The organism is Mycobacterium sp. ABE4_509 (assembly GCF_056160785.1).
In genome coordinates this window covers 1-57,671 of sequence record NZ_JBSWXU010000019.1, presented here as the reverse complement: position 1 = coordinate 57,671, position 57,671 = coordinate 1, and the positions used below count along the sequence as shown (strand labels likewise).

General features: G+C 69.3%; 48 protein-coding genes and 1 pseudogene (1 of these 49 running past the window's edge). 28 read left to right on the top strand and 21 right to left on the bottom strand.

The window, feature by feature from the left end; genetic code table 11:
• The 4 genes from ACXAID_RS06825 to ACXAID_RS06810 all read left to right on the top strand — a co-directional run.
• Positions 1 to 878 carry the 3' portion of an ABC transporter permease gene (locus ACXAID_RS06825; protein WP_475021427.1) on the top strand. Its footprint begins 100 nt before the window's first position, so the window shows 878 of its 978 coding nt (coding positions 101-978); its start codon lies beyond the left edge, outside the window; it ends in the stop codon at positions 876 to 878.
• On the top strand, positions 875 to 1,795 hold the full coding sequence (locus ACXAID_RS06820) for an ABC transporter permease (protein ID WP_475021426.1): 921 nt from the start codon (positions 875 to 877) through the stop codon (positions 1,793 to 1,795). The genes ACXAID_RS06825 and ACXAID_RS06820 overlap by 4 nt, the downstream gene beginning before the upstream one ends.
• Positions 1,792 to 3,630 (top strand): dipeptide ABC transporter ATP-binding protein, encoded by a 1,839-nt coding sequence (locus ACXAID_RS06815; RefSeq protein WP_475021425.1) that lies wholly within the window; start codon positions 1,792 to 1,794, stop codon positions 3,628 to 3,630. Before ACXAID_RS06820 ends, ACXAID_RS06815 begins: the two co-directional genes overlap by 4 nt.
• A gap of 71 nt (positions 3,631 to 3,701) precedes the next feature.
• Positions 3,702 to 5,360: an ABC transporter family substrate-binding protein gene (locus tag ACXAID_RS06810; RefSeq protein WP_475021437.1), complete on the top strand. Its 1,659-nt coding sequence runs from the start codon at positions 3,702 to 3,704 to the stop codon at positions 5,358 to 5,360.
• Here the strand turns inward: ACXAID_RS06810 and ACXAID_RS06805 are convergent.
• The 3 genes from ACXAID_RS06805 to ACXAID_RS06795 form a co-directional block, all read right to left on the bottom strand.
• Complete coding sequence (locus ACXAID_RS06805; protein ID WP_475021424.1) at positions 5,347 to 6,612, bottom strand: alpha/beta fold hydrolase; 1,266 nt, start codon at positions 6,610 to 6,612, stop codon at positions 5,347 to 5,349. The two genes, ACXAID_RS06810 and ACXAID_RS06805, sit on opposite strands and share 14 nt — an antisense overlap.
• Before the next feature lie 62 nt (positions 6,613 to 6,674).
• A complete protein-coding gene (locus ACXAID_RS06800; RefSeq protein ID WP_475021423.1) occupies positions 6,675 to 9,326 on the bottom strand; it encodes an AAA family ATPase in 2,652 nt (883 codons plus the stop codon).
• Complete coding sequence (locus ACXAID_RS06795; RefSeq protein WP_475021422.1) at positions 9,323 to 10,471, bottom strand: metallophosphoesterase family protein; 1,149 nt, start codon at positions 10,469 to 10,471, stop codon at positions 9,323 to 9,325. The genes ACXAID_RS06800 and ACXAID_RS06795 overlap by 4 nt, the downstream gene beginning before the upstream one ends.
• Positions 10,472 to 10,585: 114 nt before the next feature.
• Here ACXAID_RS06795 and ACXAID_RS06790 point away from each other — a divergent pair, with 114 nt between their 5' ends.
• Positions 10,586 to 11,110, top strand: a complete 525-nt coding sequence (locus ACXAID_RS06790; RefSeq protein ID WP_475021421.1) for a SixA phosphatase family protein — start codon at positions 10,586 to 10,588, stop codon at positions 11,108 to 11,110.
• Positions 11,111 to 11,156: 46 nt separating this feature from the next.
• On the opposite strand, the gene ACXAID_RS06785 is transcribed toward ACXAID_RS06790, so the two are convergent.
• Positions 11,157 to 11,705, bottom strand: a complete 549-nt coding sequence (locus ACXAID_RS06785; protein ID WP_475021420.1) for a DUF3558 domain-containing protein — start codon at positions 11,703 to 11,705, stop codon at positions 11,157 to 11,159.
• The gene (locus tag ACXAID_RS06780; protein WP_475021436.1) at positions 11,702 to 12,277 is read right to left on the bottom strand and encodes a DUF3558 domain-containing protein; all 576 of its coding nucleotides are present in this window, start codon (positions 12,275 to 12,277) and stop codon (positions 11,702 to 11,704) included. Before ACXAID_RS06780 ends, ACXAID_RS06785 begins: the two co-directional genes overlap by 4 nt.
• A gap of 118 nt (positions 12,278 to 12,395) precedes the next feature.
• Here ACXAID_RS06780 and ACXAID_RS06775 point away from each other — a divergent pair, with 118 nt between their 5' ends.
• From ACXAID_RS06775 to ACXAID_RS06765, 3 genes are all read left to right on the top strand, one after another.
• Entirely contained in the window at positions 12,396 to 14,129 is a 1,734-nt protein-coding gene (locus ACXAID_RS06775) for an ABC transporter ATP-binding protein (protein WP_475021435.1), read from the top strand.
• Positions 14,130 to 14,137: 8 nt separating this feature from the next.
• On the top strand, positions 14,138 to 16,030 hold the full coding sequence (locus tag ACXAID_RS06770) for an ABC transporter ATP-binding protein (protein WP_475021434.1): 1,893 nt from the start codon (positions 14,138 to 14,140) through the stop codon (positions 16,028 to 16,030).
• Positions 16,031 to 16,101: 71 nt separating this feature from the next.
• Complete coding sequence (locus ACXAID_RS06765; RefSeq protein ID WP_475021419.1) at positions 16,102 to 18,336, top strand: molybdopterin-containing oxidoreductase family protein; 2,235 nt, start codon at positions 16,102 to 16,104, stop codon at positions 18,334 to 18,336.
• Between the two features lie 145 nt (positions 18,337 to 18,481).
• Here ACXAID_RS06765 and ACXAID_RS06760 read toward each other — a convergent pair whose 3' ends face one another.
• The 3 genes from ACXAID_RS06760 to ACXAID_RS06750 form a co-directional block, all read right to left on the bottom strand.
• Complete coding sequence (locus ACXAID_RS06760) at positions 18,482 to 19,495, bottom strand: zinc-binding metallopeptidase family protein (protein WP_475021418.1); 1,014 nt, start codon at positions 19,493 to 19,495, stop codon at positions 18,482 to 18,484.
• Positions 19,496 to 19,792: 297 nt separating this feature from the next.
• On the bottom strand, positions 19,793 to 20,371 hold the full coding sequence (locus tag ACXAID_RS06755) for a hypothetical protein (protein ID WP_475021433.1): 579 nt from the start codon (positions 20,369 to 20,371) through the stop codon (positions 19,793 to 19,795).
• A gap of 71 nt (positions 20,372 to 20,442) precedes the next feature.
• A complete protein-coding gene (locus tag ACXAID_RS06750; protein ID WP_475021417.1) occupies positions 20,443 to 20,646 on the bottom strand; it encodes a hypothetical protein in 204 nt (67 codons plus the stop codon).
• A 71-nt stretch (positions 20,647 to 20,717) separates the two neighbouring features.
• Here ACXAID_RS06750 and ACXAID_RS06745 point away from each other — a divergent pair, with 71 nt between their 5' ends.
• Positions 20,718 to 21,635, top strand: a complete 918-nt coding sequence (locus tag ACXAID_RS06745; RefSeq protein ID WP_475021416.1) for an AIM24 family protein — start codon at positions 20,718 to 20,720, stop codon at positions 21,633 to 21,635.
• Here the strand turns inward: ACXAID_RS06745 and dtd are convergent, their stop codons facing one another.
• A complete protein-coding gene (gene dtd / locus ACXAID_RS06740) occupies positions 21,636 to 22,067 on the bottom strand; it encodes a D-aminoacyl-tRNA deacylase (protein WP_475021415.1) in 432 nt (143 codons plus the stop codon).
• 121 nt (positions 22,068 to 22,188) lie between these two features.
• Between dtd and ACXAID_RS06735 the strand changes: the two genes are divergently transcribed.
• Positions 22,189 to 22,395 carry a heavy-metal-associated domain-containing protein gene (locus tag ACXAID_RS06735; protein WP_475021414.1) on the top strand — a complete coding sequence of 69 codons (207 nt, stop codon included), beginning with the start codon at positions 22,189 to 22,191 and terminating at the stop codon, positions 22,393 to 22,395.
• A gap of 7 nt (positions 22,396 to 22,402) precedes the next feature.
• The gene (locus ACXAID_RS06730) at positions 22,403 to 24,628 is read left to right on the top strand and encodes a heavy metal translocating P-type ATPase (protein WP_475021413.1); all 2,226 of its coding nucleotides are present in this window, start codon (positions 22,403 to 22,405) and stop codon (positions 24,626 to 24,628) included.
• Between the two features lie 16 nt (positions 24,629 to 24,644).
• On the opposite strand, the gene ACXAID_RS06725 is transcribed toward ACXAID_RS06730, so the two are convergent.
• Entirely contained in the window at positions 24,645 to 25,781 is a 1,137-nt protein-coding gene (locus tag ACXAID_RS06725) for an adenylate cyclase regulatory domain-containing protein (protein ID WP_475021412.1), read from the bottom strand.
• A 42-nt stretch (positions 25,782 to 25,823) separates the two neighbouring features.
• Here ACXAID_RS06725 and ACXAID_RS06720 point away from each other — a divergent pair, with 42 nt between their 5' ends.
• A complete protein-coding gene (locus tag ACXAID_RS06720; protein WP_475021411.1) occupies positions 25,824 to 26,333 on the top strand; it encodes a DNA-deoxyinosine glycosylase in 510 nt (169 codons plus the stop codon).
• Here ACXAID_RS06720 and ACXAID_RS06715 read toward each other — a convergent pair.
• Positions 26,315 to 26,872 (bottom strand): annotated as a pseudogene (locus ACXAID_RS06715) (AraC family transcriptional regulator); the annotation flags it as partial. The gene ACXAID_RS06720 and the pseudogene ACXAID_RS06715 overlap by 19 nt on opposite strands.
• Before the next feature lie 2 nt (positions 26,873 to 26,874).
• Here ACXAID_RS06715 and ACXAID_RS06710 point away from each other — a divergent pair.
• Genes ACXAID_RS06710 through ACXAID_RS06700 form a run of 3 tightly spaced genes read left to right on the top strand, consistent with a single transcriptional unit; the run spans position 26,875 to position 28,175 of the window.
• A complete protein-coding gene (locus ACXAID_RS06710; protein ID WP_475021432.1) occupies positions 26,875 to 27,258 on the top strand; it encodes a VOC family protein in 384 nt (127 codons plus the stop codon).
• Positions 27,259 to 27,275: 17 nt separating this feature from the next.
• Positions 27,276 to 27,713 (top strand): HIT family protein, encoded by a 438-nt coding sequence (locus ACXAID_RS06705; protein ID WP_475021410.1) that lies wholly within the window; start codon positions 27,276 to 27,278, stop codon positions 27,711 to 27,713.
• A gap of 3 nt (positions 27,714 to 27,716) precedes the next feature.
• Positions 27,717 to 28,175, top strand: a complete 459-nt coding sequence (locus ACXAID_RS06700) for a nitroreductase family deazaflavin-dependent oxidoreductase (protein ID WP_475021409.1) — start codon at positions 27,717 to 27,719, stop codon at positions 28,173 to 28,175.
• On the opposite strand, the gene ACXAID_RS06695 is transcribed toward ACXAID_RS06700, so the two are convergent.
• Positions 28,172 to 29,221 carry an LLM class flavin-dependent oxidoreductase gene (locus ACXAID_RS06695; RefSeq protein WP_475021408.1) on the bottom strand — a complete coding sequence of 350 codons (1,050 nt, stop codon included), beginning with the start codon at positions 29,219 to 29,221 and terminating at the stop codon, positions 28,172 to 28,174. The genes ACXAID_RS06700 and ACXAID_RS06695 overlap by 4 nt on opposite strands.
• A 75-nt stretch (positions 29,222 to 29,296) precedes the next feature.
• Positions 29,297 to 30,133 (bottom strand): uracil-DNA glycosylase, encoded by an 837-nt coding sequence (locus ACXAID_RS06690; protein WP_475021407.1) that lies wholly within the window; start codon positions 30,131 to 30,133, stop codon positions 29,297 to 29,299.
• Between the two features lie 141 nt (positions 30,134 to 30,274).
• Here ACXAID_RS06690 and ACXAID_RS06685 point away from each other — a divergent pair, with 141 nt between their 5' ends.
• Both ACXAID_RS06685 and tap read left to right on the top strand, forming a co-directional pair.
• The gene (locus ACXAID_RS06685; RefSeq protein ID WP_475021406.1) at positions 30,275 to 30,955 is read left to right on the top strand and encodes a sensor domain-containing protein; all 681 of its coding nucleotides are present in this window, start codon (positions 30,275 to 30,277) and stop codon (positions 30,953 to 30,955) included.
• Positions 30,956 to 31,047: 92 nt separating this feature from the next.
• On the top strand, positions 31,048 to 32,334 hold the full coding sequence (tap, locus tag ACXAID_RS06680) for a multidrug efflux MFS transporter Tap (protein ID WP_475021405.1): 1,287 nt from the start codon (positions 31,048 to 31,050) through the stop codon (positions 32,332 to 32,334).
• Here the strand turns inward: tap and ACXAID_RS06675 are convergent.
• The gene (locus ACXAID_RS06675) at positions 32,309 to 32,653 is read right to left on the bottom strand and encodes a hypothetical protein (protein ID WP_475021404.1); all 345 of its coding nucleotides are present in this window, start codon (positions 32,651 to 32,653) and stop codon (positions 32,309 to 32,311) included. The two genes, tap and ACXAID_RS06675, sit on opposite strands and share 26 nt — an antisense overlap.
• An 82-nt stretch (positions 32,654 to 32,735) precedes the next feature.
• Between ACXAID_RS06675 and ACXAID_RS06670 the strand changes: the two genes are divergently transcribed.
• From ACXAID_RS06670 to ACXAID_RS06655, 4 genes are all read left to right on the top strand, one after another.
• On the top strand, positions 32,736 to 33,179 hold the full coding sequence (locus ACXAID_RS06670; protein WP_475021403.1) for a hypothetical protein: 444 nt from the start codon (positions 32,736 to 32,738) through the stop codon (positions 33,177 to 33,179).
• A gap of 15 nt (positions 33,180 to 33,194) precedes the next feature.
• Positions 33,195 to 34,556: an FAD-binding oxidoreductase gene (locus ACXAID_RS06665; protein ID WP_475021402.1), complete on the top strand. Its 1,362-nt coding sequence runs from the start codon at positions 33,195 to 33,197 to the stop codon at positions 34,554 to 34,556.
• Between the two features lie 92 nt (positions 34,557 to 34,648).
• Positions 34,649 to 35,890: a cytochrome P450 gene (locus ACXAID_RS06660; protein WP_475021401.1), complete on the top strand. Its 1,242-nt coding sequence runs from the start codon at positions 34,649 to 34,651 to the stop codon at positions 35,888 to 35,890.
• Positions 35,890 to 36,471, top strand: a complete 582-nt coding sequence (locus ACXAID_RS06655; protein ID WP_475021400.1) for a TetR/AcrR family transcriptional regulator — start codon at positions 35,890 to 35,892, stop codon at positions 36,469 to 36,471. Before ACXAID_RS06660 ends, ACXAID_RS06655 begins: the two co-directional genes overlap by 1 nt.
• Here the strand turns inward: ACXAID_RS06655 and ACXAID_RS06650 are convergent.
• The 3 genes from ACXAID_RS06650 to ACXAID_RS06640 all read right to left on the bottom strand — a co-directional run bounded on the left by ACXAID_RS06650 (position 36,456) and on the right by ACXAID_RS06640 (position 40,096).
• A complete protein-coding gene (locus ACXAID_RS06650; RefSeq protein WP_475021399.1) occupies positions 36,456 to 37,172 on the bottom strand; it encodes a siderophore-interacting protein in 717 nt (238 codons plus the stop codon). The two genes, ACXAID_RS06655 and ACXAID_RS06650, sit on opposite strands and share 16 nt — an antisense overlap.
• A gap of 72 nt (positions 37,173 to 37,244) precedes the next feature.
• Entirely contained in the window at positions 37,245 to 38,399 is a 1,155-nt protein-coding gene (locus ACXAID_RS06645; protein ID WP_475021398.1) for an acyltransferase family protein, read from the bottom strand.
• A gap of 2 nt (positions 38,400 to 38,401) precedes the next feature.
• Positions 38,402 to 40,096 carry a DEAD/DEAH box helicase gene (locus ACXAID_RS06640; protein ID WP_475021397.1) on the bottom strand — a complete coding sequence of 565 codons (1,695 nt, stop codon included), beginning with the start codon at positions 40,094 to 40,096 and terminating at the stop codon, positions 38,402 to 38,404.
• Positions 40,097 to 40,182: 86 nt separating this feature from the next.
• Between ACXAID_RS06640 and ACXAID_RS06635 the strand changes: the two genes are divergently transcribed.
• From ACXAID_RS06635 to ACXAID_RS06620, 4 genes are read left to right on the top strand one after another with little or no spacing between them, the layout of a single operon-like run.
• A complete protein-coding gene (locus tag ACXAID_RS06635; protein WP_475021396.1) occupies positions 40,183 to 40,761 on the top strand; it encodes an LppP/LprE family lipoprotein in 579 nt (192 codons plus the stop codon).
• Positions 40,762 to 40,791: 30 nt separating this feature from the next.
• On the top strand, positions 40,792 to 44,232 hold the full coding sequence (locus tag ACXAID_RS06630; RefSeq protein WP_475021395.1) for a TM0106 family RecB-like putative nuclease: 3,441 nt from the start codon (positions 40,792 to 40,794) through the stop codon (positions 44,230 to 44,232).
• An 8-nt stretch (positions 44,233 to 44,240) separates the two neighbouring features.
• Positions 44,241 to 45,587 carry an FAD-binding oxidoreductase gene (locus tag ACXAID_RS06625; protein ID WP_475021431.1) on the top strand — a complete coding sequence of 449 codons (1,347 nt, stop codon included), beginning with the start codon at positions 44,241 to 44,243 and terminating at the stop codon, positions 45,585 to 45,587.
• A 22-nt stretch (positions 45,588 to 45,609) separates the two neighbouring features.
• A complete protein-coding gene (locus tag ACXAID_RS06620; protein ID WP_475021394.1) occupies positions 45,610 to 47,013 on the top strand; it encodes an NAD(P)/FAD-dependent oxidoreductase in 1,404 nt (467 codons plus the stop codon).
• Here the strand turns inward: ACXAID_RS06620 and ACXAID_RS06615 are convergent.
• Positions 47,007 to 48,965 carry an MFS transporter gene (locus tag ACXAID_RS06615; protein ID WP_475021393.1) on the bottom strand — a complete coding sequence of 653 codons (1,959 nt, stop codon included), beginning with the start codon at positions 48,963 to 48,965 and terminating at the stop codon, positions 47,007 to 47,009. The genes ACXAID_RS06620 and ACXAID_RS06615 overlap by 7 nt on opposite strands.
• 119 nt (positions 48,966 to 49,084) lie before the next feature.
• Complete coding sequence (locus tag ACXAID_RS06610) at positions 49,085 to 50,371, bottom strand: multidrug effflux MFS transporter (protein ID WP_475021392.1); 1,287 nt, start codon at positions 50,369 to 50,371, stop codon at positions 49,085 to 49,087.
• A 187-nt stretch (positions 50,372 to 50,558) separates the two neighbouring features.
• On the opposite strand from ACXAID_RS06610, the gene ACXAID_RS06605 reads away from it, so the two are divergent.
• Both ACXAID_RS06605 and ACXAID_RS06600 read left to right on the top strand, forming a co-directional pair.
• Entirely contained in the window at positions 50,559 to 51,302 is a 744-nt protein-coding gene (locus ACXAID_RS06605; protein ID WP_475021391.1) for a hypothetical protein, read from the top strand.
• A 278-nt stretch (positions 51,303 to 51,580) separates the two neighbouring features.
• Complete coding sequence (locus ACXAID_RS06600; RefSeq protein ID WP_475021430.1) at positions 51,581 to 55,363, top strand: multifunctional oxoglutarate decarboxylase/oxoglutarate dehydrogenase thiamine pyrophosphate-binding subunit/dihydrolipoyllysine-residue succinyltransferase subunit; 3,783 nt, start codon at positions 51,581 to 51,583, stop codon at positions 55,361 to 55,363.
• 86 nt (positions 55,364 to 55,449) lie between these two features.
• Here the strand turns inward: ACXAID_RS06600 and ACXAID_RS06595 are convergent, their stop codons facing one another.
• A complete protein-coding gene (locus tag ACXAID_RS06595; RefSeq protein ID WP_475021390.1) occupies positions 55,450 to 55,815 on the bottom strand; it encodes a DUF732 domain-containing protein in 366 nt (121 codons plus the stop codon).
• A gap of 134 nt (positions 55,816 to 55,949) precedes the next feature.
• Here ACXAID_RS06595 and ACXAID_RS06590 point away from each other — a divergent pair, with 134 nt between their 5' ends.
• The gene (locus ACXAID_RS06590) at positions 55,950 to 56,780 is read left to right on the top strand and encodes an SDR family NAD(P)-dependent oxidoreductase (protein ID WP_475021389.1); all 831 of its coding nucleotides are present in this window, start codon (positions 55,950 to 55,952) and stop codon (positions 56,778 to 56,780) included.
• A 7-nt stretch (positions 56,781 to 56,787) separates the two neighbouring features.
• Here the strand turns inward: ACXAID_RS06590 and ACXAID_RS06585 are convergent, their stop codons facing one another.
• A complete protein-coding gene (locus tag ACXAID_RS06585) occupies positions 56,788 to 57,639 on the bottom strand; it encodes a glycine betaine ABC transporter substrate-binding protein (protein WP_475021429.1) in 852 nt (283 codons plus the stop codon).
• Between the last annotated feature and the right edge of the window lie 32 nt (positions 57,640 to 57,671).

The window sequence follows — 57,671 nt, the reverse complement described above, 5'->3', positions numbered from 1 at the left end:
TCGACAGCCTGCTGGAACGCAACCCGCGGCCGCCCCAGTCGGTGATCGACGCCAAGGCCGCCGAACTCGACCTCGACAGGCCGATTCCGGTCCGCTACGCCAACTGGGTCTCCGGGGCGGTCCGCGGAGACTTCGGCACCACCGTCGCCGGCCAACCGGTCAGCCAGGAGTTGTGGCGGCGCATCGGAGTGAGCCTGCGGCTGGTGCTGATCGGCTCGGTGATCGGCACCGTCATCGGCGTGGTGGTGGGCGCCTGGGGGGCGATCCGCCAGTACCGGCTCTCCGACCGGGTGATCACGGTGATCTCGCTGCTGATCCTGTCCGCTCCGACGTTCGTGGTGGCCAACCTGCTCATCCTGGGCGCGCTGAAGGTCAACACGATCCTCGGTGTGCAGGTGTTCCAGTACACCGGCGAAACCTCCCCGGATGTCGTCGGCGGGGCCTGGAACCGGTTCGTCGACAGGCTGCAGCACCTGGTGCTGCCCACCTTCACCCTCGCCCTGGCCTCGATCGCGGGGTTCAGCCGGTATCAGCGCAACGCGATGCTCGACGTGCTCGGGCAGGACTTCATCCGCACCGCCCGGGCCAAGGGCCTGACCCGGCGCAGGGCGCTGTTCAAGCACGGGCTGCGCACCGCGCTGATCCCGATGGCGACCCTGTTCGCCTACAGCGTCGGCGGGCTGGTCACCGGGTCGGTGTTCGTCGAGAAGATCTTCGGCTGGCACGGCGTCGGTGAATGGGTGGTCCAGGGCGTGGCCTCCCAGGACACCAACATCACCGTCGCGATCACGATGTTCTTCGGGGTGGTGATCCTGCTCGCAGGTCTGCTCTCCGACGTCATCTACGCGGTGCTCGATCCCCGGGTGCGGGTGTCATGACCGAACAGGCACCCCCCACCACCGAGCGCACCTTCGTGTCGCGCCGCCGCCTGGTGTGGCGACGGTTCCTGCGCAACCGCCCCGCAGTGGTGTCCCTGGTGCTGCTGGGAGTGATGTTCGTGGCCTGCTATGCGCTGCCGCCGCTGCTGCCGTACTCACACACCGACCTCGACTACTACGCGCTGCAGCAACCGCCGAACCCGCAGCACTGGCTCGGGACGAACGCGCTGGGGCAGGACCTGCTGGCGCTGACGCTGCGCGGCATGCAGAAGTCGATGCTGATCGGGGTTGCCGTGGCGTTCATCTCGACGCTGATCGCGGCCACCGTCGGCGCGGTGGCCGGCTACTTCGGCGGCTGGCGCGACCGGGCGCTGATGTGGATCGTCGACCTGCTGCTGGTGATCCCCGCCTTCATCCTGATCGCCATCGTCACCCCCCGCACCCGCGAATCGGGCACCCTGCTGTGGCTGATCCTGCTGTTGGCGGTGTTCAGCTGGATGATCAGCTCCCGGATCGTGCGCGGTCTGACGATGAGCCTGCGTGAACGCGAGTTCGTGGTGGCCGCGCGCTACATGGGCGTGCCCAGTTGGCGCATCATCGCCCGCCACATCGTGCCGAACGTGGCCTCCATCCTGATCATCGACACCACCTTGAACGTCGGCCTGGCGATCCTGGCCGAGACCGGGCTGAGCTTCCTGGGGTTCGGGGTCCAGCCACCGGATGTGTCGCTGGGCACCCTGATCGCCGACGGCACCGGTTCGGTCACCACGTTCCCGTGGGTGTTCCTGGTTCCCGCCGGCGCCCTGGTACTGATCGTGTTCAGCGCCAACCTCGTCGGCGACGGCCTGCGCGACGCGCTGGACCCGGGGATACGCCCGGCCCGGCGACGCCGCCGGCGCGGGAAGGAAACCCGGTGAGCCTGCTCGAGGTCCGCGGCCTGTCGGTGACGTTCTCCACCGACGAGGAACGCGTCAACGCGGTGCGCGGTCTGGACTATCACGTCGACTCCGGCGAGGTGGTCGCGCTGGTCGGGGAATCCGGGGCAGGCAAGTCGGCCGGCGCCATGGCCGTCATCGGGCTGCTGCCCGAATACGCCGAGGTGTCGGGTTCGGTCCGGTTGCACGGCGACGAGCTGCTCGGCCTGGGTGACAACCAGATGTCGCGCATCCGGGGCAACGCCATCGGCACCGTCTTCCAGGATCCGATGTCGGCGCTGACACCGGTGTACCCGGTGGGTGATCAGATCGCCGAGGCGATCCAGATCCATCAGCGCGACATCGGCAAACGCGCGGCGCGCAACCGGGCGGTGGAGCTGCTGGAGCTGGTCGGCATCGCCCAGCCCGAACAGCGCGCCCGTGCGTTCCCCCACGAACTGTCCGGCGGGGAGCGGCAGCGGGTGGTCATCGCCATCGCGATCGCCAACGACCCCGACCTGCTGATCTGCGATGAGCCGACGACCGCGCTGGACGTCACCGTGCAGGCCCAGATCCTCGACGTGCTGCGCACCGCGCGCGACGTCACCGGCGCCGGCGTGCTGATCATCACCCATGACCTGGGCGTGGTCGCGCAGTTCGCCGACCGCGCCCTGGTGATGTACGCCGGGCGGGCGGTCGAGACCGCGCCGGTCGCCGAGCTCTACCGCGGCCGGGCCATGCCCTACACCGCCGGGCTGCTCGGCTCGGCGCCCAGCCTCGACGCGCAGCAGGGCACCCGCCTGGTGCCGATCCCCGGTGCGCCGCCGTCGATGGTGTCACTGCCCGCGGGCTGCCCGTTCACGCCGCGCTGTCCACTGGCCGTCGAGGCCTGCAGCGCGCAGGAACCGGCGCTGGCTCCGCGGGCCCCCGATCACACGGTCGCATGCATCAGAAGCGACCAGGTCGTGGGCCGCAGCGCCGCCGACATCTACGGCATCCCCGGCAAACCCGCCGAAGCCACCGCCGCCGCGCGCGGATCGGAGGTCGTCGTGCGCGTCCGCGACCTCGTCAAGACCTACCCGCTGACCAAAGGGGTGCTGCTGCGGCGGCGCATCGGTGAGGTGCGCGCGGTCGACGGGATCAGTTTCGAGCTGCGCCAGGGGCGCACGCTGGGCATCGTCGGCGAGTCCGGGTCGGGCAAGTCGACCACGCTGCACCAGATCCTCGACCTCGACGTCCCGCAGTCGGGCACCATCGAGGTGCTCGGCGCGGACGTGGCCACGTTGGACCGGCGGGCCCGGCGGGCGTTGCGCAGCGACCTGCAGGTGGTGTTCCAGGACCCGGTCGCCTCGCTGGACCCGCGCCTCCCGGTTTTCGATGTGCTGGCAGAACCCCTGCAGGCCAACGGCTTCGACAAGGCCGCCACCAGAGACCGGGTCGCCGAGTTGCTGACCACGGTGGGGCTGCGCCACGAGGACGCCAGCCGCTATCCCGCCGAGTTCTCCGGCGGCCAGAAACAGCGCATCGGCATCGCCCGGGCGCTGGCGCTGCAACCCGAGATCCTGGCCCTCGACGAACCGGTGTCGGCGCTGGACGTGTCGATCCAGGCCGGGATCATCAATCTGCTGCTCGACCTGCAGGACCGCTTCGGACTGGCGTATCTGTTCGTCTCCCACGACCTGTCGGTGGTGCGCCACCTGGCTCATGACGTGGCGGTGATGCACCGCGGTGCGATCGTCGAGCAGGGTGACGCGACGCAGGTCTTCGAACATCCGAGGCATGAATACACACGCCGGTTGCTGGCCGCGGTGCCTCGACAGCTGCCCGGTCACGATTAGAGTCGGTCGTCATGGGCTATTTGAGACCGCGAACAGTCACCGACTCGCACGGATCGACCCTCAAAAGTGCGATGGTGCGTCTGCTCGCGGTGGGAGCGGTGCTGGGTCTGGTGGTGACCGGCTGCTCGAGCCCGGACCCCGAGGTCCCGTCGGCCGGTGGCGACGCCGAGCTCGGTGCGAGCGCCGACATCAATCCGCAGGACCCCGCCACCCTGCAGCAGGGCGGCAACCTGCGCCTGGCGTTGAACGGGTTCCCGCCCAACTTCAACTACCTGCACATCGACGGAAACGTCGGCGACTTCGGCGCACTGCTGCGCTGGACGATGCCACGCGCGTTCGTCATCGAGCCCGACGGCGAGATGACGGTCAACACCGACTACTTCACCGACGTCGAGCTGACCAGCACCGACCCGCAAGTGGTCACCTACACGATCAACCCGCAGGCGGTGTGGACCGATGGCACCCCGATCACCTGGGAGGACATCGCCGCACAGATCAACGCGACCAGCGGCGAGGACGACCGGTACCTGTTCGCCTCCCCCAACGGCAGCGAGCGGGTCGGCTCGGTGACCAGAGGTGTCGACGACCGGCAGGCGGTGATCACGTTCGACCAGCATTTCGCGGACTGGCGCGGCATGTTCGCCGGCAACGCGATGCTGGCCCCCAAGGTGATGACCGAGGATCCCGAGGCGTTCAACCGGGGCTTTCTCGACGGTCCCGCACCGTCGGCCGGACCGTTCATGATCAGCACGGTGGACCGCGGCGCGCAGCGAATCGTGTTGACCCGCAACCCGGACTGGTGGGGTGAGACCCCGGTGCTGGATTCGGTGACCTACACAGTGCTCGACGACGCGGCCAAGATGCCGGCCCTGCAGAACAACGCGATCGACGCGGTGGGCCTGGCCACGCTGGACGATCTGACCATCGCCCGGCGCACCGAAGGCGTCTCGATCCGGCGCGCTCCGGCGCCGAGCTGGTACCACCTGACGTTCAACGGCGCGGAGGGGTCCATCCTGGCCGATCCGGCGCTGCGCGCCGCGATCAGCAAGGGCATCGACCGCCAGGCGATCGCGTCGATCACCCAGCGTGGGCTGGTCGACAACCCGGTGCCGCTGAACAACCACATCTATCTGGCCGGCCAGGAGGGCTACCAGGACAACAGCATCCCCTACGACCCGGAGGCCGCCAAAGCGGATCTGGACGCGCTGGGCTGGCAGCTGAACGGGCAGTTCCGGGAGAAGGACGGGCGCAGGCTGACGGTGCGCGATGTGTTCTACGACGCCCAGAGCACCCGCTCGATCGCCCAGATCGCGCAGAACAACCTCGCCCAGATCGGGGTCGAGCTGCAGCTCAACGCCGTCGGCGGCGGGCAGTTGTTCACCGACTACGTCACACCCGGAAACTTCGACATCGCCCAGTTCGCCTGGGGTGGAGATGCGTTCGCGCTGGCCAGCCTGACCCAGATCTACGCCTCGGACGGGGAGAGCAACTTCGGCAAGATCGGCAGCCCGGAGGTCGACGCCCAGATCGACGAGACGCTCTCCGAGCTGGACCCGGCCAAAGCGCGCGACCTGGCCAACGAACTGGACAAGATGATCTGGGACGAAGGGTTCAGCCTGCCGCTGTTCCAGTCCCCGGGCAACCTCGCGGTCCGAAGCACCCTGGCCAACTTCGGGCCCACCGGCATCGGCGACCTGAACTACACCGCCGTCGGGTTCATGAAGCCGTGAGCTGACGCACGGCACGCGGCAGCGCGTCGGGCACCACCGCCTCGGCCTTGGCCGCCAGGGTGACCGCGCGCACCAGCAGCCGGATGGACAGGTTGGCCGGCATCGCGTCGAGTTCGGCTGCCCGGCCTGGTAACTCACCGACCGTGCCGGCGGCGACCGCGCGGCAGATCTGCAGTGCGGCCCGTTCCCGGGTGTCGAGGATGCTGTGCCCGGCGGTGGGCAGCGAGACCAGCACCGAATCGGGGATCAGGCTCGCGACCCGGTGCGCTATCGCCGGCGGGGTGGTCAGGTCGCGCCCGCCCGACACCACCACGGTGGGCCAGCTGAATCCGGGCATGGCAGAACTCAGGTCATAAGGTTCGGCGACGAAGTCGGCGTCACCGGAGGCGATCTCGCGGAAAGCGACCGCGGGGTCGAGCGGCCCGCCGTCCGGCACCGCGCCGTAGTTCAGTTGGCGGTAGGCGATGCGCTCGACCAGATCGGGCTCGTGATGGTAGGGGGTCTGGCGTTCCAGTAGCATCCGGCTGCCCAGCCCGACCGCTGCCCAGACCCAGTCGTGGCCGGCCAGCAGCAGATCCAGTTGGCGCCGGAGCACGGCGGGTCCGGCGAGCTCGTAGATGCCCACCGCCTGCAGAACGGCCTGTGGTGTGAAGATTCCATTGGCCACCAACCGCGAGACCTTGGCCGCCAGTTCGCCGCTGTCCGGCGCGGTGCCGTCCCACAGCACCCGCCGGATCTGCGCACGCGCCTCGGCGATGTCGTGCGCGGACATTAGCGGCGAATCGAGCACCATCGCGTGCACCCGCCCCGGATGCCGCAGCCCCAGGCCGGCGGCGAGGTAGCTGCCGTAGGAGGCGCCGTAGACGTCGGCCTGGTCGACCTTGGCGTCATCGAGGACGGCGGCGATGTCGTCGACGGCGGCGTCGAGGTCGATTGCCTCCGGCGGCAGGTCGTTTCCCGCGTCGTCGTGCCGGGACAACCCGACCCCGCGATGTTCGACCATGATCACGTCGAGACCCTGGATCGCGGCGTGCCGCCGAAACGTCCGGTACAGCGCCACCGATGCCGCGCCCGGGCCGCCGGGGACAACCACCAGTGGATGCGCCGATTTGCGGCCCGTCCGCACGTAGTAGACATCGAAGTGCTCACCGGAATCCCCGGTACCGGGACGCACCGGCCGGCGGACCGCGCGCACCCCGGCCAACCCGGCGAGCCGGTCGTGCGCCCGCTGACGGCGGGGGTTCATCGTCATCGTGTTCATTGTGCCTGGCGGCCGGGTTCGCGGCCTCGGCGATGGATGCCCGCCGTGGCCGGCTATGCCGTCAGCTCGATGCGACTGGCGCTGCGCACCCCGTCGTAGCGCTGTGGACTGCAGGTCAGGATGATCACCTGCCCCTCGCCTGCCACCGCATCGAACACGTCGGCCATCTTGGCCAGCCGGTCGGCGTCGGTGAAGCCCAGCGCGTCGTCGATCACCACCGGGACACCGTCTTCCTTGGCCACCAGCGCGGCGCTGGCCAGCCTGGCGACGATGCCCAGCTGCTCCTTGGCTCCACCGGACAGCGATTCGTAGGGCACGGTGCGCCCCGACAGCGTTCGCCCACCGATGTGCAGCTCTGCGTCGACGTCCACTTCGAAGCTGTCGCCGAACACCATGCGGCCCAGCCGTTCCACCTCGCTGCGGTAGGGGTCGACGTAGCGCAGCCGGGTGGCGTCGCGGTGCCGGACCATGACTGTGCGCAGCAGCTGGGCGGCCTTGGCCCGGCGCTGCACCCGCTGGAATTCGGCTTCGGCGTGGGCCCGCTCGGTTTCGGCTTCGTCGAAGCTGCCCTTGCGGCCCTCGGTGCCGTACACCTTGAGTTGGGTGGCGACCTCGCGAAGCGCCTCGGTGGCGCGTTCGTGGTCGGCGTGGACCCGGTCGTGCTGCCGGCGCGCGTCCGCGAGGGCGGCCATCACGGCCTCGGGTGCGTGGCGGGCGAGTTCGTCGCGCACCCCGGCCACGGTCACCTCGGCGGCCCGGGCCGCCTCGGCGTCGGCGTCGGCCGTGACGGCGAGTTCCTCGTCACCGGTTTCACCGCGTTGCGCGGCCAACCGCTGACCGGCCAGGGCCAGCTCGGTCTGCGCGGCGTTGAGCTTCTCCTTGGCCCGTGCCGCACGCAGCCCACACTCGGCGAGCTTCTTGGCGGCTTGCTCGGCGACCTTGCGGTAGGTCTCGCAGTCGCGCACCAAGCGTTCATGGGCAGCTGTGGCGGCGTCGAGTTCGGCGCGCAATGCCGTGGGGTCCTGCGGGCCCTCGGCCGCGCCGTCCCACAGCCCGTCGTCGGCGGGCAATCCGGCCTCCAACACCGACATCCGGGACTGCAAGGCTTCGACGGTGTCGTCGGCGGCGAGAACGTCGACGATGCCCTGCAACCGGTCAGCCGAGGCGACCAACTCGCGGCGCCGCTGATCGAACGCACGGGCCGCTCCGATGTCGTCGGCCCCGGCCCGCTCGAGAAGCTGCGCCAGCGTCGCCGCGGCGCGCTCCAGCCCGGCCTGCGTGGCTGCAGCCGATGCGCCGGGCACCACCTGCAGCGACAACGTTCCGGGCACCACGACGCCGGCGGGCCCGGTGATTCCCGCCGACCAGCGCTCGCCGGCGCGCAGCGACACCCGTTCATCGCCGATCGCAACCTCGAGTTCGGTGTCGGCCGCCAATTCGACGTGCGCGGAGGCCTGTTCGGCGGCGGCGGTGGCGCGATCGGCGACTGCACCGGCCTCTTCGATGGCCGTCATCAGCGAGGGGTTGACCGCGATGGCGGCGAGTTCACGCTGCACCTCGTCGAGCTCGCGTTGATGCCGCTCCAACTTGGCGAGCCGGCCGGCGAGCCGATCGGCCTCCTCCCGGTCGGCCAGCCGCTGCACGGCGGTGCGTGCCGTTTCGACGCGGTGGCGCACCGTCTCGAGCGCCGAGCGGGCTTCGGCGGCGCCCGCCTCGGCCTCCTCCTGCACTTCGGTTGCGGCCGCCAATTCCTCAGCCGCCGAATCGGACTCGGCGAGCAGGCGGGCGACCGTCGCAGTGCGCTCATCGATGTCGGCGCGGGCGCGGCGCCGCTCGGTGAGCGCGGCCAACGACGCGGTGTGCTTCAAGGTCGCCGCCTCGGCCACCGCGCGTGCCCGCTCGAGCTCGGCGCGCAGCGATTCGACGGCGTCGGCAGCTTCCTGCGCAGCTGTGAGTTGTTCTGCAGCGCAGCCAGTCTGGCCCTGGAGTGCGGCGGCCTCGTCGGTCAGCTCGGCGTGCCGCCGGACCGCTTCGTCGACCTCGGCGATCGCCGCCGCGCACCGCGCCACCTGCTCGTCGGCGCTGCGCAGCCGCGTCGTGGCCGCCGCCCACTCCCCGGTCGGACGTCCGGTGGTGGTGAAGTAGCGGCGGTACTCGGCGTCGATGCGGTCGATCAACAGCGAGTCGACGGTGCCGCCACCGGCGATCGCCTCATCGACCTCGCCGGCGGCGACGTCGAGGGCGCGGGACAGCGCATCGGACCCGGACAGGTCCGCGGCGGAGGTGGACGCCGACTGCAGCACCCGCTGCGCCTGCCACAGTTGCACGTCCATGGTCTCGGCGAGCATGGCCCGTACCCGTTCATGCGCCTCGTCGCCGGTGAGCTGCTCGCGCCGGGGCGCCAGCACCGTCAGCTCCGTCTCCGGCCGCTTGTGGAACCGCTTCCGGTAAACGAAGCGATAAGGGCCGGTGGTGATTTCGGCCGTGACCTCGGCGCCGACATCGGCGTGGGTGGGCTTGACCTGCTTGACCTCTTTCTTGGTCGAGCGGTCCTTGGCCTCCAGCAGCAGGTCGAGGGCCTCGAGCATCGAGGACTTGCCGATCTCGTTGGCGCCGCTGATCACCACCACACCGTGGTCGGGGAACTCGATGTCACGGTGGGTGACTCCCCGGTAGTTGGTCAGTGTCAGCCGGTGCAGCTTCATGCCGCGCTCCCGTCGGCCAGCCGCAGCAGCAGTGCCAGCGCCGCCCGCGCGTCGTCGGCCTCGGTGCTGCCGGAGCGTGCGGTGGCGACCAGTTCGTCGACCGCGGCGGCGGCGAACCCGCCGATGCCGAGATCGTCGAACTCGCCGTCGGCGGGCACCACGGCGAGGTCGGTTTGCCGGTCCCACGGCACCAGGGCGCCGAACAGCCGCGCGTAGCGGTCCAGGCAGGCATCGAGTGCGGCACGGTCGGTGACGGTCAACGATCCGACCAGGCCCAGCCGGATCACCGTGCGCTCCTTGTCGGGCATCAGGTCCAGGTTGACGTCGAGGTCGGCGACGTCTCGGCCGTCGTCGACCGAGCGGCGCAGCGAGATGAAGCGCCACCGTCCGACGCGGGCGGAGTCGACGTGCACCGGGCGGCGCTCGTCGGACTCGTCGATGTCGACGACGAGCACATGCCCGGGATCGGGCTCGACGTCGTCGTAGTTGGTCACCTCCGGTGAACCCGAATACCAGATCCGGCCGGTGCCGCCGACGCTCATCCGGGAGTGCTTGTCACCCAACGCGACGTAGTGCACAGCGCCTCGGTCGAGGGCGGCCTCCAGCGCGCCGAGCCGGATGAGGGACGCGCGGTCCTTGTCTGGGACCAGGATGTCCACCGCACCGTGACCCACGAGGATGCGGGTCACGCCGTCGGCGGGCAGATCGTCGACGACCTCGCCGACCAGGTCAGCGGTCGGCGCCTTGGAGTACCAGGGCGCCGCGACGAGTTGCAGCCCGGGCCGCACCTCGTGCACGCCGGGCCGGTCCAGCACGATCACGTTGTCGGGCCGCTCGGCGGTGAACAACGCACTGGTGTACACCGATGAGGCGTCCAGCGGGTCGTGGTTGCCGGGCAGCAGATACACCGGCACCCCGATCCCGCGCATCGCCTCCAGCGATTTTCCGACCTCGTCCGGGGCGAGCTGATTGTGTTCGAACACGTCGCCGGCGACCACCACGAACTCGGCTCCCGTCTCGGCGGCCAGCGGGCCCAGACCGGCGACCGCCGCGCGACGGGCAGCCGAGTAGCGGGGCTGGGCGTCGGGGCTCAGGAAATGCCGGGTCATCCCGAGCTGCCAGTCGGCAGTGTGCAGAAAGCGCATGTCAGGCTGTCCTTCCCGGTTTGGAGGCCGGCCGGTCGATCCGGGCACCGCGAGTCTATGGCCGCGCTCTGACAACTCCCGGGATGCCGACCGGCATGCCCTACCGTTGTTCGGATGACCGCCGGATCGCGCACCCTGCTGCTGCTTCGACACGCCAAGTCGGGCTACCCCTCGGGGGTGGCCGACCACGACCGCCCGCTGGCCGATCGCGGCGTTCGCGAAGCGGCGCTGATGGGCGACTGGATCAGGGCGAACGTCGATCCGGTCGACGCGGTGCTGTGTTCGACCGCGACACGGACCCGCCAGACCCTGGAGCGCACCAAGATCAGCGCGCCGGTGCAGTACGTCGACCGCATCTACGAGTCCACGCCGGGAACCGTGATCGACGAGATCAATGGGGTGGTGTCGCGGTTCGGCCCCGCCGCGGAGCCGGCGACTCTGCTGGTGGTCGGGCACGAACCGGTGATGTCGGCGCTGGCGCTGGCGCTCGCCGACGAGCAGACCAGCCGGGGCGCCACCGCGGAGGCGATCCTGGAGAAGTTCCCGACGTCGGCGGTGGCGGTGCTGCGGACGGCCCGCCCGTGGGCCGAACTGGAGCGGGGCGGCGCGGAACTGGTGGACTTTCACATCGCGCGCTGAGCGCGCAATCCAACCGGGGCGCGCTGAGCGCGCAATCCAACCGGGGCTACGCGCGGGTGGCCAGCGTCAGTTCCATCAGCTTGATCGCCATCCCGCAGGCGTCGATCCCGGGCGTCTGCGGGTTGACCCACCAGCCCACCACCCCGGCCGCGTCGCTGGCCACGCCGCAGGCGCCGTTGGGGTCGTTGGGACGCATCACGATCGACTGGATACCGGCGATGGACCGGTTCTCGGTGTCGTAGTTGAGCTCCTGGGCGACCTGGCGCTCATGGTCCAGGCTGCCCAGCTCGAACCAGAAGCGGGTGATGTCGACCAGCCCGGCCGGGTTGGCGGCCTGCCAGCGACACACCGCGCCGACGAACGTGCTCTGGATGTCCAGCGGGTCGGCGCCCACCGTCTCGGCCAGGATGTCCTCGGTGAGGACGTCGCACTCCTTGAGCAGGTTCGGGTACTGGCGCTCGGAGTCGTTGTTGCGGGGCACGCTGCCCGAGCCGGCCGTGGCGGCGGTGCCCTCGACGGTCTGGGTGCACCCGGTCAGCAGCAGCAGCCCGGCCAGCGCGGCAACCGCAGCGGCGAGGGCGTGGCGGGCGCTCATTTGGAGTTCACAATCGACTGGCGGGTCAGTTCGGTGGCCACGTCGCAGGCGTCCGGGAAGGGTTCCTGGGCGTAGCTGATCGACCATTCGATGAAGTCGTCGCCGAACTGCACACCGATCTCACACAGGTTGACGCCCATGGTCGGGTCCTCGTTGATCCCCATGAAGCCCTCATGGCCTTCGATGGTGATGTCCTCGACGCTGGTGCGGGACAGCTCCATGGTCTTGCGTTCGCGGCCGATCGGGCTGCCGCGGAACCAGGTGAAGGAGAAGTGCGGGCCGAGGATGCTGCCGCCGGCCAGCCACTGACAGCCCACCGAGGTCTTGGCGGTGTTGACCAGGCCGACGACCTGCGTCTGCTCTGTCATCTCCGCGTCGCTGATGCCGCCGCACTCCGGGAAGAACGGACCGTGCGAGACGTTCTGCTCCGGAGCCTGGCTGACCGGGACTTCGGGTGCGGGCGATTCGGAATCCGAGCACGCGGCCAGCAGCGAAACGATGGCTGCAGCAACGACGGCTAGTCGCTGCGCGGGGCGGCGATGTCGGTGGGAGCTGCGGGTCACGCCATGCACTGTAGCGGCCACCCCCGGACCCAACCACCGACATGCCGACTGACCAGCCACTTTATCCAATTCTCAGCGGCCGGCGTCGAACACGGGTGACACACCGGGCGTGTGCGACAGTAACGGGATGCTCTGGGCGTTGCTGCGACGGCACGTGCGGCCGTATCGCGGACTGCTCGTGACGGTCGCCGCTTTCCAGGTCATCAGCACCCTGGCGACTCTGTACCTGCCGACCGTCAACGCCGCGATCATCGACGACGGGGTCTCGCAGGGCGACCTGCGCCGCATCGTCGAGCTCGGGATGGTGATGCTGGCGGTGACCGCGCTGCAGGTGGTGTGCGCCGTGGGAGCGGTGTACTTCGGCTCGCGCGCGGCCATGGGTGTGGGGCGCGATCTGCGCGCGGCGGTCTTCGTCCACGTGACCGGCTTCTCGGCCGAGGAGACGGCACGTTTCGGCGCCCCCTCGCTGCTGACCCGCACCACCAACGACGTCCAACAGATCCAGCTGCTGGTCCAGCTGACCTGCACCATGCTCATCACCGCCCCGATCATGGGGGTGGGCGGAATCGCGATGGCCGTGCACCAGAATGCCGGGCTGTCCTGGTTGCTGGTGGTCAGCGTGCCGGTGCTGGCGGTCACCAACTACTGGATCGTGTCGCACCTGTTGCCGATCTTCCGGCGGCTGCAGGGCCAGATCGACGGGATCAACCGCGTGCTGCGCGAACAACTCACCGGGTTGCGGGTGGTGCGGGCGTTCGCCCGGGAACCGTTCGAGCGTGGCCGCTTCGCCGAGGCCAACCAGGCGCTGGCCGGCACCGCGCTGGACGCCGGGCGCTGGCAGGCGTTGATGCTGCCCGTGACCACCCTGGTGATCAACGTGTCCAGCGTGGCACTGATCTGGTTCGGCGGGCTGCGCATCGACGCCGGCGAAATGCAGGTCGGCTCGTTGATCGCGTTCCTGGCCTACTTCATGCAGATCCTGATGGCGGTGCTGATGGCGACGTTCATCCTGGTGATCATCCCGCGCGCCTCGGTGTGTGCCGAACGGATCACCGAGGTGCTCGACACCCGCCCGGCGATCGGCAACCCGGCAGAGCCGGCACCGCTCTCGCAGATCAGCGGCGAGATCGTTTTCGACGACGCCACATTCAGCTACGAGGGGGCCGACCGCCCGGTGCTGCAGCGGGTCTCGTTGACGGCGCGGCCGGGCACCACCACCGCGGTCGTCGGGTCCACCGGGTCGGGCAAGTCCACCCTGATCGCCCTGATCTGCCGGCTCTACGACGTCACCGGCGGAGCGGTCCGCGTCGACGGCGTGGACGTCCGCGACATCGACACCGAACAGCTGTGGGCGGCCATCGGCCTGGTCCCCCAGCGCGGTTACCTGTTCGCCGGCACCGTGGCCGACAACCTGCGCTTCGGGAAGGCCGAGGCGACCGAGGACGAGATGTGGGCGGCGCTGCGCGTCGCCGCGGCCGACGACTTCGTCGCCGCGCATCCGGACGGTCTGGGGATGCGCATCGCGCAGGGCGGGATGAGTCTGTCCGGCGGCCAGCGGCAACGGTTGGCCATTGCCCGCGCGGTGATCCGCCGCCCCCCGGTCTACCTGTTCGACGACGCCTTCTCCGCACTCGACGTGCACACCGACTCCCGAGTGCGGGCGGCCCTGGCCGAGGTGTCCCGGGGCGCGACGTTCATCGTGGTTTCGCAACGGATTTCGACGGTGTCCACGGCCGACCAGATCGTCGTCGTCGACAACGGCTCGGTCGTCGGAGCGGGAACTCACGAGCAGCTGCTGCGCACCTGTTCGGCCTACCGGGAGCTGGCGGATTCGCAGTCGGTGCCGGCAGGTGAACCGTGACCGGCCCGATGGCGCGCCCGATGCGCACCAACGAACCGCCGCAGGTTCGGTCCCGGGACTTCACCGGCTCGGCGGTCCGGCTGCTCAAACGGCTCACCCCGCAGCGCGGTCTGACCATCACGGTGATGCTGCTGGGCATCGCCGGCATCGCGATCAGCGTGGCCGGACCGCGGATCCTCGGACATGCCACCGATCTGCTCTTCAACGGGGTGATCGGTCGCCAGCTGCCGGCAGGGCTGACCAAGGACCAGGCCGTCGAGGCGGCCCGGGAGCGCGGCGACGACACCTTCGCCGACCTGCTCTCCGGGATGGACGTGGTTCCCGGACAGGGCGTCGACTTCGCGGCCGTGGCACGCACGCTGGCACTGGCGCTGGCGCTGTACCTGGTTGCCGCGCTGATGGTCTGGCTGCAGGCCCGGCTGTTGAACGTGGTGGTTCAGAAGACGATGGTCAAGCTGCGCGCCGACGTCGAGGACAAGGTGCACCGGCTGCCGCTGCGCTACTTCGACTCCCGTCATCGCGGTGAGGTGCTCAGCCGGGTGACCAACGACGTCGACAACGTGCAGCAGTCGCTGTCGATGTCGATCACCCAGCTGCTGACCGCGGTGCTCACGGTGTTCGGGGTGCTGGCGATGATGCTGACCATCTCGCCGCTGTTGACCCTGTTGACCGTGGTGACGGTGCCGTTGTCGCTGTGGGTGACGCGGTCGATCGCGCGGCGGTCACGCAAGCTGTTCGTCGACCAGTGGACCAACACCGGCCGGCTCAACGCCCACATCGAGGAGACCTACAGCGGATTCACGGTGGTCAAGACCTATGGGCACCGGGCCGGCGCCATCGAGACGTTCGGCGAGCTCAACGACGACGTGTACCGCGCCAGCTTCGGGGCGCAGTTCCTGTCGGGTCTGGTGTCCCCCGCGACGGTGTTCATCGGCAACCTGAGTTATGTGGCGGTCGCCGTCGTCGGTGGGCTGCAGGTGGCCACCGGCCAGATCACACTGGGCGGCATCCAGGCGTTCATCCAGTACGTCCGCCAGTTCAACCAGCCGCTGACCCAGATCGCGGGCATGTACAACACGATGCAGTCCGGAGTGGCCAGCGCCGAGCGGGTCTTCGACCTGCTCGATGCCGAGGAGGAGCCGGGCGATCCGCCGGCTGCCCTGCCCGCGGTCGGCGCCACCCGGCGGGGACGGGTCGAGTTCGACCATGTCTCGTTCGGCTATCTGCCCGACACACCGGTGATCGAGAATCTGTCCTTGGTGGCCGAGCCGGGTTCGACCGTTGCGATCGTCGGCCCGACCGGGGCGGGCAAGACCACCTTGGTGAATCTGTTGATGCGGTTCTACGACGTCGATTCGGGCCGGATCCTGGTCGACGATGTCGACATCACCTCGGTGAGCCGCGCCTCGCTGCGCTCTCAGATCGGCATGGTGCTGCAGGACACCTGGCTGTTCGCCGGCACGGTGTACGACAACATCGCCTACGGCCGCCCGGATGCGACCCCCGAACAGGTGACCGACGCAGCCGCGGCGGCCTATGTGGACCGCTTCGTGCACACCCTTCCCGACGGCTATGACACCCGCATCAGCGACGGCGGAGCGAACATCAGCGCCGGGGAGCGCCAGCTGATCACCATCGCCCGGGCGGTGCTGGCCCAGCCGCAGCTGCTGATCCTCGATGAGGCCACCAGTTCGGTGGACACCCGCACCGAGGTGCTGATCCAGCACGCGATGGCCCAGCTGCGCCGGGACCGAACCAGTTTCATCATCGCCCACCGGCTGTCGACCATCCGCGATGCCGATGTCATCCTCGTGATGGAGGCGGGCCGGATCGTGGAGCGCGGCAGTCACGCCGAACTGCTGGCGCGGCGGGGTGAGTACTGGACGATGGTCCAGCGCTGAACCGCTGAATCAAGCGGTGTGCTCAATGGCATTCGCCGGACGCACTTGCCGGGGTCGGGCACCATGGCGGCATGCCCCGCACCGTGCACACGTTCTGCCGGTACTGCCTGGCGTCGTGCGGAGTCGACGTGACGGTGGACGACGGCCGGGTCGTCAAGATCTCGCCGGACAAGCAGAATCCGCACAGCTGGCGGGATTTCTGCGCCAAGGGCCGCACCGCCAATCAGGTGGTCGAGCATCCCCGCCGCATCACCGCTCCGATGAAGCGGGTCGGTGAGAGCCCCAACCACTACGTCGAGACCAGCTGGGACGAGGCCATCACCGACATCGCCGCCCGGCTCAACACCGTCATCGACCACGGCGGGCCCGACGCGGTGGCCGCCTACTACGGCAACCCGGCCGGCTACTCGTCGTCGAACCTGATGTTCATGAACGGCTGGCTGGACGCGGTCGGCACCCACAACCGCTACGCGGTCGGCTCGGTCGACCAGAACGCGCTGCACGTCGTCGCCGACAAGATGTACGGCTCGTCACTGATGGTGCCGGTCTCCGATGTCGACAACTGCGACTACTTCCTGATCGTGGGGGCCAACCCGGCGGTGAGCGCATGGAATTGGCTGGAGTCGGTGCCCGGTGGGTGGCGCCGGACCCTGGCGCGCCGGGAGCTGGGCGCGACGATCGTGGTCGTCGACCCGTTGCGTACCGAGACCGCCGAACACGCCGACGTGCATCTGGCGGTGCGCCCGGGCCAGGACTGGGCACTGCTGCTGGCGATGGTCAAGATCATCCTCGACGAGGACCTGCAGCATCGTGGGGACTGCGCCGACCTGGCCGTCGGCATGGACCGGTTGCGGGATCTGGTGGCTGATGCCGATATCGCCGACCTGGCCCGCCGCTGCGACGTTCCGGCGGACCAGATCGCCGATGTGGCAAGGGGTTTTGCCGCGGCGCCGCGGGCGATGGTTGTGACCCGCACCGGGGTGTCGTTGCATCTGGCCGGCACCGTGGCCGAGTGGCTGGGCCAGGTGCTCAACGTGATCACCGGACGGATGGACCGCCCGGGTGGGCGGCGCTTCGAACCCGGCTACGTCGACGCGCTGCGGCTGGCCGGCCTGGCCGCGACGTCTGCGCACCGCAGCCGGCTGCGCGGCCGGGACATGGTCGCCGGGGCGCATGCGCTCAGCGAGTTGCCCGACGAGATCACCACCGCCGGGCACGGCCAGATCCGGGCGATGGTGATCAACAGCGGTAACCCGGTGATCTCCGGTCCGGACGGCGCCAAGCTCGACCGTGCACTGGCGAGCCTCGATCTGTTGGTGGCCATCGACTTCGTGCAGCGGGAGAGCCACCGGCACGCCCACTGGCTGCTGCCGGCGGTGCACTGGCTCGAGCGTGACGACCTGCTGGCGTTCACCAGCAATCTGCACGACGAGCCCTACCTGCAGTACGGGGTGCGCGCTGTGGACCCGCCCCCGTCGGCGCGCGAGGAGTGGCGCATCTTCACCGATCTGGCGCTGGCGATGAAGCGGCCGCTGTTCGGGGCGCGCGGGGTCAACGGCTTCGTCACCGCGACCCGGCGGCTGGCGCGTCTGACCCGCCGGCCCGGGCTCGAGTTCGGGCCGTACTGGATTCACCGGCTGCTGGTGGCCACCGGCAGAAAGATCGAGGGCCGCAGGATCAGGTGGCGTGACGTGCTGGCCCATCCGCACGGCTGGGTGCTGGGACCTCGGGAGTTCGGCCATTTCCGCGGCGCGCTGCGCACCGCGGACAAGAAAGTTCACGTGGCGCCGCCGGAATTCGTTACGCGGGCACGCGAACTGCTGGCCGAGGCGGCGCCGTCACCGCCGCCGGGCTACCCGTTCCAGCTGGCCAACCGCCGCCAGCGGCATTCGATGAATTCGTGGCTCAACGAGCTGCCGGGGCTGCACCCCGGCGGCAAGGGCAGCGACGTGGTCATCCACCCCGACGACGCGAGACACCTGGGTATCGGCGACGGCGACCTGGTCGCGGTGGCCTCGCCGGTCGGCCGGGTCGAGTTGACCGCGACGGTGGACCCGCGTCCACGTCCCGGTGTGGTGATCATCGACCATGGCTGGGGGTCAAGGGTTTTCGATCCGAACGGGAGCGCCGGTCCGGTGTCGCACGGCGTGAACCGCAACCTGCTCGTCGACGGCGGGCCGGTGGATCCGTTGTCGCAGACCGCGGCGCTCAATTCGTCGTACGTCTGCGTCGAGCCGGTGGCCTCGGCGACAGATCCCGAAAGCCCGATCCCCGACAGCAGCCGGACGACTGTGCCACGGTCGTGATCCTCGATGTCACCGCGGCGCCTGGCGGCGCGGCGTGCACCCGACCGGAACACGTTTCCGGGAGCCGGGAACACGGCGTCGGGGCTGCGGGCGGCTCGGTCACCGGGGCCGCGGAAGGCGGGTGGTTGGCATGGCGTCGAACCGCTCACCGCGGTCCGGCTAACAGGGCTGCATCGTCGATGACGGTGTGGACGAAGCGCATCTTCTCCAGCACCGGGTGGGGCAGGACGAAGGGGTAGAGGTCCGCACGGCCCATCGAGCGGTTGATCATATTCAGCGACCACGCCAGGGGCAGCCACATGCCGATGAGCGTGTCGAATCGGTTGGGTCCCAGATGTAACAGATCGAAGGCTGCAGCGGCCGGGGCAAGGCCGAAGGACGCTGCGGTATCCAGCGTGTCACGGATGTGCAGGTAGTGGGCAAACGTCTCGGCCCAGTCCTCGGCCGGGTGCATCGAAGCGTAGGTGGACACGTACCGCGTCGACCAGTCTGCCGGGGGTCCGATCTGATAGTGGCGGTCGAGCGATGCCTGATAGTCGACGCCGGGGTCTCCGAAGAGATCGGCGAATTGCGAACTGCGCGCGACCCAGCCGCCGACCAGATGATGAAAATACGCGTGTCCGGTTTCATGACGAAAGTGGCCCAGCAATGTGCGATACGGCTCGTCCAGGGCGACGCGCAATTCCTCGCGGCGCACGTCGTCGCCCTCTGCGAGGTCCAGCGTGATCACGCCGTCCTCGTGTCCGGTGACGACCCTCTCGTCGGCGCTCGACAGCAGGTCGAACGCCAGCCCGAACTCTGGGTCCTGCGTGCGATCCACGATGGGCAGTCGCAGTTCGATCAGCTCGGCGATCAGGCGGCGTTTGGCGTTCTCAGCCAAGGCGAAACTGGCCATCCCGTCGAGGTCAGAGTCGTGCGGACGGGTTCGTGTCAGTCGGCAGGATGCGCAGAGCTCGCCCCCCGCTGCGGCCGACGTCGAATCGATCAGCCAGTTGCACTGCGCAATAACCGAATTCGCGCACAGCGGTTGTTCTTGGGCATCGACGAGCACCATCGTCGCCTGCTCGCTGGAGTATCCGAGCTTGCTTCCGCAAGACAGGCACAGTGTGTTCTCGAAGGTCAGGTGCTGCCCACATCTCGGGCAGGTGAAGTCGCGCATGCGGATGATCCGTTCAGGTTGGAAGCCTACGCAGGCGAGCAAGCCTCAGCGCCGACGGTAGGTAGCGCTGTGTCCGAACGTCAGCTCAGAGAACACTGCGGGTCGGGAACGAAGGAAAGCTCCCACCGGGTGGAAACTCAAGAGAAGCACACGGTCCGGGATCTGCTTGCTCGGACCCTGGTCACCACAGCTTATCAAACAGCAGGTCCGACGACCGGTGATGAGGGCGACTGCGGCGCCCGGCCCGACAGCTGTTCGATGTTCAAGCTCCGCCACCTAAGCGTTCGGCAGGCTCGGCTAGACCGAAGGGCCCTGTGCACGCAGATTGTCGACCTCACGCATGGCGTCGCGCAGTTTTCCCAGCCACTCGTCGGCGTGCTCACCGACCAGTCGGACCGACCAGGCCAGCGCGTCGGAGCGGGATCGCGCGACGCCGGCGTCGACGAGTGTGTCGAGCACCTGCCGTTCGGGCTGACGCAGCCGCGTCATCACCGGTACCGCCATGTGGGTGAACAGGATCCGCTCGGGTTCCACACCACTGTCGGAGCCGCCCACCTCGACGCCCCAGGAGACCTTGCGCCGGTAGCGCGCTTCGGCCTCGTCGGCGATCTGCATCCGCTCGGTACGGGTCTGTTCCCGGAACCGGGCGGCCCGCCCGGATGCGTGCGCGTCACTCTCCGGGGCGTCGGCGGCCTCGGGGAGGCGACCGACGACGGTGATCTCTTCGCGGTCGACGGCGACCTGCGGGTCACCGGCGAACCAGTGCTCGGGCAGCCGGCCGGCGAACCAGTCGGGCGCATCGGTCGCATCGGGCTGGTCGGCCTGCTGCCGGCCGCCGGAGCGGCCCGACCCGCGGTGGGAATGGTGTCTCATGATTACATCATTACACCGTTGCATCGCAGCTGAACCGGGATTCGCCGAGGGCGAAACCGGACGTGCCACCGTGCTCAGCGGCGCTTCAGAACCACCGCGGCACCGCCACCGACGACCGCGACGATGCCCAGCAGCAGCGCCCACCCCGCACCGAGCAACCACCACACCAGCCCCAGCGCGATCAGTACCGGCGAGAGCGCGAAGAGCACCATGCCCGGATGCTGTTTGATGACCGCGAGGGCGCCCTGGGCACGCTGACGGTCGATTTCTCTTGCCATGGCTCAAGGATGCCTTCGCCCGCCCGGTCCGGCATAGGGTGAATCGCGACCAGACTTTTGAGGAGGCGGCGGTGACAGGTCCCGGACAAGGCAGTTGGCAACCCGACCCGGAGGGGCGATTCGACTATCGGTGGTTCGACGGTCAGCGGTGGACCGATCAGGTGTCCCACCAGGGCCAGCTGCATCAGGCGCCGCTCGGCGCTCCGCCGGCCCAGCAGCAGGGACCGTCGCGGCACGCGCAGCCGGAGCAGCCCCGGCAGCCCGAACACTTCCAGCAGCCGCCGGCGCAGGCACAGGCCGTGCCCGGCGGGGTCGACGGGTTCGCCGGCATCACCGGAGACCTGGTCGACGGGCGTTTCAGCGAGAAGGAGGCCAAGGCGGTTGCCAACCAGAACGCCAAGCTCCTGCGGGTCCGCCTCGGCGAACCTTTCATGGCCCGGCAGGGGTCGATGGTCGCCTACCAGGGCAATGTCGACTTCGCCTTCGAGAGCGGCGGCGCCTCGAAGTTCATCAAGAAGGCGCTCACCGGGGAGGGACTGCCGCTGATGCGCTGCTCGGGCCAGGGGGACGTGTTCCTGGCCGAGTTCGGTTACGACGTCCACATGCTCAACCTGAGCAACTCGGGATTGTCGATCAGCGGGAAGAACGTGCTGGCGTTCTCGACGAGCCTGGACTGGAACATCGAACGCGTGAAGGGCGGCAGCATCGCGACCGGCGGCCTGTTCAACACCACGCTGCGCGGCACCGGGTGGGTGGCCATCACCACCGACGGCCCGCCGGTGGTGCTGAGCACCGCCGAGGCGCCGACCTACGCCGACACCGACGCGGTGGTGGCCTGGTCGGCGAACCTGCAGACGCAGCTGAAATCCAGCTTCAAGGCCGGCGCGATGATCGGCCGCGGATCGGGAGAGGCCCTGCAGGTCGCGTTCCACGGCAACGGCTTCGTGATCGTTCAACCCTCGGAGGGCTTCCCCGTCGCCACCGCGTAGTCACAACTCCAAAAGGACTGTCACCGGACCGTCGTTGACGAGCTCGACCTGCATGTTCGCGCCGAAGACACCGGTCGCGACGTCGGCACCCAGCGCTCCCAGCGCCGCGGCGAACGCTTCGACCAGCGGTTCGGCGACCGCGCCGGGCGCCGCGGCGTTCCAGGTCGGCCGCCGCCCCTTGGCGGTGTTGGCGTACAGCGTGAACTGACTGACCACCAGAATGGGGGCACCGACATCGCCGGCGGACTTCTCGTCGTCGAGAATCCTCAACTGCCAGAGCTTTTCAGCCAGCCGTTGAGCTTTCCCGGCATCGTCGGTGTGGGTCACGCCGACGAGCGCGAGCAACCCCTGACCGGCGGGGCTGATCTCACCGACCACCTCACCGGAGACCGTCACCCGGGCCGAGCTGACCCGCTGCACGAGGATTCGCATGCCGCGATGCTGCCATGCCGGCCGCCGGGCACCGGCGCCCGGACGAAATCGGATGTTTCGCTCAGTACCCTAGGGGGGTATGGTAACTAGTGCCGAGCCAACGAGCACCGGAAGGACCCACATGAGCACAACCACCGTCACCGTCGCCGGAATGAGCTGCGATGGCTGCGCGTCGGCCGTACGCGCCGAGCTCACCGGCATTCCCGGTGTCGTCGACGTCGACGTCGATCTGTCCGACGGTACGGTCACGATCGGCAGCGACGAACCCGTCGACGACGCCGCTATCCGCGCCGCGGTCGAAGAGGCCGGCTACGAGCTGGCGAACTGATCCCGCCATGACCACCGTTGAACTGGCCATCGACGGGATGACGTGCGCATCGTGTGCGTCGCGCATCGAGAAGAAGCTGAACAAGCTCGACGGTGTGCACGCCACGGTCAACTTCGCGACCGAAAAGGCCCATGTCGAGTACGACGGAGACGTCAGCCCGGGTGAGCTGGTCGCCACCGTGGCGGCCGCCGGCTACCGGGCCGCGCTGCCGGAACCCGCCCGCGATAAGACTGAGGCCGACACCGCCTCCGACGACGCGACCGACGCGCTGCGCCGGCGGCTGCTGATCTGCATCGCGCTGTCGGTCCCGGTCATCGCCATGGCGATGATCCCCGCGCTGCAGTTCACCAACTGGCAGTGGTTGTCGCTGACCCTGGCCGCTCCGGTGGTCGTCTGGGGAGCGTGGCCGTTCCACGCGGCCACCTGGACCAACCTGCGACACCGGGCCGTCACCATGGACACGCTGATCTCCATCGGCACCCTGGCCGCGTTCAGCTGGTCGATCTATGCGCTGTTCTGGGGCACCGCCGGCATGCCCGGCATGACCCACCCGTTCGAACTGACCATCGCCCGCACCGCCGACGGCGCCGGCAACATCTATCTCGAAGTGGCCGCAGGGGTGACGACGTTCATCCTGGCGGGCCGCTACTTCGAGGCCCGCGCCAAGCGCCGCGCCGGCGACGCCCTGCGTGCCCTGCTGGAGATGGGCGCCAAGACCGTGTCGGTACGCCGGCCCGACGGCGAACAACGCATTGCGATCGAACTGCTCAACGCCGGCGACGAATTCGTGGTGCGCCCCGGCGAGAAGGTGGCCGCCGACGGCGTGGTCGTCGAAGGCAGCTCCACAGTGGACACCTCCATGCTCACCGGCGAGTCGGTTCCGGTGGAGATCGCTGCCGGCGATCCGGTGGTGGGTGCGACCGTCAACGTCGACGGCATGCTGGTGGTGCGCGCCGAACGAGTCGGTCCGGATACCCAGCTGGCACAGATGGCCCGGCTGGTGGAGCAGGCGCAGAACGGCAAAGCGCCCGCTCAGCGGCTCGCCGACCGCATTTCGAGTGTCTTCGTCCCGGTGGTGATCGTGCTGGCGATCGCCACGCTGGGATTCTGGATCGCGTCGGGCGCCGCCGTCGCGACAGCGTTCACCGCAGCGGTGGCGGTGCTGATCATCGCGTGCCCGTGCGCGCTGGGGCTGGCCACCCCGACCGCGCTGATGGTGGGGACCGGCCGCGGCGCGCAGCTGGGCATCGTCATCAAGGGACCCGAGGTGCTGGAATCGACCCGCCGGGTCGACACCGTGGTCGTCGACAAGACCGGGACGGTGACGACCGGCACCATGACGCTGGTCGACGTGGTTGCCGGCGAAGGCGAACAGGCCGACGAGGTGCTCGGCGTCGGCGGTGCGCTGGAGAGCTCGTCGGAACATCCGATCGCCCGCGCGATCACCGCCGGCGCCCGCGACGCGCTCGCCGAACTGCCCGCGACGCAGTCGTTCGCGAACCTGAGGGGCATGGGTGTCGAGGGCGCCATCGACGGCCGTGCCGTGCTGGTCGGCCGGCTCCGACTGCTGGCCGAACGCGCCTACGACATTCCCGCCGACCTGACCGACGCGGCGCGGCGGGCCGAGCTCGACGGCAAGACCGTCGTCGCGGTCGGCTGGGACGGCCACGCCCGCGGGTTGCTGATGGTCGCCGACGCGGTCAAACCGACTTCCGCCGAAGCTGTTTCGCTGCTCAAGAAGCTCGGCCTGACACCGATCATGGTGACCGGGGACAACGAAGCGGTCGCCCGGACGGTGGCCGGACAGGTCGGCATCGACGAGATCGTGGCCGGGGTGCTGCCGCAGGACAAGGTCGACACCATCACCCGGCTGCAGGCCGAAGGCCGGGTGGTCGCGATGGTCGGCGACGGTGTCAACGACGCCGCCGCGCTGGCGCAGGCCGACCTCGGGCTGGCGATGGGCAGCGGCACCGACGTCGCCATCGAGGCCAGCGATCTGACCCTGGTCCGCGACGACCTGCGTGCAGTACCCGACGCGATCCGGCTGTCCCGCAAGACATTGAGCACCATCAAAGGTAACCTGTTCTGGGCATTCGCCTACAACGTCGCCGCCCTTCCGCTGGCCGCGGCGGGACTGCTGAATCCGATGATCGCCGGTGCGGCAATGGCATTCAGCTCGGTGTTCGTGGTCAGCAACAGCCTGCGGCTGCGTGCTTTCACCCCGTCGCGGTGAGCTCCGGCGCCGGCCGCTAGCCCGGCCCGTCGACGGCTCTGCGCACCCGGAACAGCCTCACCTCACCGTCGATTCCCTTGAGCCGCCGGGCACCGGCGAACGACCACACGAACCGCTCGTCCTCCCCGATCGCCTCCCTGGTCGACTGCGCCACCAGCAGCGAGCCGGGACGCGCGGCGCCGGTCACCCGTGAAGCGAAGTTCACCGAACCGCCGAACCAGTCCCCTTCCCGGCTGACCGCCATTCCGGTGGCGACGCCGGCGCGCAGGCTGGGGAAATCGTCATCGTCGTCGGTGGCGTCCACCAAATGCAGCACTGCATCGAGCAGCGGCGCCGGCTTGGGACTGACGATCATCACCGCATCCCCGATGGTCTTGATGAACCGAACCGGCGCGACAGCGACCTCGCGGGTCAGATCGGCCAGCCGCTGCGACAGCGCCTCGAGGGCCTCGGGAGCAACCTTCTCCCCGAGTCGGGTGAATCCGACCAGATCGGCGAACCCGATCGTCACCAGACGGGCCCCTGGCAGGTGCTGCCCTTCGGCCCGCTCCCTGGCGTTGACGACCTCTGTCTCGATGGAGTGGCGCAGCTGCAGCAGGAGCAACTCCTTGACCATCGGCCCGAGCAGCGGAGCGAGGTTCGACGCGAGCGCCGCGGAGGCCTGGGCGAGCTCCAGCTCGGTCACGCCCGGGCGCACCAGCGAGCCGAGCGCGGCGAACCGCATGGCCTCGGCAACACGAGCAAGACCGTCGCTGAGCAATCGGGTGATCCGGACCAGCTCGTCGGGGTCGATACCGGCGTCGAGGAAGTCGCGGGTGAACGTGGCCCCGTCGGCGTCGGCACGCAGGAACACTGCGGCGTCGGGGTCGTCGACCCGGGGCAGGCCCTTGGCACGCTGAACCCGCTCGAAGAGTTCGAGATCCACCCCGGCCCTGTCGGCAGCCTCACGCGCGGTGACGTATTCGCCGTCGTCGCCGAGCAGCCGCCGCGCCACCAGCAGCATCGGCGCCGTACTGGCCCGGATCTGCTCGACGCTGATGCCCTGATCTATCAGCCAGGCGATCAGTTCGGCGCGCTCGGCGCGTGCCCGACCATCCAACCCGCCCAGCAGTCCGGATTGCTCGAGATCCTCGAGATCGGAGTCCTCGCCCACCAACCCAACGTATACGCATCACGCCGATGCGATAGTCGGAGTGTGCCCGCGCCCATCCTGCAGAGCTTCGCGCCACTGGCCGCGCCCGGAGCGCGGATCCTGATCCTGGGCAACATGCCCGGCGCCGCGTCGCTGGCCGCACAGCGCTACTACGCCTACCCGCGCAACGCATTCTGGCCGATCACCGCCGAACTGTTCGGCTTCGACCCGCTCGCGCCCTACGACGAGCGGGTGGCGGCACTGACCGGCGCCGGTGTGGCCGTCTGGGACGTCCTGCGGTCGTGCCGCCGAACCGGCAGCCTGGACTCCGCCGTCGAACCGGACAGCATGGTGGCCAATGATTTCGCCGCACTGTATGCCGCCCATCCGACCATCGGCCACGTCTTCTTCAACGGTGCGGCCGCCGAGAAGAACTATCACCGGCTGGTCAGCGTCGGGCACACCCCGAACTTGGCGCGGCTGCCGTCGACCAGCCCTGCGCACACCATGCGCTTCGAGGACAAGCTGGCCGCCTGGCGGGCCATCCACGCGGTTCACCGGCCGGCGCCGTAGGCCTTCGCATACTCGCCGGGGGTGGTGCCGAGCATGGCGCGGAAATCGTTGATGAAATGGGCCTGGTCATACCAGCCGAGCCGGACGGCGAGATCGGCGAAGTCGTAGTCCGGATCCGACTCGATCGCGAGCGCAGCATTCTGGAGTCGATACCGGCACAGCACCCACTTGACCGGAACCCCGACATAGCGCCGCACGATCCGCTGGGTGGTTCGCACACTCCACGGCGAATGAGCCATGACCTGTTCCACCCGGTGCAGCCCGGTGTCGTCGCGGATCCGGTCCACCAGTGCGCACAACGCCGGGAACGTCGGATCCGGTTCGCCCGCCTGCCCGATCAGCCGGCCCAGCTGCCCGGACGCCTCGGTCACGCCGTCGGCCAACTCGACCGGCCCACCGAACACCTCGGCTGGGACCGGCAGCACCCGTCCCGTCAGCACCGCGGCGTCACCGCCGAACCGGGCGACGAAACCACCCGGACGGAACCGCGCCCCGACGACGGTCCCGCGCTGGCTGATCGTGGTCCGGAACACGTTTCCCGATTCCCCCCGGATACACCAGCCTCACCCCGTACCTCTGCGTCCGGGACGCCGCGAAGGCGATCGCGTTCTACACCGACGTGTTCGGCGCGGCCCTGGTCGACAAGATGGACGGACCCGCGAACCCGTCGGGAGCCGACACCGTGACCCACTCGGTCGTGCTCTACTGCACCGCCGTCGACGACGTGGTGGCCCGCGCGGAATCCCGGGGCGCGACCATCCGGGCCACCCCGCAGGACTTCGCCACCGGCGACCGGTTCGCCTCGATCCTCGACCCGTTCGGCATCCGCTGGACGGTCATGACCCGCGTCGAGGACCTCACCGCGGCCGAACGCGAGCGCCGGATGGCCGAGTGGGCCGAGGACAACGTCGGCCAGCCGGGGTGAACCGCTAACGTGACGGGATGTCCTGCGTGTTCTGCTCCATCGTCGCCGGCGACGCGCCCGCCATCCGGATCTACGAGGACGACGACGAACTCGCCATCCTCGACATCCGGCCGTTCGCCCGGGGGCACACGCTGGTGATCCCGAAGCAACACACCGTCGACCTGACCGACACCCCGCCACAGACCGTGGCGCGGATGAGCGCGATCGGGCAGCGCATCGCCAGGGCCGCCCGGACCTCCGGCCTGCACGCCGACGGCAACAACATCGCCATCAACGACGGCAAGGCCGCCTTTCAGAGCGTGTTCCACATTCACCTGCACGTGATTCCGCGACGCGCCGGGGACAAGCTGTCCTTCGCCAAGGGCATGCTGCTGCGCCGCGATCCGGACCGTGAGGAAAGTGGACGGCTGCTCCGGGAGGCACTGGCGCGCATCGACGCCGCCGAGCAGGATTGACCCATGGACATTGGACTTTGGCTCGAACAGAACATCGGTGTCCGGCTGCTGATGGTGCACGACAGCATCTACAAGCGCACGGAGGGCCGGATCGGCCACCGGGTTCCGCTGCCCGGGGTGGCGCCGTTCCTGCTGTTGCACACCGTCGGGGCGAAGACCGGCAAGCAGCGCACCAACACGCTGTCGTACTTCCCGGACCAGGGCGACTACCTGGTGGTGGCATCCAAGGGCGGCGACCCCAAAGCCCCGGGCTGGTACCACAACCTCAAGGCCAACCCCGACGTCGAGATCAACATCGGCACCAGGAGAATGGCCGCGACCGCGACCCCGGTGCTGCCCGACGACCCGGACTATGCGCGAATGTGGACCAAGGTCAACGAGCAGAACGGCGACCGCTACAACAGCTACCAGAAGCGCACGTCGCGCCCGATCCCGGTGGTGCGGCTGACGCCGAAACCCTAGAAAAGCTCCTTGGCCAGCAGCTCCAGCGTCAACACACGTGCCGGCGCGGTGTCCGGGGCGGTGCCGCGGTGCGCCGAGGCCACCGGGTGCACCATCACCTCGTCCACCTGAAACTTCTCGGCCAGCGCCAGCAGCTGGTCGGCCGCCTCGGCCGGTGAGCCCACCACGGCCTGACGCCGGCCCGCCTCCACGACCGCCAGTTCGCGCGGGCTCAGCTGGTTACTCTCGGCGTCCTCGACCAGCTCCTGCGGCCCCAGCGGCTGGCCGGTGCGCAGCCGGGCCATCATCTGCAGGTTCGGCAGCGCCAGGCGCTCGGCCTCGTCGCGGGTCTCGGCGACCACCGTGTTGACCGTCAGGAATGTCAGCGGCTCCTGGGTCAGCGCACTGGGCCGGAACTCGGCGCGGTAGGTCTGCAACGCCTCCTCGGTGCCCTGACCGGAGAAATGGTGGGCGAAGACGTAGGGCAGCCCCTTGGCCGCAGCCAGGTGCGCCGAATACATCGACGAACCCAGCAGCCACAGCTTCGGTTCGGTCACCGCGGCCGGGGTGGCCTTGAGAATGTAGTTGTCCCGCATCAGATCGCGGGGCAGCGGAACCCGCACCCCGCTGCTGCTCATCAGCGCCACCACGTCGTCGAGGTAGGACGGAAACGCCTCGATGTCGCGGTCGTCGCGCCCGGCGGCACCGCGCAGGGCCATCGAGGTCACCGGATCCGAGCCCGGCGCGCGGCCGATGCCGAGATCGATGCGGCCCGGATGGGCGGCCTCCAGCAGCGCGAACTGCTCGGCGACGGCCAGCGGAGCGTGGTTGGGCAGCATCACCCCGCCGGAGCCCAGCCGCAGCGCCGAGGTGTGCGCGGCCAGGTGCGCGATCAGCACCGGTGGACTGGTCGCCGCGACCGCGGGCATGTTGTGGTGCTCGGCGAGCCAGTACCGCGTGTAGCCGAGCCGGTCGGCGGTCTGCGCGAGCTGGGTCGTCGCGGCCAGGGCAGCTGAGGTGCTCTGGTCGCTGCGGACGGGGACGAGGTCGAGGACGGAAAGGCGCATCAACAGGTCAACGCTTCCCCGACCCGCCCCTGTTCCCGTGATTTCGGCGTGCTCGTCTGCGCTGAGCGACGACGATCACGCCGAAATCGCCCGGGCGGTGGCGAAGACGTCGTCCATCATCGCTGGGGTGAGCCGCCCGGTGAAGGTGTTCTGCTGGCTGGGGTGGAAGCAGCCCAGCAGCGTCACCGTCCGCCCCGACACCGTCAGCGCGGCCGCCGCGCCGTGCCCGAAGCGCGGCGCCGGCATGGGCACCGTCCCTCCGAGGGTGCGGATCAACCCCAGCGCCGACTGCCAGGCGAACCCGCCGAGCGCGACGATCACCCGCACCGAGGCGCCGGTCAGCCGCCATTCCGCGGCCAGCCACGGAGCGCAGGTCTCCCGCTCCGCGGGTTCGGGTGCGTTGCCCGGCGGCGCGCACCGCACCGCGGCCACCACCCGAACCCCGTTGAGCACCAGACCATCAGCGGCGTCGGTGCACACCGGCTGATTAGCCAGGCCGCTGCGGTGCAACGACCCGAACAGGAAGTCCCCGGACCGGTCGCCGGTGAACACCCGCCCGGTTCGGTTGGCACCGTGCGCGGCCGGGGCCAGGCCGAGCACCCACATCGCCGGACGAGCCGAACCGAACCCGGGCGCCGGGCGACCCCAGTAGGGCTGGTCGGCATACGCCTTGCGTTTGGTGACGGCGACCTCTTCGCGCCAGTCCACCAGCCGCGGGCACGCGCGGCACACCGACACCCTGGCGTCGAGCTGGGCGACGGTCCTGGTGCGCGCCGCCGCAGTGGTCACGTCGGCCGACCCGACCGCGACGGTGGTCCTCCTGCTGGCGGGGTCTCCGGGCCAACCCGAGCCGGCCGGCACCGGCGACCCGAACAGCTCACCGGTGCGTGGATGTGGCAGACGATCCATCATTTGTTACCAAGAAGCACCGTTCATCGTTATCACGAAACACCGTTTCCCTCGACCAGCCGCCGGCCGCGGTGCCGCACCATGGGGCTCCAGGCTTTTCGTTCCCGTGCGTGACGGGATCGGCCGGCTGATTGGGGAACTCACATGCGACTGTCGACTGCCGTGCTCGCCGGCATCTGCCTGCTCGCCACCGGATGTGGCAGCACGATCAGCAATGCCGAATCCGCGACACCGACCCGCACGCTGATACCGCGCCCGCTCGTCGAACGCGAGCTCACCGGGCTGCTGTTGGAGCCCGACGAGGTCGCCGCGGTGATGGGCTCTCCCGCGATGGCCGTCACCGAGACCCAGACGTCGATGTCGGACCACAGCGCCATCATGGCGCCGCCGGAATGCCTGGCGATCGACGGCGCGGCCGAGCTACAGGTCTATGCCGGAACCGATTTCCGGGCGGCCCGGGATCAGAGCCTCAACGACGGAAACGATTTCACCCACTACGCCAAGCAGGCGGTGGTGCTGTTCCCGTACCTGGAGAGAGCCGGGGAGTTCTTCGACGCGTCGGTTCAACAGTGGCCGGCGTGCCACGACTACACCCACACCCAGAGCGGAACGCAATGGTCGGTCACCGAGCTCACCACCACTGAGAACACCCTGACCGCGACGGCTGTCCAGCAGGACGCCGCCGCCCCCGGCTGGGGGTGCGGGCGCGCACTGGTGCACCAGAACAACGTCATCGTCGATGTCAACACCTGCAGCGCCGCCCCCGGCGACTCCGCGCTGCGGCTCGCCGAGCAGATCGCCGACAACGTCGCGCAGGCCTGGTAGCCGCGTCAGGACCCCATCACCGGCCCGCCCGGCGGGGAAGAAAATCCGTGGCCGAAAAGGCCCGTGCGCTGCTAGATTCCCCGCGATATCCCATGACGCCCCCGTTGAAGTCACCCCGCGCGCGGCTGAGCAGGCGCGGCCCGCTCCTGCTGATCCTGTTCGCCGCCCTGTCGGCGGGCACCGGCAACGGCATCTCCATCGTGGTGTTCCCGTGGCTGGTCCTGCAGCGCACCGGCTCCGCGCTCGACGCCTCGATCGTGGCGATGGCCGGCACCCTGCCACTGCTGGCGGCGACCCTGATCGCCGGTGCGGCGGTGGACTACCTGGGCCGCCGCCGGGTGTCGATGATCTCCGATGCGCTCTCGGCGCTGTCGGTGGCCACGGTGCCCGTGCTCGCGCTGGTGTTCGGCGCCGACGCCGTGAACGTCGCGACGCTGGCCGCGCTGGCCGCGCTGGGGGCGTTGTTCGATCCGGCGGGGATGACCGCCCGCGAAACCATGCTGCCCGAGGCCGCCGCCCGCGCCGGCTGGTCCCTGGACCACGCCAACAGCTACTTCGAGGCGGTGTTCAACCTGGCCTACATCGTGGGTCCGGGCATCGGCGGGCTGCTGATCGCCACCCTGGGCGGCATCAACACGATGTGGGTGACCGCCGCGACGTTCGTCGCCTCGATTCTGGCGATCTCGGTGCTGCGCCTGGAGGGCGCCGGTATCCCGGATCGTTCCGTGCTGACCGGCAATGTGTGGGCGGGCATTGTCGAGGGCCTGCGCTTCGTGTGGCACAACAAGGTGCTGCGCACGCTGGCGTTCGTCGACCTGGTGGCCACCGGGCTGTACATGCCGATGGAATCCGTCTTGTTCCCCAAATACTTCACCGATCGCGACGAGCCGGCCCAGTTGGGCTGGGTGCTGATGGCGCTCAGCATCGGCGGAATGCTCGGCGCGCTGGGATACGCGGTGATCTCCCGTTTCATGAAGCGGCGCACCGTGATGCTGATCGCGGTGCTGACCCTCGGTGCGGCGATGACCGTCATCGCGTTCCTGCCGCCGCTGCCGGTCATCCTGGTGCTGTGCGCCCTGGTGGGCTTCGTCTACGGCCCGATCGCGCCGATCTACAACTACGTCATGCAGACCCGCGCGCCTGCGCATCTGCGGGGGCGGGTGGTCGGCGTGATGGGATCGCTGGCCTACGCGGCCGGACCGCTCGGGCTCATCCTGGCCGGACCGCTGGCCGATTCGGCCGGGCTGCACATGACGTTTCTGGCGTTGTCGCTGCCGATGCTCGGGTTGGGGGTGCTCGCGGTGTTCCTGCCCGCGCTGCGCGAACTCGATGCGCAGCCGGCGGCTCCGGACACTACAGCGGGCTCAGGTATTCCCTGAGGAATCGGCCCGTGGCCTTCAGCCAGCGCCGGCTCGTGGGTTGGGCGAGACGCTCCACCAGGTCGAGATCGGCGATGACGTAGCCGCCGCAGGCCCGATACCACAGCCCGACCAGGCACAGTTCCAGGGCGGCAAGGGTGGTCACCGACCCCGGAGCGATCTCGTCGAGGCGTTCGTCGGTGATGAACGCCGGGAATTCCGTCCCGGTGCTGTCGGCCGCGGCGCGCACATGGATCTCCAGTGCGGTGGCCGACAGATGCGCCGCATGGCGCTTCCTCTTCAACGTCTTCACCTGCGCGAAGACCGCACTGTCCCGCATGCGACGAGGATAGCTGTAACGCGCCCGTAACATCCAATCGGCAACCTGAGCCTGGTGAACCACCGACCGAGGCCGACGCTGGATGCCTGACCGCCACACCGGTCGGCGGCCATGGCATCTCTGGGCGGTCGGCGCCGCGGCCCTGCTGCTCGCCGGCGCCGGCGCCTACGACCAGATCATGGCCCTGACGCTCAACGAGCACTACTTCGGCCAACAGGGCTACGGATCGGCCGAGCGTGACTATTTCACCGACTACCCCGCGATACCTGCCGTGCTCTGGATCATCGCGGTGTGGAGCACGCTGGCCGCGGCGGTATTGCTGCTGCTGCGCAGGCGCGCGGCGAGGGATGTGGCGGTGATCGGCCTGATCAGCCAGACGTGTCTGGCTGTCACCACGTTCGCGGTGATGGACCGATGGTCGGTGTTCGGAGCCTCGTTCGCGCTCGTCGACGTCGCCATCCTGGCGCTGACGGCCGGGTTCACCGCCTACTGCTGGTCGATGTCATCGCGGGGCGCACTGCACTGAGCCTACGATTGCCGCGTGGAGTACCTGGATGATCTGATCGCCGAACTCCCCGAAGGCACCGTCGTCACCGATCCCGACATCCTGGAGTCCTATCGACACGACCGGGCCGCCGACCCGGGGGCGGGCACCCCGATGGCGGTGGTCCGGCCGCGCCGCACCGAGGAGGTCCAGACCGTGCTGCGCTGGGCCGGCGCGCACCGCGTCGCGGTCGTGCCGCGCGGAATGGGCACCGGTCTTTCCGGCGGCGCCACCGCGCTCGACGGCGGGATCGTGCTGTCCACCGAGAAGATGCGCGACATCACCGTCGACCCGGTCACCCGCACCGCCGTCGCGCAGCCCGGGCTGCTCAACGCCGAGGTGAAGAAGACCGTCGCCTCCTACGGCCTGTGGTATCCGCCGGATCCGTCGTCGTTCGAGATCTGCAGCATCGGCGGCAACATCGCCACCAACGCCGGCGGCCTGTGCTGCGTGAAGTACGGCGTCACCACGGACTACGTGCTGGGCCTGCAGGTGGTGCTGGCGGACGGCACCGCGGTACGCCTGGGCGGCCCCCGGCTCAAGGACGTCGCGGGGTTGCCGCTGACCAAACTGTTCGTCGGCAGTGAGGGCACGCTCGGGGTGGTCACCGAGGTCACCTTGAAGCTGCTGCCGGCCCAACACGCGCCGTGCACCGTGGTCGCGACGTTCGATTCGGTGGAGGCCGCCGCCAACGCCGTCGTCACCATCACCGGCCGGATCCGGCCCTCGATGCTGGAGTTCATGGATTCGGTGGCGATCAACGCCGTCGAGGACAAGCTGCGGATGGGGCTGGACCGCAACGCCGCCGCGATGATGGTGGCCGCCAGCGACGACCGCGGGCCCGCCGGCGCCGAGGATGCCGCGTTCATGGCCGGTGTGTTCACCGAACACGGTGCGACAGAGGTGTTCTCGACATCCGACCCGGACGAGGGCGAGGCTTTCGTCGCGGCACGCCGCTTCGCGATCCCCGCGGTGGAGGCCAAGGGTTCGCTGCTGCTCGAGGATGTCGGCGTACCGCTGCCCGCATTGGCCGACCTGGTCAGCGGGGTGGACAAGATCGCCGCGAACCACGACCTTACGATCTCGGTGATCGCGCACGCTGGGGACGGCAACACCCACCCGCTGATCGTCTACGACCCCGCGGACGCCGCCATGGCGCAGCGGGCGCAGGTCGCCTTCGGCGAGATCATGGATCTCGCGGTCGGCCTCGGTGGCACGATCACCGGCGAACACGGCGTCGGGCGGCTCAAGCGGCCCTGGCTGGCGGGCCAGCTCGGACCTGAGGCGATGGAACTCAACCGGCGCATCAAGGCCGCCCTCGATCCTGGCGGCATCCTGAACCCCGGAGCGGCGATCTGACCGCCGATCGGCAACGGGGCCGGCATCACAGAACCCGGGCAATCTGGCCACATCTATTGACACACCCACAGGTTCTGTCGTACTCATAAGACATGACTGCGATCTTGTCTCAAGACTCGCCGGTGCGGTTCCAACTCGCCGACGCCACCACCTGGCCAAACCCGTGGCCGATGTACCGCGCACTGCGCGATCACGATCCGGTCCACCACGTCATCCCGGCCGGACACCCGCAGAACGACTACTACGTGCTGTCCCGGCACGCCGACATCTGGGCGGCCGCCCGTGACCATCAGACCTTCTCGTCGGCGCTGGGCCTGACCGTCAACTACGGCGAGCTCGACCTGATCGGGCTGGCCGACAATCCGCCGATGGTCATGCAGGACCCGCCGGTGCACACCGAGTTCCGCAAGCTGGTCTCGCGCGGCTTCACCCCGCGCCAGGTCGAGGCCGTCGAGCCCAAGGTCCGCGAATTCGTGATCGAGCGCATCGAACGCATCCGCGCCGACGGCGGCGGCGACATCGTCGCCGAACTGTTCAAACCGCTGCCGTCGATGGTGGTGGCGCACTATCTCGGGGTTCCGGAAGCCGACCGGGGCAAGTTCGACGGCTGGACCGACGCGATCGTCGCCGCCAGCACCGCCGAAGGTGGCGTGGGCGGGGCGCTCGGCACCGTCGGCGATGCGCTCGGCGAGATGATGGGCTATTTCACCGCACTGATCGAACGGCGGCGCACCGAGCCGGAGGATGACACCGTCTCACATCTGGTGGCCGCCGGCGTCGGCGCCGACGGCGACATCTCCGGCGTGCTGTCCATCCTGGCGTTCACCTTCACGATGGTCACCGGCGGCAACGACACCACCACCGGGATGCTGGGCGGCTCGGTGCAACTGCTGCATCAGCGCCCCGACCAGCGCCGGCTGCTCGTACAGGACCCCGAGCTGATCCCCGACGCGGTCGACGAGTTCCTGCGGCTGACCTCGCCGGTGCAGATGCTGGGCCGCACCGTCACCCGCGATGTCACGATCGGCGAGGTGACGATCCCCGAAGGCCGTCGGGCGATGTTCCTGTACGGCTCGGCCAACCGCGACGAACGCCAGTACGGTTCCGACGCCGCTGAACTCGACGTCACCCGGCGGCCGCGCAACATCCTGACCTTCAGCCACGGGGCGCACCACTGCCTGGGCGCCGCGGCGGCACGGATGCAGTCCCGGGTGGCGCTGACCGAGTTGCTGGCGCGCATCCCCGAATTCGAGGTCGACGAGTCCGGGATCGTCTGGGCTGACGGCAGTTACGTGCGCCGGCCGGTGTCGGTGCCGTTCACGGTGACCGGCTGATGGCCGGCGACTGGCTGGCCGCCCGGCGCACCGAGGTGGCCGCCGACCGGATCCTCGACGCGGCGGGCCAACTGTTCGCCGAGAAAGAGGCCGCCACCGTCGGGATGCACGAAATCGCCTCGGCGGCAGGCTGTTCGCGTGCGACGCTGTACCGCTACTTCGAGAACCGCGAAGCGCTGTACACGGCCTATGTGCACCGGGAGGCCTACCGGCTCTACCGGGAGATGACCGAGCAGATCACCGCGCTGACCGATCCGCGCGAGCGGCTGATCGAGGGCATGCTGGCCTCGCTGCGCAACGTGCGCGAAAGCCCGGCACTGGACTCGTGGTTCGCCACCACCCAGCGGCCTATCGGCGCCGAGATGGCCGAACAGTCCGAGGTGATCAAGGCGCTGACCGAGGCGTTCGTCATCTCACTGGGCCCCGACGAGCCCGAGGTGGTCGCCCACCGGGCCCGCTGGCTGGTCCGGGTGATGACCTCGCTCATGCTGTTCCCCGGCCACGACGAGGAAGACGAACGAGCGATGCTCGAGGAGTTCCTCGTGCCGATCATGGTGCCGACCCGTCAGGCCACCCAGTAGGCCTGGGCCTTGATCGACTTGCGCGGGATCTTGAAGTCCTCACGCAGGATCTTGGCGACCGCGCGGGTGGTGCGGTTGTCGCAGGCGACCCAGCCGAAGTGATCGGAGGCGTCGAACGCCGCCGCAGCGACGGTCTGTACCAGCGCCTCGCCGGCGTTCTTGCGGTCCACCCAGGTCACCTCGGCGTTGCGGCGCACCGGAAGTTGCTTGTCGTCCTCGTGGGCGGCCTCGAGGTAGACCCGCGCCGGGGTGTCGCCGATCGCGTCGAGCAGTGAGTTGATCGCCGGGAGCGACGCCGTGTCACCGACGACGAGGTAACCGGCCGGAGGTGGTTCGGGCAGTGCGAAGTTGCTGCCCAGCACGGTGACCTCGATGGTGTCCCCGGGTGCGGCCTGCTCGGCCCAGCGCGAGGCGACCCCGTCGTGCAACGCGAACTCGATGTCCACCGTGTCGGCGGCGGGGTCCGGGTTGACCAGGGTGTAGCCGCGCTGATGCAGCTTGTCGCCGTCGGAGAACCACATCCGGATCCACTGGGTCGGGTGCAGCGAGCGGCCGTCCAGCAACCCGCCGGCGGCGAAGCTCAGCCGCAGGTAGTGCGGGCTGACCTGAGTGCGCCCGGTGACGGTTAGTTCGTAGTCACCCGCGCGCAACAGCTTGAGCACCGCGCCCGCGAACCCGCGCGACTGCTTCGTATCCGACATGTCACCTCGATCCCTGGCGGCCTGTGTTATTAGGGGAGCTTAACCTAACTAGAAATCGCCGTGGGTGACCCGTCAGCCCCGAACGCGGGTGAACCGGTGCAACAGCCACGCCAGCGGGATCGTGACCACCATCGTGCCGACGAACAACCACCACACCGACCCGGTGTAGATCGGGTACCGCAGGATCTCCACCATCACCAGCTCCATGGTGATCAGGTGGATCAGGAAGATCTCGTAGGAGATCTCACCGAGGAAGACCATCGGGCGGCTGGCCAGCAACCTCGAATAGAGGCCCTTCTGGCGGCCCAGCGCCAGCGGCGCGACGACCAGGGTGGCGATCACCGCGTAGAACACCGTCTTGGCCAGCGCCTCACGCAGCTCGGCCGGCGAGGTCGTGGGTTCCCCCGCGATCGGGGTGGACGCGATGAAATAGCACACCACCGCCAGCGGCACACACACCAGCGCGTAGGCCCGCACCCCCAGCGGCTGCAGCGCCGCGAGCACCATTCCCCCGACGAACCACGCCAGATAGCCCGGAAGCCACAGCCGGGCTCCGTCGGGCAACCAGTCCACGCTGTGGACCAGCGCCAGCCACGCCGGCGAGACCAGCGCCAGCACCGCCAGTCCGGCCAGCAGCAGCCCCGGACGCCAGCGCCGCCGGCACAACACCACCAGCAACAGGTAGGCCAGTACCGGAAGGGCGACGTAGAACGCGACCTCGACCGCGAGGCTCCACATCTGGGTGAGCCCTTGGTGCAGATAGGAATACAGGTAGTCGTCGGTGTAGATCTGGGTGAGCGTCAGATTGCGGAACAGACCTTCCCAGGTGTGCCCGGGGTTGGGACCCGCCGTGCGGAAGTGGTAGACGAGGTAGGCCGCGACGACGGTGACCGCGTAGGCGGGCATGATCCGGCGCACCCGGTGCCAGGCGTAGCGCCGCACCGAGGGCGGCGATCCCTGCCCGGCGGCGGCCCTCACCCACGGCGAGAACAACAGGAAGCCCGACAGCACGAAGAAGATCGGCACCCCGATCTCCATGCGCGAGTACACCAGACCGACGTAGCCCTGCGGATATTTCCCGGTGGTGTAGGCCGCGTGGGTGAGCACCACCAGCACCGCGGCGACCGCCCGGATGCCGGTCAGCGACGCGACGCGCGGCGAGGTGGTGACCGACTCCAGGCCGCCGACGTCGTCAGCGTCGTCGACGCCGGCGGGCCTGGACGGCACCGTCACTTCGACTTGGGCTTCCCCCGATGCGGTTTGGGCCCGCCGCGGTCGGGTTGCAGGTTGATCAGCTGACCTTGGATTCTGGTGTGCTCCAACGCTTTGAGCGTCTTGCCCGGCAGCTTGGCGGGCAGCTCGACGAGCGAGTAGTCCTGCCTGATCGAGATGTGGCCGAAGTCGCTGCGATGCAGCCCGCCTTCGTTGGCGATGGCACCGACGATGGCGCCGGGAGCGACCTTGTGCCGCTTGCCGACCGAGATGCGGTAGGTCGTCAGGTCGCTGCGGCGCTCACGCGGCCCACGATCGTCGCGCGGGGGTCGTTCTTTTCGCTCCCGCTTCTTCTCCGGCGGGGGCTCGGTCATCAGGAACTCTTCACCGTCGCGGCTCTGCAGCGCCAGCGCCGCCGCGATGTCGGCCATCGGCACGTCGTGGTCACGCTCGTAGGTCTCGATCAGCGTGCGGAACAGGTCGAGTCCCGGCTTGGCGAGCGCGTCGGTGATCGAATCGCGGAACTTGGCGACCCGCTTCTCGTTGACGTCGTCGACCGAGGGCAGCTCCGACTCGACCAGCTTCTGGCGGGTGACCCGTTCGATCGCGTTGAGCAGGTGGCGCTCACGCGGTGTGACGAACAGCAGCGCGGTCCCGGAGCGGCCCGCGCGGCCGGTGCGCCCGATGCGGTGCACGTAGGACTCCGGGTCGTGCGGGATGTCGTAGTTGAGCACATGCGAGATGCGTTCGACGTCCAGGCCGCGTGCGGCCACGTCGGTCGCGATCAGGATGTCGATCGAGCCGTCCTTGAGGGCGTTGATGGTGCGCTCGCGAACCGCCTGCGGGATGTCGCCGTTGATGGCGGCCGCGGCGAAACCGCGGGCGCGCAACTTCTCGGCCACCTCCTCGGTGGCCTGCTTGGTGCGCACGAACACGATCATCGCGTCGCCCTGCTCGACCTCGAGCAGCCGGGTGAGGGCATCCATCTTGCGGTACCCGGTCACCTGAACGTACCGCTGGGTGATGTTCTCGGCGGTCTGCGTCTTGGACTTGACCGTCACTTCCACCGGGTCGTGCAGGTACTTGGTGGTGATCTTGCGGATGCCCGGCGGCATGGTCGCCGAGAACAGCGCGACCTGCTTGTACTCGGGGGTGTCGGCGAGAATGCGCTCGACGTCCTCGGCGAAACCCATCTGCAGCATCTCGTCGGCCTCGTCGAGCACCAGGTAGTCCAGGTGCGACAGGTCCAGGCTGCCCTTCTCCAGATGGTCGATGACCCGGCCGGGGGTGCCGACGACCACCTGGGCGCCGCGTTTGAGACCGGCCAGCTGCGGAACGTAGGAACTGCCGCCGTAGACCGGCAGCACGTTGACCCGCAGGTGCGCACCGTAGCGGCCGAACGCTTCGGCGACCTGCAGGGCCAGCTCGCGGGTGGGAGCCAGCACCAGCGCCTGGGTGGACCGGCTGGCGGTGTCGATCTTCGACAGGATCGGGATCGCGAACGCCGCCGTCTTCCCCGTTCCCGTCTGGGCCAGACCAACGACATCGGAGCCGGCGAGCATGGCCGGAATGGTCTCGGCCTGGATCGGCGAGGGCGACTCGTAGCCGACATCGCCGATGGCCTGCAGCACCGCTGGGTGAATCTGCAGGTCAGCAAAGGTCAGGTCGCCGGGCAGATCAGCACTGTCGGGCGCCCCGTCAGAGGACGTCATCGTGGTGGGAGTCTAGTGCCACTCGGCGCGGAATCCCTCCGCGCGCCTTCTCGGGGGCCGCAGACGGTCCGGTACGGTGCGCACTTGTGCGGAGGACGGCGGCGATCAGCGCAGCGGCGGCAACGCTGGCCGCAACGTTGACGCTGACCCTCGCGGGATGCGGTTCGGGTGATTCGACGGTGTCCAAGACGCCCGGTCCGACCGCTGCGCCGGCCGCGCCGGCTGACCCGGAACCGGCCGAATCCCCAGCTCCGACCGTCGCCGCTCCCGACACCGGAACGTCGGAGGATCCGTGCGCGGTCGACCTGACCGCCCCCGAGATCGCCAGAGCGGTCTCGGAGCTGCCACCCGACCCGCGCAGCGATCAGGGCTGGCGGGCCGAGCCGATGGCGGGCAACTACAACCCGTGCGCCCAGTTGTCGGCGGTGATCGTCAAGGCCAACACCAATTCGGAGAACCCGAACACCCGGGCGGTGATGTTCCATCTGGGCAAGTTCATCCCGACCGGGGTTCCCGACACGTATGGCTTCAACGCCCTGGAAGGCTCGCAGACCACCGGCGACACCGTGGCACTGAAGTACAGCAACGGCGTCCCCGGACTGGACAGCGTGGTGAAGTTCCGCTGGAACGGCAGCGGGGTGGAGTTGATCGGCAACACCGGCTGAGGTGTCGGCGGCCTCACCTACAGTGGCTGCGTGTTCGTCGCCGACAGTGGCCCGGTCCGCTACAGCGTCATCTACAGCGCCTCTGATCTCGCCGCCGCGGCGCGCTGTGAGTACGCGCTGCTGCGGTCGTTCGACGCACGACTGGGCCGCGGGCCGGCGGTGTCCGGCGATGACGATCTGTTCGCCCGGACGGCCGACCTGGGTACCGAGCACGAACGCCGCCACCTCGACCAACTGCGCAGCGCCGGCGAGGTGGCCACCATCGGGCGGCCCGACTACACGGTCGCCGGCCTGACCGCCGCCGCCGAGCAGACGCTGCGCGCGATCGAGCGCCGTGCCCCGGTGATCTACCAGGCCGCGATGTTCGACGGCCGGTTCGCCGGGTTCGCCGACTTTCTGCTCCTCGAAGACGGCACCGACGGCCGGCAGCGCTACCGGCTGCGCGACACCAAACTGGCCCGATCGGTGAAGGTCGAGGCGCTGCTGCAGCTGGCGGCCTACGCCGAGAGCCTCACCGAGGCAGGGGTGCCGGTGGCACCCGAGGTCGATCTGGTGCTCGGCGACGGAACCACGGTCAGCTATCCGCTCGACGAGCTGGCACCGGTGTACCGGCCGCGGCGCGACGCGCTGCAGCGGCTGCTCGACGGGCACCTGGCCGGTGGCCGCCCGGTGGAGTGGGCGGACGAGAGCATCCGCGCGTGCTTCCGGTGCGACGAATGCCAGGCGCAGGTCCGCGCCCACGACGACCTGCTGTTGGTCGCCGGCATGCGGGTCAGCCAGCGCGCCCGGCTGATCGACGCCGGGATCACCACCGTGCGCGAACTGGCCGCGCACACCGGAGCGGTGCCCGAGCTGGCACCGCGCGCGGTGTCGGCGTTGACCGAGCAGGCCCGGCTGCAGCTGGCCGACCGGGAAGACGGGATGCCGCCCTACCGGGTGGTCGACGCGCAGCCGCTGATGGTGCTGCCCGACGCCGACAGAGGAGACCTGTTCTTCGATTTCGAGGGCGACCCGCTGTGGACCGTCGACGGCCGCGAATGGGGTCTGGAATACCTCTGGGGGGTTCTGAGCATCACCGACGAGTTCCGGCCGTTCTGGGCCCACGACCGCGCCGGGGAGCGCCAGGCCCTCGCGGACTTCCTGACCTTGGTGCGCAAGCGGCGCAGGAAGCACCCCGGCATGCACATCTACCACTACGCGGCCTACGAGAAGAGCACACTGCTGCGGCTGGCCGGGCACTACGGGGTCGGTGAGCGCGAGGTCGACGAGCTGCTGCGCGACGGGGTACTGGTCGACCTCTACCCGTTGGTGCGCAAGAGCATCCGGGTCGGCACCGAGAACTACAGCATCAAGAGCCTCGAGCCGCTCTACATGGGCAACGAGTTGCGCGACGGCGAGGTCACCACGGCCACCGCGTCGATCACCGAGTACGCACGATACTGCGGGTTGCGCGACGCCGGGCACACCGACGAGGCGGCGACGGTGCTCAAGGGGATCGAGGACTACAACCGCTACGACTGCCGCTCCACCCGGCGGCTGCGGGACTGGCTGGTGGCCCGCGCCATCGAATCGGGTGTTCCGCCGCGGGGGCCGGTGACCATCACCGGTCGCGCCGAGGTGGATCCGCCCACCCCCGACGACGTCGAACGCACACTGCTCGAGTTCGCCGGCGACGCGGTCGAGGCGCGCACCCCCGAGCAGACCGCGGTGGCGATGCTCGCCGCCGCCAAGGGTTTCCACAAACGCGAAGACAAGCCCTTCTGGTGGGCGCACTTCGACCGGGTGAACAACCCGGTCGAGGAATGGGCCGACAACGGCGGCGTGTTCATCGCCGACCACACCGACATCGTCGCCGACTGGCACACCCCGCCGCGGGCGCGCAAACCGCAACGGCGCCTGAGGCTGTCCGGGGAGATCGCCGCCGGCGAGCTGAACCACGAGATGTACGCGCTCTACGATCCGCCCGCTCCGGCGGGCCTGGCAGAGGACCCCGACCGCCGGGCCTTCGGCTCGGTGACCGTCGTCGAATGCGACGACCCGGAGGTGCCCACCGAAGTGGTCGTCGTGGAGCGTCAGCCCAAGAACGGTGAGGTCTTCTCCGCCACCCCGTTCGCACTCACCCCGGGGCCGCCGATCAACACCGCGCCGCTGCAGGAGGCGATCGCGGCGACGGCGGCCGCCGTCGCCGGCCGACTGCCCGAGCTGGCCGCCGATGCGGTCACCGACATCCTGCTGCGCCGCGACCCGCGCACCCGCAGCGGCCGTCCGCTGCCGCGCAGCGCAGACGTCGTCGGCGACATCGCCTCGGCGCTGCTGGATCTCGACGATTCCTATCTGGCCGTGCACGGCCCGCCGGGCACCGGGAAGACGTTCACCTCCGGGCGGGTGCTCGCCGAACTGGTCACCACACACCACTGGCGTATCGGGGTGGTCGCCCAGGCGCATGCGGTGGTGGAGAACCTGTTCCGGGATGTGCTGGCTGCCGGTGTGCCCGGCGACCGGGTCGGCAAGAAGGTGCAGACCGTCAGCACCGGATGGACCGAGCTGGGCCGCGACGACTACGCGGCGTTCATCGACAGCCATGACGGGTGCGTGGTCGGGGGCACCGCATGGGATTTCGCCAACTCCACCAGGATCGCTGAGCGCAGCCTCGACCTGCTGGTCGTCGAGGAGGCCGGGCAGTTCAGCCTGGCGAACACCATCGCGGTGGCGCGGGCGGCCCGCAACGTGCTGCTCCTGGGCGATCCACAACAGTTGCCGCAGGTCAGCCAGGGCACCCACCCGGAACCGGTGGACGGGTCGGCGCTGGGCTGGCTCGTCGACGGGCACCACACGCTGCCGCCGCAGCGCGGCTATTTCCTGGACCGCTCCTACCGGATGCACCCCGAGGTGTGCCGGGCGGTCTCCCGGCTGTCCTACGACGGCCGGCTTCGCTCCCACGACGAGGTCACCGCCACACGCCGGCTCGACGGCGTGGCGCCCGGTGTGCGGACGCTGGCCGTCGAGCACACCGGAAACGCCACGGCCAGCCCCGAGGAGGCCGCGGCGATCATCACCGAGATCCAGCAGCTGCTCGGCACCCCCTGGACCGACCAGGACGACACCCGGGGACTCGCGCAGAGCGACATCCTGATCGTCACCCCGTACAACGCGCAGGTGGTGGCGATGCGCCAGCACCTGGACCGTGTCGGGCTGGCCGGTGTGCGCGCCGGCACCGTGGACAAATTCCAGGGCCAGCAGGCCCCCGTGGTGTTCGTCTCGATGACGGCGTCCTCGGTTGACGACGTGCCACGCGGAATCGCTTTCCTGCTCAACCGAAACCGCCTGAACGTCGCGGTGAGCCGGGCGAAACACCTGGCGGTGATCGTGCGGTCGGCCCAGCTGACCGACTACCTTCCCGGGACTCCGGACCGGCTGGTGGAGTTGGGCGCGTTCCTGTCGCTGTGCGGATGTGATACACCCTCGGGGTGACCGAACCGCTGACCGCACGGCTGGCCGCGATCGTCGGCGCCGGATATCTGAGTACCGACCCGGACGTGCTGGACGGCCGCAGTGTCGACCACACCGGCCGCTACCGGGGCCGCGCCAGCGTGCTGGTGCGGCCGGGATCGGCCGACGAGGTCGCCGGGGTGCTGCGGGTCTGCCGCGACGCCGGCGTCTGCGTCACCGTGCAGGGTGGGCGCACCTCGCTGGTGGCCGGGACGGTGCCCGAGCATGACGACGTGCTGCTGTCCACCGAACGGCTTCGCACCGTCGGTGACGTCGACGTGGCCGAGCGCCGTGTCCGCGTCGGCGCCGGGGTCACGCTGGCCGAGGTGCAGCGCGCGGCCGACGCCGCGGGTCTGCTGTTCGGGGTCGACCTCGCCGCCCGCGATTCGGCGACAGTGGGCGGCATGGCATCGACCAACGCCGGCGGACTGCGCACCGTGCGCTACGGCAACATGGGCGAGCAGGTGCTCGGCCTGGACGTCGCCCTGCCCGACGGCTCGATCGTGCAGCGGCACAGCCACGTCCGCGCCGACAACACCGGATACGATCTGACCTCGTTGTTCGTCGGCGCCGAAGGCACCCTCGGCGTGATCACCGGGCTCGACCTCCGGCTGCATCCCACCCCACGGCACCGCATCACCGCGATCTGCGGCTTCGCCGACCTGGCGGCGTTGGTGCAGGCGGGTCGGGTCTTCCGGGATATCGAGGGCATCGCGGCACTGGAACTCATCGACGCCCGCGCCAGCGCGCTGACCGCCGAACACGCCGGGGTGGCGGCCCCGGTTCCCGGCGCCTGGCAGCTGTTGATCGAACTGGCCGGCGACTGCGACCTGACCGACCGGCTGGCCGACGCGCTGGAGGACACCGAGTTGGCCGGGGAACCTGCCGTCGGGGTGGACGCGGCCGCCCAGCAGCGGCTGTGGCAGGTGCGCGAAGCCGTCGCCGAGGTTCTCGGCGTCTACGGGCCGCCGTTGAAGTTCGATGTCTCACTTCCACTTTCAGCTGTTCCACGGTTCGCCGAGGACGCCGCCGCACTGCTGGCGGCCCACGCCCCGGAAGCCATCCCGGTGTTGTTCGGCCACGTGGGTGAAGGCAACCTGCACCTCAACGTGGTGCGCTGCGCACTGTCCGGTGACCCCGAGCGCGAGCTCTACTCGGCGATGATGGCCCTGATCGCGGCCTGCGACGGCAACGTCAGCTCCGAGCACGGCGTGGGCACCCGGAAACGCGGCTACCTGTCGATGTCGCGGACCGACGCCGACATCACCGCGATGCGGGCGGTCAAGTCGGCGTTCGACCCCGCCGCCCTGCTCAACCGGGCGGTGCTGTTCGGCTAGCGCGGTGGGTTAGCGTGATCGGGTGCCCGGCATCGACGCTGACTATCTGGTCATCGGGGCGGGCGCCATGGGGATGGCGTTCGTCGACACCGTGCTCGCCGAAACCGATGCGACCGTGGTGCTCGTCGACGCCAACCAGCAACCCGGCGGGCACTGGAACTGGGTCTATCCGTTCGTGCGGCTGCACCAGCCGTCCGCCTACTACGGGGTGAACTCGCAGGAGTTCGACACCGAGGGCCGCCTCGACGAGTCCGGGCCCAACGAGGGGTTCTTCGAGCTGGCCACCGGCCACGAGGTCTGCGCCTATTACGAGCGGGTGCTGCGCCACCGGCTGCTGCCCACCGGCCGGCTGTCCTACTTCCCGATGTCACACTATCTGGGCGACAACACCTTTCGGACTCTCGGAGGCGAGCAGTACACCGTGACGGTGCGCCGCCGCACCGTCGACGCCAGCTATCTGCTGACCAATGTGCAATCCATGCGCTCGGCGCCGTTCGCTGTCGCCAACGGCGTCGAGGTGGTGGCGCCCAACGGGCTGCCCCGCCGCGCCGGCGGCCGTGAGCACTTCACGATCGTCGGCGGCGGCAAGACCGGGATGGACTGCTGCCTGTGGCTGATGCGCAACGGGGTGCCACCCGAGCGGCTGCGCTGGGTGATGCCGCGGGACGGCTGGCTGCTCAACCGCGCCGACATCCAGCCGGGGCAACGGTTCGCCAAGCAGATCCGCACCACCATCACCTCGCGCCTGAACGCCATCACCGAGGCGAGGTCACTCGACGACCTGTTCGCCCGGCTGGAGGCCGCCCAGAACCTGCTGCGGCTCGATCCCTCGGTGCAGCCGACCATGTACCACTGCGCGATCGTGTCGCTCGGCGAACTGGCCGAGCTGCGGCGCATCGACGACGTGGTGCGGCTCGGCCACGTCGACCGGGTCGAGGCCGACCGTGTCGTGCTGCGCGGCGGCAGCATCGAGGCGCCGCAGCGTTCGCTCTACGTCGACTGCACGACGCCGGGCCTGCCCAGGCCGCCATCGGTGCCGGTGTTCGATGGCGACCACCTCACCCTGCAGAGTGTGCGAGGCTGCCAGCAGGTGTTCAGCGCGGCGTTCATCGCCCACGTCGAGACGGCCTACGGCGACGACGGAACACGCAACGAGCTGTGCGAACCGATCCCCCACCCGGATGTGCCGGCGGACTGGTTGCGGATCCTGGCGGCCGACAACCGCGCGCAGCTGCGCTGGCTGCAGGACCCGGAGTTGATGGACTGGTTGCAGTCGGCCCGGCTGAACGTGCTGCGCGATGTCATCCCCCGCATCCCCGACAAACCCCGGGTCCGCGAGAAGGCGATCGGAGCGCTCACCGCGATGCTCAGCAAGACCAACGAACAACTGGCCGCGCTGATGGGCTCCGGCACCGACGCTCAGTAGCGCGAGTGCCTGCCGGAGGGGCCGGGGCCGTCTCCGCGGGCGGGCCCACCGGGCGGCCGGTTGCGGCCCCGCTCGTCTGCCGGGGCCGTGTCGTAGCCGGCGAACCCGTTGCCGGCGGGCTCGGTCGGCTCCGGGGTGGCCAGCAGCTGATCGAAGATGTTTCGCCATTCCGGGTCCGACGGCGCGGGCGGCGACCGGCGCGGCGGGTGCTGGTCGAGATGCTCATGCACGCGCTCGACGACCGGGTTGAGCGCGTCGGTGTCCTGCACATCGTCTCCGGCGTCTCCGGCGTCTCCGGCGCCTTCCGTTGGCGCGTCGTCCCAGCTCACGACGTACTCGACGTAGTCGTCGTCGTCGACCCAGTCGTCGTGGTCGGCCCACTCGTCTTCGCCGGGGCCGGCGGTCTGGACGGGGCCGGGGCCGGCGGTCTGGACGGCGCCCGGCGCGGGGTCACCGGTACCGCCGGGGCCGGGCAGCGTCGTCATCCGGGAACCGACGAAGCCCAGCAGGAACAACGCGGCCACCACACCGAACAGCGCGACGAACGCCGGCAACAGCATCGCCTGCGACATCGCGGCGGCGAACGGTTCGTGCAGGAACTCCGGCAGCAGGGTCGCCGAGCCCTCCCCGCGCGGAGCGGCGTCGGCCGCCCCCGGGATCTCCGCGGACAGTCGCGAGGCCATGAAGGCCGCCATCCCGGCGCTGCCCAGCACCGAGCCCACCTGGCGGGTGGTGTTGTACACCCCTGAGCCGGCTCCGGCCAGTTGCGGCGAAAGGTTCCTGGTGGCCGTCGCGGCCAGGGGCGACCAGATGAACGCCATGCCCACCCCCATGGCGGTCAGCGGCAGCAGCAGCCGCCAGATCGGGGTCGTCGGCGTCATCTCGATCGACAGCCAGGTCAGGCCGATGGCGATCACCGAGAACCCGAAACCGACGACCGGCCTCGGGTGGGAGCGGTCGACGATCCTGCCGACGACCGGGGCCAGCACACCGGTGGCGACGGCCATCGGCGCGGTCAGCAGCGCCGCGCGGGTCGGGGTGAGCCCACACACCGACTGGGCGTAGAACATCAGCGGCAGGAACATCGACGTCGCGACGAACCCGATGGTCGCCACCCCGACGTTGGACAGCGAGAAGTTGCGCTCGCTGAAGATGGTCAGCGGGATCAGCGGCTCGCCGGAGTTGACCGACTGCCAGTAGACGAATACCGCCAGGATGACGGCGCCGATGGCGATGGTCGCCCAGATCCACAGCGGCCAGCCGAACGCCTGACCCTCCTGCAGCGCGAACACGATGAGGAACAGGCCGACGCCGGAGAGTACGACGCCGGGCAGATCGAAGTGGTGGGTCACCGTGGGCAGTGCCGGGACCATCCTGGCCGCCAGCACCAGGCCGACGAGCCCGACCGGCACGTTGACGAAGAAGATCCACTGCCAGCCCAGATGATCGACGAGAACGCCGCCCGCCAACGGCCCGACCAGGGTGGCCACCCCGGCGGTGGCTCCCCACACGCTCATCGCCACGCCGCGACGATGGGCGGGGAAGATCCGGGTGATCACCGACAGGGTCTGCGGCGTGAGCAGCGCGGCGCCGATGCCCTGGACCACCCTGGCCGCGACCAGCATGCCGATGCTGCCGGACAACCCGCACCACAGCGAGGCCGCGGTGAACACCGCGAGACCGAGCAGGTAGACGTTCTTGGGTCCGTAGCGGTCGCCGAGGCGTCCGGACACCAGCAGCGGCACCGCGTAGGCCAGCAGGTAGGCGCTGGTCACCCAGATCACCGCGTCGTAGTCGGCGCCCAGGTTTGCCATGATCGACGGGTTGGCGACCGCGACGATCGTCGCGTCGACCAGGATCATGAAGAAGCCGATGAGCAGCGCCCACAGCGCATGCCAGGGGTTGGCGGCCCGGGCATGCGGCGGCTGTGAGGTCAACAGGGTCGGGGGCACGAGTGTCGGCGAATTTTTTACCTAGAGGTCGAAGTGCGCAGCGCACAGAGTAAATCGGTTCGGCCCGACGCTACGGATCGACGGGTATCGCGACAAGTCCGCCGCGCAGCGCGCCGAAGCTAGGCCGGCTCGGTCACTGCCCGGCCCACCGCGCCGGGGCGGGCGGCGTTGCGGTGTGCCCCCGTTGCCACGAGTGCCAGCAGCGCGACGAACACACCGGCGAACATCACCGACGCCATCGCGAACTCATCGTTGCCCAGCACTCCCACCACCGGGGCGATCGCCGCGCCGAGCCCGAACTGGGCGGCACCGAGAAGTGCGGCGGCGGTGCCCGCGGCGTCCGGGTGCCGCGACAGCGCGACGGCGGGTGCGTTGGGGATCACCAGGCCCATGGCACCCAGGATCGCCCAGACCGGCACGACGAATCCGACCAGCCCGCCGACCCCGGCCGTCGCCAGGGCGACGAACACCGCCCCGGAGACCGAGGCCGCGAACAACGCCCACACCATGATCCGTTGCGGGGAGAACCGGGCCAGCAGCACGACGTTGAACTGGGTCGAGGCGATCAACGCGACCGCACCGGCCCCGAACACCAGCGCGAAGGTGCCCTGGCTGAGCCCGTAGCGGCCCTGCAGCACGAACGACGCACCCGAGATGTAGGCGAACAGTCCGGACATGCCCAGGCCTGCGACCAGCACCAGGATCACGAACCGGGCATCGCGGAGCAGCAGCAGGTAGGTCGACAGAATGCCGCCCACCTTCAGCGGCCGCCGGTGGTCCACGGGCAGTGTCTCGGGCAGCGCCAGCACTGCCATCACCAGCAGCGCGCCGGCGAGTACCACCAGCGCGGCGAACACCCAGTGCCACGATGCGTGCAACAGCACCGCCGCACCCAGCGATGGAGCCACCACCGGTGCGACGCCGAGCACCAGCATCAACCGCGACATCACCGTGGCGGCGACGGAATCGCTGAACAGGTCACCGACCACCGCGATCGCGACGACCATCGCCGCCGCCGCGCCGACGCCCTGCAGGCCGCGGGCGATGCCGAGGACCGCGATGTTCGGGGCGAACAGGCACAGCAGTGAAGCGGCCATGTGCAGCAGGATTCCGCCCACCAGCGGCTTGCGGCGGCCCAGCGAGTCCGACAGCGGGCCGATGATCAGCTGGCCCAGTGCCAGCCCGGCCAGCGTGCCGGTCAGGGTCAGCTGGGCGACCGAGGAGGTCAGCGACAACTCGTCGGCGATCTTGGGCAGCGCCGGCAGGTACATGTCGATGGTCAGCGGGCCCAGGGCGACGAGCAGGCCGAGGACGACGATCATCCGGGTCCTGCTCGGCTGCTGGAGCGGCTGCGCCGAGCGATCGGTTTGGAGCTGCCTCTCGTCCACGTCCCGGGATGGTGCCATGAATATCGTTAGCGCCGCTTCCCAATTCTTTGTTCCCCACATCGCAGACAGTGACCACAGTCACGTCCGGCGCGCGCCGGCACCGGACAGCGTCGCCGTTCGTTGTGTGGTCAGGCACACGGATACCCCGATATCCGCTGCACAACGGCTAACCTGGTGGAACCGCGCCGAGGAAAGGGGCCCACCGATGAGTGCCCGTTCACGCGCCGCCAGCCAGTCGCCGGCACTCAGTCCGGACGATCCCGGCACTGCGGCCAAAGTCCTCTCCCAGATCATCGAGCGCGGATCGCGGGTGCAGGGCCCGGCCGTCAAGGCCTATGTGGCCAGGCTGCGGGAAGCCCACCCCGGCGCCGGCCCGGCCGAGATCATCAGCAAGCTGGACGCCCGCTACAAGGCGGCGGTGATGGGCAGCGGGGCCGCCGTCGGTTCCGCGGCGGCCTTCCCCGGCATCGGGACGCTGGTCGCGATGTCTGCGGTGGCCGGCGAGACCGTCGTCTTCCTCGAGGCGACGGCGGTGTACGTGCTCGCCGTCGCCGAGGTGCACGGCGTCCCCGCCGATCACCGTGAGCGGCGCCGCGCTCTGGTGCTGGCAGTTCTCGTCGGCGAGGACAGTAAACGTGCGGTCACCGATCTGCTCGGCTCGGGCCGCACCAGCGGGGCCTGGTTGTCCGACGGCGCGGCGACGCTGCCGCTGCCGGCGTTGTCGCAACTGAACACCCGGCTGGTGCGGTACTTCGTCAAGCGCTACACACTGCGCCGCGGCGCGATCGCCTTCGGCAAGCTTCTCCCGGTCGGGGTGGGTGCAGTGGTCGGCGGCGTGGGTAACCGGTTGATGGCTAAGAAGATCGTCGCCAACGCCCACATGGCCTTCGGGGATCCGCCGAGACGGTGGCCCGCGCGGTTGCACGTGCTTCCGCTGCCGCGCCGCTAGCCTGCCGCTCATCGCGCGCGTTCACCCGTTCGACACCGTGGGTTCAACCGCTCGGTTGTGCGGGTTGGGTGACCGTGACGACCATAACGACGTTGCCTGGTCCGCCCGGCGGCATAAGCGCTAGCCTTTATACGGCGGATACGTGGGACAACCGCACACCGGGTTGAAAAGGGGTGGCCGGCCGCTGCTGGGCGCTGGCCCGAAGCGAAGAATTGAGGCGAATAGCAGCCGTGAGTTCACCTTCACCATTCGGTCAGAACGAGTGGTTGGTCGAAGAGATGTACCGCAAGTTCCGCGAGGATCCCTCGTCTGTCGATCCGAGCTGGCACGAGTTTCTCGTCGACTACTCCCCCGAGCCCACCGACACCGCTCCCGGCAACGGCAACGCCGCCACGGCAGCGAACTCGGCTGAGGCCGCTCCGCCCGAACCCGCTCAGGCACCCGCGCCCAAGTCCGCCGGCAGCAACGGCGCCGCGAAGCCGGCCGAGAGCGCCAAACCCGAGTCCAAGCCCGCACCCAAGTCCGAGTCCAAATCCGCGCCCAAGTCGGAGTCCAAGTCCGACTCCAAGGCCGAATCCAGGCCCGCAGCCAAGACGGACGCCAAACCCGCGACCAAGAGCCAGCCGAAGACCCCGGCCAAGGACGAGCCCGCCGCCAAGAGCGCACCGGCCGCCGCGGACGACGAGAACCAGGTGCTGCGCGGCGCCGCCGCGGCGGTGGTGAAGAACATGTCCGCCTCGCTGGAGGTTCCGACCGCCACCAGTGTGCGGGCCATTCCGGCCAAGGCGATGATCGACAACCGGATCGTCATCAACAACCACCTCAAGCGCACCCGCGGCGGAAAGATCTCGTTCACCCACCTGCTGGGCTACGCGATCGTTCAGGCGGTCAAGAAGTTCCCGAACATGAATCGGCACTTCGCCGAGGTCGACGGCAAGCCCAACGCCGTCACACCAGCCCACACGAATCTCGGTCTGGCGATCGACCTGCAGGGCAAGGACGGCAAGCGCGCATTGGTGGTCGCGGCCATCAAGAACTGCGAGACGATGAGCTTCGGGCAGTTCATCGCCGCCTACGAGGACATCGTCCGCCGCGCCCGCGATGGCAAGCTCACCGCCGAGGACTTCTCCGGGGTGACGATCTCGCTGACCAACCCGGGCACCATCGGCACGGTCCACTCGGTGCCGCGGCTGATGCAGGGCCAGGGCGCGATCATCGGCGCCGGGGCGATGGAATACCCCGCCGAGTTCCAGGGCGCCAGCGACGAGCGCATCAACGAGGTCGGCGTCGGCAAGCTGATGACGCTGACGTCGACCTACGACCACCGCATCATCCAGGGCGCCGAGTCGGGCGACTTCCTGCGCACGATCCACCAGCTGCTGCTCGACGACGACTTCTACGACGAGATCTTCCGTGAGCTGGGCATCCCGTACGAGCCGGTGCGCTGGCGCATCGACAACCCGGACCCCACCGAGGACAAGAGCGCGCGGGTGATCGAGCTGATCGCCGCCTACCGCAACCGCGGCCACCTGATGGCCGACATCGACCCGCTGCGGCTGGACAAGACCCGCTTCCGCAGCCACCCCGACCTCGACGTCAACACCCACGGGCTGACGCTGTGGGACCTGGACCGCGAGTTCAAGGTCAACGGCTTCGCCGGGCAGGACCAGAAGAAGCTGCGCGACGTGCTCGGCCTGCTGCGTGACGCCTACTGCCGCCACGTCGGGGTGGAGTACACCCACATCCTCGAACCCGAGCAGCAGAAGTGGCTCGAGGAACGCATCGAGGTCAAGCACGAGAAGCCGACGGTCGCCGAGCAGAAGTACGTCCTGAGCAAGCTCAACGCGGCCGAAGCGTTCGAGACCTTCCTGCAGACCAAGTACGTCGGCCAGAAGCGGTTCTCCCTGGAGGGGGCCGAGACCGTCATCCCGATGATGGACGCCGCGATCGACCAGTGCGCCGAGCACGGGCTCGACGAGGTCGTCATCGGCATGCCGCACCGCGGCCGGCTCAACGTGCTGGCCAACATCGTCGGCAAGCCCTACAGCCAGATCTTCACCGAGTTCGAGGGCAACCTCAATCCGTCCCAGGCGCACGGATCCGGCGACGTGAAGTACCACCTCGGCGCCACCGGCACCTACATCCAGATGTTCGGCGACAACGACATCGCGGTGTCACTGGTCGCCAACCCCAGCCACCTCGAGGCCGTCGACCCGGTGCTGGAGGGTCTGGTGCGGGCCAAGCAGGACATCCTCGACAAGGGCAACGGGCCCGACGGATTCACCGTCGTGCCGATGATGCTGCACGGCGACGCCGCGTTCGCCGGTCAGGGCGTGGTCGCCGAGACGCTGAACCTGGCGCTGCTGCGCGGCTACCGCACCGGCGGCACCATCCACATCATCGTCAACAACCAGATCGGCTTCACCACCTCGCCGTACGACTCGCGGTCCTCGGAGTACTGCACCGACGTCGCGAAGATGATCGGCGCGCCGATCTTCCACGTCAACGGCGACGACCCCGAGGCCTGCGTGTGGGTGGCCAAACTGGCCGTCGACTTCCGGCAGAAGTTCAAGAAGGACGTCGTCATCGACATGCTGTGTTACCGCCGGCGCGGGCACAACGAGGGCGATGACCCGTCGATGACCCAACCCAACATGTACGACGTCATCGACACCAAGCGTGGCGTCCGCAAGACCTACACCGAGGCGCTGATCGGCCGCGGCGACATCTCGATGAAGGAGGCCGAGGACGCGCTGCGCGACTACCAGGGCCAGTTGGAGCGGGTCTTCAACGAGGTTCGCGAACTCGAGAAGCACGAGATCGAGCCGAGCTCGTCGGTCGAAGAGGACCAGATGGTGCCGGCCGGGATGAGCACCGCGGTGGAGAAGGCGCTGCTGCAGCGCATCGGTGACGCGCACCTGGCCGCCGGCGGGGACTTCAACGTCCACCCGCGGGTCAAGCCGGTGCTCGAGAAGCGCCGCGAGATGGCCTACGAGGGCAAGGTCGACTGGGCGTTCGCCGAACTGCTGGCGCTGGGCTCGTTCCTGGCCGAGGGCAAGACCATCCGGATGACCGGTCAGGACACCCGCCGCGGCACGTTCACCCAGCGGCACTCGGTGATCATCGACCGCAAGACCGGCAAGGAGTTCACCCCGCTGGACCTGCTGACCGTCGACTCCGAGGGCAACCCGACCGGCGGCAAGTTCATGGTCTACGACTCGGCGCTGTCGGAGTTCGCGGCGGTGGGCTTCGAGTACGGGTACTCGGTCGGCAACCCGAACGCGCTGGTGCTGTGGGAGGCCCAGTTCGGTGACTTCGTCAATGGCGCGCAGTCGATCATCGACGAGTTCATCAGCTCCGGCGAGGCCAAGTGGGGTCAACTCTCCGATGTGGTGCTGCTGCTGCCGCACGGGCACGAGGGCCAGGGCCCGGACCACACCTCGGGGCGCATCGAACGCTTCCTGCTGCTGTGGGCCGAGGGCTCGATGACCATCGCGATGCCGTCGACCCCGGCCAACTATTTCCACCTGTTGCGCCGCCACGGACTCGACGGCATCCACCGGCCGCTGATCGTGTTCACCCCGAAGTCGATGCTGCGCAACAAGGCGGCGGTGTCCGACCTGAAGGACTTCACCGAGATGAAGTTCCGCTCGGTGATGGAGGAACCCACCTACGACGAGGGTGACGGCGACCGGTCCAAGGTCAGTCGCATCCTGCTGACCAGCGGCAAGATCTACTACGAGCTGGTGGCCCGCAAGGCCAAGGACAAGCGCGAGGACGTGGCGATCGTGCGGTTGGAGCAGTTGGCTCCACTGCCCAAGCGCAGGCTGGCCGAGACGCTGGACCGCTACCCGAACGCCGAGCAGTTCTTCTGGGTCCAGGAGGAGCCGGCGAACCAGGGCGCCTGGCCGACGATGGGCCTGACGCTTCCGGAGGTGATGCCGGACAAGCTCACCGGAATCAAGCGGATCTCGCGGCGGGCGATGTCGGCGCCGTCGTCGGGGTCGTCGAAGGTGCACGCAGTCGAGCAGCAGGAATTGATCGACGAAGCGTTCGGCTGATCCTGTTCGGGCCCGGTCTGCTCGGCGCCCGCCGGGCGGCCGCGGGCGGGGACGGCACAGCCGCACCCGCCCGGGCCGGCAGTGTGTCAGCCGAAGAACGAGAACGGACGCCCGTCGGTCAGGGCAGTCACCGCGCGCGGGCAGAAGATCTGGATCGCCAAGCCGGTGAACATCGTCGCGGGTCCGATCGGTCGGCCCAGCGCGTCGGCGACATCGGCGGCGACGTCGGCCAGGTTCTGGCCGGGCTCGGCCAGCATCGGGCACACGGCCTCGCCGACCCGGGTGGCGGTGGCCGGGTCGATTCCGCCGAGCCCAGGGAGCCCGTAGTCACCCAGTGCCGCCAGGAACACATCGGCACCGGTGTCGGCCTGTGCCGGCGGCGCGGAGACCGTCACCACGGTGGCGGCTGAGACCAGAGCGGATGCGGCTACCGCGAGCTTGAAGCGCTTCATACCCTTGGTTTCGTCGGGGCGGACCGCAGCATTACGCCGCCCCGCACCCGCCCGACTCGGTACCCGCGGTACCGGGTAGGCTGGAATCTCACTCAACACGCGTACAACAACACCGGAAACACGAGGGAGTGTCCATGGAAGGCTTCGCGGGAAAGGTCGCCGTCGTCACCGGCGCCGGGTCGGGAATCGGCCAGGCCCTGGCCGTCGAGCTGGGACGCTCGGGCGCCCACGTCGCCATCAGCGACGTCGACACCGAGGGTCTGGCCGCCACCGAAGAACAGCTCAAGGCGATCGGCGTGCACGTGAAGTCCGACCGAATCAACGTCACCGAGCGTGAGGCCTTCCTGCTCTACGCCGACGCCGTGGCCGAACACTTCGGCAAGGTCAACCAGATCTACAACAACGCGGGCATCGCCTTCACCGGCGACATCGAGATCACCGAGTTCAAGGACATCGAGCGGGTCATGGACGTCGACTACTGGGGCGTGGTGAACGGAACCAAGGCGTTCCTTCCGCACCTCATCGCCTCCGGCGACGGCCACGTCGTGAACGTCTCCAGCGTGTTCGGGCTGTTCTCGGTTCCCGGCCAGGCCGCCTACAACTCGGCCAAGTTCGCCGTCCGCGGATTCACCGAAGCACTGCGCCAGGAGATGGATCTGGCCGGCCACCCGGTGAAGGTCAGCTGCGTGCATCCCGGCGGCATCAAGACCGCGATCGCGCGCAACGCCACCGCGGCCGAGGGAATCGACGCCGGTGAACTCGCCAAGGACTTCGACGCCAAGCTGGCCAGCACCACACCGGAGAAAGCCGCCCAGATCATCCTCGACGGGGTTCGCAAGAACAAGGCCCGGGTGCTGGTCGGCAATGACGCCAAGGTGCTCGACGTCGCCGTCCGCGCGCTCGGCGCCGGCTACCAGCGCATCTTCCCCCCGGTGATGAAGAGGCTGGCACCGCACTCCCGCTGAGCCCCGCTCAGTTGCCGACACCGAGGGGGTGCGCGTCGAGCCACTGGCCGGCTACCGCGCCCGGCTCGGCGCCCTCGGCCACCCGGCGGCGCATGTCGGCCAGCGAGCCGGTGTCCAGCACGCCGGCGATCTCGTTGAGCGCCAGCACCTGCGACTCGGTCAGCTCGTTGCGCCGGTACAGCGGAACCAGGTTCTCGGCCCGAACCAGCGCGGTGGTGTCCGACAGCACCACCACCTCCGCGGGCACGTCGGGGGCCGCGGTCGTCGTCCAGGCGGCGTCGATCCGCCCGGACCGCAGCGCGTCGAACATCGCCGTGTCGTCGGGGAACTCGCCGGCCGGGGGCAGCTCGCAGGTCCCGACCGACAGCGGGCCCGGTCTGCCCCGCACCGCACCGACGGTCAGATCCGAGCAGTGTGCCGGCACCGCCGACACATCCCGTTCGGGCCAGGACTGCGCCACCCGCTCGGTGACCGCCAGTGCCGGCTTGTCCTGCGCCGACACGGTGTAGTCGCCGGCGGCGATCCCCTCCGGCAGCGCCGCGAGCAGCGTGCGGTACACCTGCGCATCGGAGCGGGCCGGCGACTCGGGGTCGAGCCGGCCCAGCATCTGACCGGTGAACACCGGCGCGACCTTGATCTCGCCGGAATCCAGCGCCGACAGCGGATCGCGGGCCTCCTGCACATGCGCAGGGTTGCCGTAGAAGCGCAGCGCTGCGGCATACAGATTGGCCACCACCTGCGATTCCGGGGATGCGCTCGCCCCCACCGGAATCGACGGCGGCGGTGGCGGACCGCCGCACGCCACCGCCAGCACTGCGACGAGCAGCGCGACCACCAGCCGGGGGCGGCCGCTGAGCAGGCGCGCCCGGATCAGCCGGCCAACTCCTCGGA

What these genes read in the sequence shown, in the direction of transcription:
- ACXAID_RS06820 (WP_475021426.1), top strand. Translation starts at nt 875, where the DNA reads ATGACCGAACAGGCACCCCCCACCACCGAGCGCACCTTCGTGTCGCGC.
- ACXAID_RS06810 (WP_475021437.1), top strand. Translation starts at nt 3,702, where the DNA reads ATGGTGCGTCTGCTCGCGGTGGGAGCGGTGCTGGGTCTGGTGGTGACC.
- ACXAID_RS06805 (WP_475021424.1), bottom strand. Translation starts at nt 6,612, where the DNA reads ATGACGATGAACCCCCGCCGTCAGCGGGCGCACGACCGGCTCGCCGGG.
- ACXAID_RS06800 (WP_475021423.1), bottom strand. Translation starts at nt 9,326, where the DNA reads ATGAAGCTGCACCGGCTGACACTGACCAACTACCGGGGAGTCACCCAC.
- ACXAID_RS06795 (WP_475021422.1), bottom strand. Translation starts at nt 10,471, where the DNA reads ATGCGCTTTCTGCACACTGCCGACTGGCAGCTCGGGATGACCCGGCAT.
- ACXAID_RS06790 (WP_475021421.1), top strand. Translation starts at nt 10,586, where the DNA reads ATGACCGCCGGATCGCGCACCCTGCTGCTGCTTCGACACGCCAAGTCG.
- ACXAID_RS06785 (WP_475021420.1), bottom strand. Translation starts at nt 11,705, where the DNA reads ATGAGCGCCCGCCACGCCCTCGCCGCTGCGGTTGCCGCGCTGGCCGGG.
- ACXAID_RS06775 (WP_475021435.1), top strand. Translation starts at nt 12,396, where the DNA reads ATGCTCTGGGCGTTGCTGCGACGGCACGTGCGGCCGTATCGCGGACTG.
- ACXAID_RS06770 (WP_475021434.1), top strand. Translation starts at nt 14,138, where the DNA reads ATGGCGCGCCCGATGCGCACCAACGAACCGCCGCAGGTTCGGTCCCGG.
- ACXAID_RS06765 (WP_475021419.1), top strand. Translation starts at nt 16,102, where the DNA reads ATGCCCCGCACCGTGCACACGTTCTGCCGGTACTGCCTGGCGTCGTGC.
- ACXAID_RS06760 (WP_475021418.1), bottom strand. Translation starts at nt 19,495, where the DNA reads ATGCGCGACTTCACCTGCCCGAGATGTGGGCAGCACCTGACCTTCGAG.
- ACXAID_RS06750 (WP_475021417.1), bottom strand. Translation starts at nt 20,646, where the DNA reads ATGGCAAGAGAAATCGACCGTCAGCGTGCCCAGGGCGCCCTCGCGGTC.
- dtd (WP_475021415.1), bottom strand. Translation starts at nt 22,067, where the DNA reads ATGCGAATCCTCGTGCAGCGGGTCAGCTCGGCCCGGGTGACGGTCTCC.
- ACXAID_RS06735 (WP_475021414.1), top strand. Translation starts at nt 22,189, where the DNA reads ATGAGCACAACCACCGTCACCGTCGCCGGAATGAGCTGCGATGGCTGC.
- ACXAID_RS06730 (WP_475021413.1), top strand. Translation starts at nt 22,403, where the DNA reads ATGACCACCGTTGAACTGGCCATCGACGGGATGACGTGCGCATCGTGT.
- ACXAID_RS06705 (WP_475021410.1), top strand. Translation starts at nt 27,276, where the DNA reads ATGTCCTGCGTGTTCTGCTCCATCGTCGCCGGCGACGCGCCCGCCATC.
- ACXAID_RS06700 (WP_475021409.1), top strand. Translation starts at nt 27,717, where the DNA reads ATGGACATTGGACTTTGGCTCGAACAGAACATCGGTGTCCGGCTGCTG.
- ACXAID_RS06695 (WP_475021408.1), bottom strand. Translation starts at nt 29,221, where the DNA reads ATGCGCCTTTCCGTCCTCGACCTCGTCCCCGTCCGCAGCGACCAGAGC.
- ACXAID_RS06690 (WP_475021407.1), bottom strand. Translation starts at nt 30,133, where the DNA reads ATGATGGATCGTCTGCCACATCCACGCACCGGTGAGCTGTTCGGGTCG.
- ACXAID_RS06685 (WP_475021406.1), top strand. Translation starts at nt 30,275, where the DNA reads ATGCGACTGTCGACTGCCGTGCTCGCCGGCATCTGCCTGCTCGCCACC.
- tap (WP_475021405.1), top strand. Translation starts at nt 31,048, where the DNA reads ATGACGCCCCCGTTGAAGTCACCCCGCGCGCGGCTGAGCAGGCGCGGC.
- ACXAID_RS06675 (WP_475021404.1), bottom strand. Translation starts at nt 32,653, where the DNA reads ATGCGGGACAGTGCGGTCTTCGCGCAGGTGAAGACGTTGAAGAGGAAG.
- ACXAID_RS06670 (WP_475021403.1), top strand. Translation starts at nt 32,736, where the DNA reads ATGCCTGACCGCCACACCGGTCGGCGGCCATGGCATCTCTGGGCGGTC.
- ACXAID_RS06660 (WP_475021401.1), top strand. Translation starts at nt 34,649, where the DNA reads ATGACTGCGATCTTGTCTCAAGACTCGCCGGTGCGGTTCCAACTCGCC.
- ACXAID_RS06655 (WP_475021400.1), top strand. Translation starts at nt 35,890, where the DNA reads ATGGCCGGCGACTGGCTGGCCGCCCGGCGCACCGAGGTGGCCGCCGAC.
- ACXAID_RS06650 (WP_475021399.1), bottom strand. Translation starts at nt 37,172, where the DNA reads ATGTCGGATACGAAGCAGTCGCGCGGGTTCGCGGGCGCGGTGCTCAAG.
- ACXAID_RS06640 (WP_475021397.1), bottom strand. Translation starts at nt 40,096, where the DNA reads ATGACGTCCTCTGACGGGGCGCCCGACAGTGCTGATCTGCCCGGCGAC.
- ACXAID_RS06610 (WP_475021392.1), bottom strand. Translation starts at nt 50,371, where the DNA reads ATGGCACCATCCCGGGACGTGGACGAGAGGCAGCTCCAAACCGATCGC.
- ACXAID_RS06605 (WP_475021391.1), top strand. Translation starts at nt 50,559, where the DNA reads ATGAGTGCCCGTTCACGCGCCGCCAGCCAGTCGCCGGCACTCAGTCCG.
- ACXAID_RS06600 (WP_475021430.1), top strand. Translation starts at nt 51,581, where the DNA reads ATGTACCGCAAGTTCCGCGAGGATCCCTCGTCTGTCGATCCGAGCTGG.
- ACXAID_RS06595 (WP_475021390.1), bottom strand. Translation starts at nt 55,815, where the DNA reads ATGAAGCGCTTCAAGCTCGCGGTAGCCGCATCCGCTCTGGTCTCAGCC.
- ACXAID_RS06590 (WP_475021389.1), top strand. Translation starts at nt 55,950, where the DNA reads ATGGAAGGCTTCGCGGGAAAGGTCGCCGTCGTCACCGGCGCCGGGTCG.